52 protein-coding genes and 1 riboswitch (1 of these 53 cut by a window edge) are annotated in these 56,191 nt (G+C 61.4%); of the genes, 16 read left to right on the top strand and 36 right to left on the bottom strand.

Annotation, left to right across the window (positions count from 1 at the left end):
- Positions 1-43: 43 nt before the first annotated feature.
- Positions 44-862, bottom strand: a complete 819-nt coding sequence (locus ACYU7Q_RS12380; RefSeq protein ID WP_460609737.1) for a DUF3108 domain-containing protein — start codon at positions 860-862, stop codon at positions 44-46.
- 147 nt (positions 863-1,009) lie between these two features.
- Positions 1,010-2,062 carry a recombinase RecA gene (recA, locus tag ACYU7Q_RS12375; RefSeq protein ID WP_460609890.1) on the bottom strand — a complete coding sequence of 351 codons (1,053 nt, stop codon included), beginning with the start codon at positions 2,060-2,062 and terminating at the stop codon, positions 1,010-1,012.
- Positions 2,063-2,468: 406 nt separating this feature from the next.
- On the opposite strand from recA, the gene ACYU7Q_RS12370 reads away from it, so the two are divergent.
- Positions 2,469-3,530, top strand: a complete 1,062-nt coding sequence (locus tag ACYU7Q_RS12370) for a hypothetical protein (protein ID WP_460609736.1) — start codon at positions 2,469-2,471, stop codon at positions 3,528-3,530.
- Positions 3,531-3,538: 8 nt separating this feature from the next.
- Here ACYU7Q_RS12370 and ACYU7Q_RS12365 read toward each other — a convergent pair whose 3' ends face one another.
- The 10 genes from ACYU7Q_RS12365 to ACYU7Q_RS12320 form a co-directional block, all read right to left on the bottom strand.
- Positions 3,539-4,087 carry a GNAT family N-acetyltransferase gene (locus tag ACYU7Q_RS12365; protein WP_460609735.1) on the bottom strand — a complete coding sequence of 183 codons (549 nt, stop codon included), beginning with the start codon at positions 4,085-4,087 and terminating at the stop codon, positions 3,539-3,541.
- 69 nt (positions 4,088-4,156) lie between these two features.
- Complete coding sequence (locus ACYU7Q_RS12360) at positions 4,157-4,582, bottom strand: hypothetical protein (RefSeq protein WP_460609734.1); 426 nt, start codon at positions 4,580-4,582, stop codon at positions 4,157-4,159.
- 135 nt (positions 4,583-4,717) lie between these two features.
- The gene (locus ACYU7Q_RS12355; protein ID WP_460609733.1) at positions 4,718-5,683 is read right to left on the bottom strand and encodes an AAA family ATPase; all 966 of its coding nucleotides are present in this window, start codon (positions 5,681-5,683) and stop codon (positions 4,718-4,720) included.
- Between the two features lie 144 nt (positions 5,684-5,827).
- Positions 5,828-7,219, bottom strand: a complete 1,392-nt coding sequence (locus ACYU7Q_RS12350) for a peptidylprolyl isomerase (protein WP_460609732.1) — start codon at positions 7,217-7,219, stop codon at positions 5,828-5,830.
- Between the two features lie 228 nt (positions 7,220-7,447).
- Positions 7,448-9,763: a peptidylprolyl isomerase gene (locus ACYU7Q_RS12345; RefSeq protein WP_460609731.1), complete on the bottom strand. Its 2,316-nt coding sequence runs from the start codon at positions 9,761-9,763 to the stop codon at positions 7,448-7,450.
- 184 nt (positions 9,764-9,947) lie between these two features.
- Positions 9,948-10,361, bottom strand: coding sequence for an ATP-binding protein (locus tag ACYU7Q_RS12340; RefSeq protein ID WP_460609730.1), 414 nt, complete (start codon positions 10,359-10,361; stop codon positions 9,948-9,950).
- A 103-nt stretch (positions 10,362-10,464) separates the two neighbouring features.
- The gene (locus ACYU7Q_RS12335) at positions 10,465-10,794 is read right to left on the bottom strand and encodes an STAS domain-containing protein (protein ID WP_460609729.1); all 330 of its coding nucleotides are present in this window, start codon (positions 10,792-10,794) and stop codon (positions 10,465-10,467) included.
- A gap of 21 nt (positions 10,795-10,815) precedes the next feature.
- Positions 10,816-12,306 carry a PP2C family protein-serine/threonine phosphatase gene (locus ACYU7Q_RS12330; protein WP_460609728.1) on the bottom strand — a complete coding sequence of 497 codons (1,491 nt, stop codon included), beginning with the start codon at positions 12,304-12,306 and terminating at the stop codon, positions 10,816-10,818.
- A 197-nt stretch (positions 12,307-12,503) separates the two neighbouring features.
- Complete coding sequence (gene guaB / locus ACYU7Q_RS12325; RefSeq protein WP_460609727.1) at positions 12,504-13,982, bottom strand: IMP dehydrogenase; 1,479 nt, start codon at positions 13,980-13,982, stop codon at positions 12,504-12,506.
- An 89-nt stretch (positions 13,983-14,071) separates the two neighbouring features.
- The gene (locus tag ACYU7Q_RS12320) at positions 14,072-15,484 is read right to left on the bottom strand and encodes an alpha/beta hydrolase-fold protein (RefSeq protein ID WP_460609726.1); all 1,413 of its coding nucleotides are present in this window, start codon (positions 15,482-15,484) and stop codon (positions 14,072-14,074) included.
- Between the two features lie 151 nt (positions 15,485-15,635).
- Between ACYU7Q_RS12320 and ACYU7Q_RS12315 the strand changes: the two genes are divergently transcribed.
- Positions 15,636-16,487 carry an oxidoreductase gene (locus tag ACYU7Q_RS12315; RefSeq protein ID WP_460609725.1) on the top strand — a complete coding sequence of 284 codons (852 nt, stop codon included), beginning with the start codon at positions 15,636-15,638 and terminating at the stop codon, positions 16,485-16,487.
- Between the two features lie 167 nt (positions 16,488-16,654).
- The gene (locus ACYU7Q_RS12310) at positions 16,655-17,494 is read left to right on the top strand and encodes an FRG domain-containing protein (protein WP_460609724.1); all 840 of its coding nucleotides are present in this window, start codon (positions 16,655-16,657) and stop codon (positions 17,492-17,494) included.
- Positions 17,495-17,503: 9 nt separating this feature from the next.
- Here the strand turns inward: ACYU7Q_RS12310 and ACYU7Q_RS12305 are convergent, their stop codons facing one another.
- Together ACYU7Q_RS12305 and hrpB are read right to left on the bottom strand one after the other, a co-directional pair.
- Positions 17,504-18,418, bottom strand: a complete 915-nt coding sequence (locus tag ACYU7Q_RS12305) for a fatty acid desaturase (RefSeq protein ID WP_460609723.1) — start codon at positions 18,416-18,418, stop codon at positions 17,504-17,506.
- A 114-nt stretch (positions 18,419-18,532) separates the two neighbouring features.
- Complete coding sequence (hrpB, locus tag ACYU7Q_RS12300; RefSeq protein WP_460609722.1) at positions 18,533-21,133, bottom strand: ATP-dependent RNA helicase; 2,601 nt, start codon at positions 21,131-21,133, stop codon at positions 18,533-18,535.
- Positions 21,134-21,310: 177 nt separating this feature from the next.
- Between hrpB and ACYU7Q_RS12295 the strand changes: the two genes are divergently transcribed.
- On the top strand, positions 21,311-21,793 hold the full coding sequence (locus ACYU7Q_RS12295; RefSeq protein ID WP_460609721.1) for a hypothetical protein: 483 nt from the start codon (positions 21,311-21,313) through the stop codon (positions 21,791-21,793).
- A gap of 9 nt (positions 21,794-21,802) precedes the next feature.
- Here ACYU7Q_RS12295 and ACYU7Q_RS12290 read toward each other — a convergent pair whose 3' ends face one another.
- Together ACYU7Q_RS12290 and ACYU7Q_RS12285 are read right to left on the bottom strand one after the other, a co-directional pair.
- On the bottom strand, positions 21,803-22,591 hold the full coding sequence (locus tag ACYU7Q_RS12290) for a YqjF family protein (protein WP_460609720.1): 789 nt from the start codon (positions 22,589-22,591) through the stop codon (positions 21,803-21,805).
- Between the two features lie 63 nt (positions 22,592-22,654).
- Complete coding sequence (locus ACYU7Q_RS12285; RefSeq protein ID WP_460609719.1) at positions 22,655-22,987, bottom strand: rhodanese-like domain-containing protein; 333 nt, start codon at positions 22,985-22,987, stop codon at positions 22,655-22,657.
- 72 nt (positions 22,988-23,059) lie between these two features.
- On the opposite strand from ACYU7Q_RS12285, the gene pnuC reads away from it, so the two are divergent.
- The 3 genes from pnuC to ACYU7Q_RS12270 all read left to right on the top strand — a co-directional run bounded on the left by pnuC (position 23,060) and on the right by ACYU7Q_RS12270 (position 25,726).
- Positions 23,060-23,707 carry a nicotinamide riboside transporter PnuC gene (pnuC, locus tag ACYU7Q_RS12280; protein WP_460609718.1) on the top strand — a complete coding sequence of 216 codons (648 nt, stop codon included), beginning with the start codon at positions 23,060-23,062 and terminating at the stop codon, positions 23,705-23,707.
- 134 nt (positions 23,708-23,841) lie between these two features.
- A complete protein-coding gene (locus ACYU7Q_RS12275) occupies positions 23,842-25,293 on the top strand; it encodes an aldose epimerase family protein (protein ID WP_460609717.1) in 1,452 nt (483 codons plus the stop codon).
- Positions 25,294-25,309: 16 nt separating this feature from the next.
- Positions 25,310-25,726 (top strand): GNAT family N-acetyltransferase, encoded by a 417-nt coding sequence (locus ACYU7Q_RS12270; protein ID WP_460609716.1) that lies wholly within the window; start codon positions 25,310-25,312, stop codon positions 25,724-25,726.
- Between the two features lie 89 nt (positions 25,727-25,815).
- On the opposite strand, the gene ACYU7Q_RS12265 is transcribed toward ACYU7Q_RS12270, so the two are convergent.
- Positions 25,816-26,040, bottom strand: coding sequence for a hypothetical protein (locus tag ACYU7Q_RS12265; RefSeq protein ID WP_460609715.1), 225 nt, complete (start codon positions 26,038-26,040; stop codon positions 25,816-25,818).
- A gap of 161 nt (positions 26,041-26,201) precedes the next feature.
- A riboswitch (TPP riboswitch) is annotated at positions 26,202-26,305 on the top strand.
- Positions 26,306-26,366: 61 nt separating this feature from the next.
- Between ACYU7Q_RS12265 and ACYU7Q_RS12260 the strand changes: the two genes are divergently transcribed.
- Positions 26,367-28,634 carry a TonB-dependent receptor gene (locus ACYU7Q_RS12260; RefSeq protein WP_460609714.1) on the top strand — a complete coding sequence of 756 codons (2,268 nt, stop codon included), beginning with the start codon at positions 26,367-26,369 and terminating at the stop codon, positions 28,632-28,634.
- A gap of 193 nt (positions 28,635-28,827) precedes the next feature.
- On the opposite strand, the gene ACYU7Q_RS12255 is transcribed toward ACYU7Q_RS12260, so the two are convergent.
- A complete protein-coding gene (locus ACYU7Q_RS12255; RefSeq protein ID WP_460609713.1) occupies positions 28,828-30,585 on the bottom strand; it encodes an APC family permease in 1,758 nt (585 codons plus the stop codon).
- 187 nt (positions 30,586-30,772) lie between these two features.
- On the opposite strand from ACYU7Q_RS12255, the gene ACYU7Q_RS12250 reads away from it, so the two are divergent.
- Positions 30,773-32,008 carry an acyl-CoA dehydrogenase family protein gene (locus tag ACYU7Q_RS12250; protein ID WP_460609712.1) on the top strand — a complete coding sequence of 412 codons (1,236 nt, stop codon included), beginning with the start codon at positions 30,773-30,775 and terminating at the stop codon, positions 32,006-32,008.
- Positions 32,009-32,100: 92 nt separating this feature from the next.
- Here ACYU7Q_RS12250 and ACYU7Q_RS12245 read toward each other — a convergent pair whose 3' ends face one another.
- Both ACYU7Q_RS12245 and ACYU7Q_RS12240 read right to left on the bottom strand, forming a co-directional pair.
- Positions 32,101-32,469, bottom strand: coding sequence for a hypothetical protein (locus ACYU7Q_RS12245; RefSeq protein ID WP_460609711.1), 369 nt, complete (start codon positions 32,467-32,469; stop codon positions 32,101-32,103).
- Between the two features lie 254 nt (positions 32,470-32,723).
- On the bottom strand, positions 32,724-33,866 hold the full coding sequence (locus ACYU7Q_RS12240; RefSeq protein WP_460609710.1) for a hypothetical protein: 1,143 nt from the start codon (positions 33,864-33,866) through the stop codon (positions 32,724-32,726).
- A gap of 194 nt (positions 33,867-34,060) precedes the next feature.
- Here ACYU7Q_RS12240 and ACYU7Q_RS12235 point away from each other — a divergent pair, with 194 nt between their 5' ends.
- The 4 genes from ACYU7Q_RS12235 to queG all read left to right on the top strand — a co-directional run bounded on the left by ACYU7Q_RS12235 (position 34,061) and on the right by queG (position 37,849).
- On the top strand, positions 34,061-35,191 hold the full coding sequence (locus ACYU7Q_RS12235; protein WP_460609709.1) for an acyltransferase family protein: 1,131 nt from the start codon (positions 34,061-34,063) through the stop codon (positions 35,189-35,191).
- A gap of 9 nt (positions 35,192-35,200) precedes the next feature.
- On the top strand, positions 35,201-35,548 hold the full coding sequence (locus ACYU7Q_RS12230) for an HIRAN domain-containing protein (RefSeq protein WP_460609708.1): 348 nt from the start codon (positions 35,201-35,203) through the stop codon (positions 35,546-35,548).
- Between the two features lie 171 nt (positions 35,549-35,719).
- Positions 35,720-36,772: a Holliday junction branch migration DNA helicase RuvB gene (gene ruvB / locus ACYU7Q_RS12225; RefSeq protein ID WP_460609707.1), complete on the top strand. Its 1,053-nt coding sequence runs from the start codon at positions 35,720-35,722 to the stop codon at positions 36,770-36,772.
- A 147-nt stretch (positions 36,773-36,919) separates the two neighbouring features.
- Positions 36,920-37,849: an epoxyqueuosine reductase gene (queG, locus tag ACYU7Q_RS12220; RefSeq protein ID WP_460609706.1), complete on the top strand. Its 930-nt coding sequence runs from the start codon at positions 36,920-36,922 to the stop codon at positions 37,847-37,849.
- 21 nt (positions 37,850-37,870) lie between these two features.
- On the opposite strand, the gene ACYU7Q_RS12215 is transcribed toward queG, so the two are convergent.
- The 7 genes from ACYU7Q_RS12215 to ACYU7Q_RS12185 form a co-directional block, all read right to left on the bottom strand.
- Entirely contained in the window at positions 37,871-38,077 is a 207-nt protein-coding gene (locus ACYU7Q_RS12215; RefSeq protein WP_460609705.1) for a hypothetical protein, read from the bottom strand.
- A 212-nt stretch (positions 38,078-38,289) separates the two neighbouring features.
- The gene (locus ACYU7Q_RS12210; protein ID WP_460609704.1) at positions 38,290-39,138 is read right to left on the bottom strand and encodes a ferritin family protein; all 849 of its coding nucleotides are present in this window, start codon (positions 39,136-39,138) and stop codon (positions 38,290-38,292) included.
- Complete coding sequence (locus ACYU7Q_RS12205; protein ID WP_460609703.1) at positions 39,135-39,857, bottom strand: ferritin family protein; 723 nt, start codon at positions 39,855-39,857, stop codon at positions 39,135-39,137. The genes ACYU7Q_RS12210 and ACYU7Q_RS12205 overlap by 4 nt, the downstream gene beginning before the upstream one ends.
- Positions 39,858-40,027: 170 nt before the next feature.
- Positions 40,028-40,942 (bottom strand): ferritin-like domain-containing protein, encoded by a 915-nt coding sequence (locus ACYU7Q_RS12200; protein ID WP_460609702.1) that lies wholly within the window; start codon positions 40,940-40,942, stop codon positions 40,028-40,030.
- 27 nt (positions 40,943-40,969) lie between these two features.
- Positions 40,970-41,722 carry a ferritin-like domain-containing protein gene (locus tag ACYU7Q_RS12195; protein WP_460609701.1) on the bottom strand — a complete coding sequence of 251 codons (753 nt, stop codon included), beginning with the start codon at positions 41,720-41,722 and terminating at the stop codon, positions 40,970-40,972.
- A gap of 258 nt (positions 41,723-41,980) precedes the next feature.
- Positions 41,981-42,874: a ferritin-like domain-containing protein gene (locus tag ACYU7Q_RS12190; protein ID WP_460609700.1), complete on the bottom strand. Its 894-nt coding sequence runs from the start codon at positions 42,872-42,874 to the stop codon at positions 41,981-41,983.
- 39 nt (positions 42,875-42,913) lie between these two features.
- Positions 42,914-43,639: a ferritin-like domain-containing protein gene (locus ACYU7Q_RS12185; protein ID WP_460609699.1), complete on the bottom strand. Its 726-nt coding sequence runs from the start codon at positions 43,637-43,639 to the stop codon at positions 42,914-42,916.
- 274 nt (positions 43,640-43,913) lie between these two features.
- On the opposite strand from ACYU7Q_RS12185, the gene ACYU7Q_RS12180 reads away from it, so the two are divergent.
- From ACYU7Q_RS12180 to ACYU7Q_RS12170, 3 genes are all read left to right on the top strand, one after another.
- Complete coding sequence (locus tag ACYU7Q_RS12180) at positions 43,914-45,452, top strand: BatD family protein (RefSeq protein WP_460609698.1); 1,539 nt, start codon at positions 43,914-43,916, stop codon at positions 45,450-45,452.
- A 111-nt stretch (positions 45,453-45,563) separates the two neighbouring features.
- Entirely contained in the window at positions 45,564-46,643 is a 1,080-nt protein-coding gene (gene aroC, locus ACYU7Q_RS12175; RefSeq protein WP_460609697.1) for a chorismate synthase, read from the top strand.
- 183 nt (positions 46,644-46,826) lie between these two features.
- On the top strand, positions 46,827-47,429 hold the full coding sequence (locus tag ACYU7Q_RS12170; protein ID WP_460609696.1) for a NifU family protein: 603 nt from the start codon (positions 46,827-46,829) through the stop codon (positions 47,427-47,429).
- 75 nt (positions 47,430-47,504) lie between these two features.
- Here ACYU7Q_RS12170 and ACYU7Q_RS12165 read toward each other — a convergent pair whose 3' ends face one another.
- The 9 genes from ACYU7Q_RS12165 to ACYU7Q_RS12125 all read right to left on the bottom strand — a co-directional run.
- Positions 47,505-48,422 carry a DUF5777 family beta-barrel protein gene (locus ACYU7Q_RS12165; protein ID WP_460609695.1) on the bottom strand — a complete coding sequence of 306 codons (918 nt, stop codon included), beginning with the start codon at positions 48,420-48,422 and terminating at the stop codon, positions 47,505-47,507.
- 44 nt (positions 48,423-48,466) lie between these two features.
- The gene (locus ACYU7Q_RS12160; protein ID WP_460609693.1) at positions 48,467-49,057 is read right to left on the bottom strand and encodes a YceI family protein; all 591 of its coding nucleotides are present in this window, start codon (positions 49,055-49,057) and stop codon (positions 48,467-48,469) included.
- A 20-nt stretch (positions 49,058-49,077) separates the two neighbouring features.
- Positions 49,078-49,473 carry a c-type cytochrome gene (locus ACYU7Q_RS12155; protein WP_460609692.1) on the bottom strand — a complete coding sequence of 132 codons (396 nt, stop codon included), beginning with the start codon at positions 49,471-49,473 and terminating at the stop codon, positions 49,078-49,080.
- Between the two features lie 82 nt (positions 49,474-49,555).
- Positions 49,556-50,416: a porin family protein gene (locus ACYU7Q_RS12150; RefSeq protein WP_460609691.1), complete on the bottom strand. Its 861-nt coding sequence runs from the start codon at positions 50,414-50,416 to the stop codon at positions 49,556-49,558.
- Between the two features lie 796 nt (positions 50,417-51,212).
- Positions 51,213-51,824, bottom strand: coding sequence for an RNA polymerase sigma factor (locus ACYU7Q_RS12145; RefSeq protein ID WP_460609690.1), 612 nt, complete (start codon positions 51,822-51,824; stop codon positions 51,213-51,215).
- Positions 51,825-51,962: 138 nt separating this feature from the next.
- The gene (gene secDF, locus ACYU7Q_RS12140; RefSeq protein WP_460609689.1) at positions 51,963-54,947 is read right to left on the bottom strand and encodes a protein translocase subunit SecD/SecF; all 2,985 of its coding nucleotides are present in this window, start codon (positions 54,945-54,947) and stop codon (positions 51,963-51,965) included.
- A gap of 160 nt (positions 54,948-55,107) precedes the next feature.
- On the bottom strand, positions 55,108-55,482 hold the full coding sequence (locus ACYU7Q_RS12135) for a hypothetical protein (protein ID WP_460609688.1): 375 nt from the start codon (positions 55,480-55,482) through the stop codon (positions 55,108-55,110).
- Between the two features lie 133 nt (positions 55,483-55,615).
- Complete coding sequence (locus tag ACYU7Q_RS12130; RefSeq protein WP_460609687.1) at positions 55,616-55,993, bottom strand: hypothetical protein; 378 nt, start codon at positions 55,991-55,993, stop codon at positions 55,616-55,618.
- Between the two features lie 20 nt (positions 55,994-56,013).
- Positions 56,014-56,191, bottom strand: partial view of a DUF4268 domain-containing protein gene (locus ACYU7Q_RS12125; RefSeq protein ID WP_460609686.1) — the final stretch only. Its footprint extends 284 nt past the window's final position; 178 of the gene's 462 nt are visible here — the last part of the coding sequence; its start codon lies off the right edge, out of view — the gene reads right to left on this strand; it ends in the stop codon at positions 56,014-56,016.

The raw sequence follows: 56,191 nt of genomic DNA, 5'->3' as shown, positions 1-56,191 counted from the left end.
GCCGGCAATAGGTTATGAAGAATGGATGAGCGGCCTGATAGGCTTAATTAGCCAGGTTCAGCTTCCACTTCAGGCCCTGGTAGCGTACCATGTCCACCTTCACGGTGCCTACAAACATCTCGGCCTGAAAAAGCACCGGAATCTTGTTCCGGTCGTCGGAGAGGTAGACGGAAATGGCATTTTCGCCCCGAAACAGCTTGTTGTTCGGCATCTTGGGCACCAGCTTGAAGGCGCGCACGTCGCCGGCCTTGGTTTCCACTACCTCGCGGCCCTTGTACACCACGTCCAGAATAAAATTGTCGCCGTCGAAGTAGCCGGGCATGCGCACCACGTCGCCCACTTTCATGCGGTCGAAGTTGAGGGTGCGCAGGTAATAAAAGCCGCTCACGAGCTCCAGCGTGTTGTTGGCCACCTTCACGGTGGTGTGCTTGGGGTTGTCCTTGTTGTGGTCCTGCACCTCGACCACGTCGCGTAGGTGGTCGAAATCGACGGTTTCCTTCTTGCGGTAATTCTTCTCGGCAATGTCGCGCTGGGCGCGGATGGGCAGGATGCTGGTGGTGTCGATGTAGGCGCGCCACTGGTCGCGGATGCGCAGGAAAAAATCGAACGAGCCGGTGGTTTTGCCGCTCACGGTGGCTTTGTAGCAGGGCCGGTCGTTGACGCGCTCCAGGCCGCCCGCCGTTTCCACCGTGGCTTCGCCGCCGTTGATGAGGCCGTAGTGCACGGTGTACTTAATGGTTTCGCCGCGTCCGAAGCTGGACTGTGGAATGCTGCGTACGGCATCGCCCGGGCCCGTTGCGAGCTGCGCGGAGGCCAGCAAGGCGAGGATAGCAGGAGTAAGAAATAACCAGCGGCGCGTCATATCGATAACTATAATAAAAAGAAGGGGCGGCCTGACCCTAGACAAACGTAATGCCAGCCCCGGAGCTAAGGTAAAGGTACGAACATAAAAAAAGCCCGTTGCGATTTGCAACGGGCTTTGGATTATTTGCGGAAGGCGCAACGGTGCTTACAGCGTGTCTTCGCCGTCGTCCTCGATGCTCATGTCGACGGGAATTACGTCCTCGTCGCCCTTGGCCATGGTGCGGATTTTACCTTCGATTTCGGCCGCCAGCTCGGGGTTATCGAGCAGCAGGGTTTTCACGGCTTCGCGGCCCTGGCCAATTTTCGTGTCGCCGTAGTTGAACCACGAACCCGACTTGCCGATGATGCCCATGTCGACGCCAAGGTCCACAATCTCACCGACTTTCGAAATGCCTTGGCCGTAGATGATGTCGAACTCGACCACTTTAAAGGGTGGCGCTACTTTGTTCTTCACCACCTTCACCTTGGTGCGGTTGCCGGTCACGTTGTCCTTGTCCTCCTTGATTTGGCCGATGCGGCGGATATCAAGACGCACGGAAGCGTAGAATTTCAGGGCGTTACCACCGGTGGTGGTTTCGGGCGAGCCGAACATCACGCCGATTTTCTCACGCAGCTGGTTGATGAAGATGCAGCAGCAGCCGGTTTTGTTGATGGTGCCGGTGAGCTTGCGCAGGGCCTGGCTCATGAGGCGGGCGTGGAGGCCCACTTTCGAGTCGCCCATGTCGCCTTCGAGTTCGCCTTTCGGTACGAGGGCGGCCACGGAGTCAATGACGATGATGTCAATCGCACCCGAGGAAATCAGCTGGTCGGCGATTTCGAGGGCTTGCTCGCCGTTGTCGGGCTGGGCGATGAGCAGGTTGCTCGTGTCAATGCCCAACTTTTCGGCGTAGGATTTGTCGAAGGCGTGCTCGGCGTCGATGAACGCGGCCATACCGCCTTTCTTCTGCGCTTCAGCAATCATGTGCATCGTGAGCGTGGTCTTACCCGAAGATTCCGGGCCGTAGATTTCAATCACGCGGCCACGGGGCACGCCGCCAATACCGAGGGCAATGTCCAGCGAAAGCGAACCGGTGCTGATGCTTGGAATGTCGCCCACCTTGTTGTCGGAGAGCTTCATGACCGTGCCTTTGCCGTAGGCTTTGTCCAGCTTGTCGAGCGTGAGCTGGAGGGCTTTCATTTTTTCGGCAGCGACGTTCATATCGCCTTTCTCCGCTTTTTCAACTTTGTCAGCTTTTGGAGCCGCTTTGGTAGCTAGTGCCATGAGGGGGTGTTTGAGAAAAAGGAATTAGGTTTGGTAAAGTTAACGGTTTTGGCCGGGCTGCAATCGAATAATTCTATTCTTTAGCAAAAGCCCCGAATGGGCTGTTTTGCGGCGGCTTTTTCTAACACAGAGGTTAGTGATTTGGTGCCGTTGAGAGGCGAAATATATGAGGAATTATCTAAAAATATTAGTTGGGCTTGTGGCTGTGCTAATTAGAGTGGAAACAGCACAGGCGCAGTTGGATAATCGGGCGTTTACATCAGTTGAACCGGGTGCTGAAAGAGGCGACCACGAAATAGTACCTGACTTTGAAGATTCACTGGGGATAGTAACGGTTTCTACAATGAGGTACTCGCCAGCACGTCGTGGGGACCTGCGCATTTCCCTCAACGCCTTCACCTTCTTCAAGGACAACGAATACTTCAACAAGATTGTGGACGGCTACACGCTGTTCGGCACGCAACTAAACCCACAGCTGGTCTATTATCCCAATAAAGACCTGCGCCTCGAAGCCGGCGTGTTGCTCTGGAAGGATTTTGGTAACCCGCAATTGAAACAGGTGCGGCCCACGTACCGCGCCACCTGGACCACGGGGCACCACCAATTCATTCTGGGTAACATCCGAGCCAACCTCAACCACAATTACATTGAGCCGCTCTTCAACTTTGAGCGGGTAATGCTAAACCCACTGGAAGAAGGCTTGCAGTATCGTTATCTCGGCAACAAGCTGTTCGTAGATGCGTGGGTGGACTGGCAGCGGCAGCAGTACCGCTACAGCAACTATCAGGAGGAAATTGCGGGCGGCCTTAGCAGCAGCTACCGGCTCAGTAGCGACGGAAGCAATTGGCAGGTAATAGTGCCGTTCCAATTCACGGCCATTCACCACGGCGGGCAGATTGATACGCTTGACAAGCCGCTGCAAACCTTGTTCAACGAAGCCGTCGGGATTGAGGCGCGCCGCTCGTTTAACAATTCAAAAATTCAGGCTTTCCGCTTCAACGGCTACGTGCTCGGCTTTCAGGACAACTCGCCCACGCAAGGCCAGAACCCCTTCAAATACGGCCGGGGCCTGTACCTGAACACCACCCTCGAAACCCGTTATGCCGATGTGATGCTGAGCTACTGGCAGGGCTCGCGCTTCATCGCGCCGCTGGGGGGCGACTTGTACCAGAGTGTCTCGCGCACGGTGTCGAACCCCGATTACCTGGACCGCCAGCGCAAAATTCTGCTGGTGCGGCTGCTGCGCGACTTCCGCATTTCCGACGCGGCGGCCCTCACCGTGCGCGTCGAGCCGCTCTACGATTTCAACGCCCAACTGATGGATTTCTCGTTCGGCGTGTACCTCAATTTTCGGCAGGAATGGCTGCTTGGCAACGTGGGCCGGCGCGTGCGGGTGGGGCAATAGCCTGTGTGCTACGATTCCCGCGCCAGCCAGAAACGGCAGATTTGACTCAGCACATCGGAATTGCGGAACCAGAGCGGGCGCTTGGGCGGCGGCTCTTGCTGGAAGCCCACCGCGCGAGCCACGGCTTGCCCGCGCTCATTGCCCAGAAAGCAGCGCACCAGCAGCCGTTGGCTGCCCACCGCCTCAAAGCCAAAGTTGATGACGGCGGCCAGGGCCTCGCGGGCGTAGCCGTGGCCCTCGGCGGTGGCGGCCAGGTAGTAGCCAATTTCGGCCTGGCCTTTTTGCTGGGGCATGAGGCAGATGTCGCCTACGTACTCGGCCGTGGCGCGGTGCCAGATGCCGAACACGTAGAAGCGCCCGGTGCGCCAATCCTCGGCGAAGGCACGCAACGAGACCACGGCATCTGCCACGGAGCGCACGGCCTGCAGGCGGTCGGGAAAGGAGGGCTGGAAGCGGGGGCGGTCGGCATGCAACAGCGCGAAGAACGCGTCGGCGTCGGCCGACTCGTAGGGGCGCAGGCAGAGGCGTTCGGTGTAGAGCGGGGCGCGGGACAGCATAACAGCGTACTACGGAAAAAGGGCCGCCTCCGTGCCCGGAAACGGCCCTTTCACAAGAAATTAAACGGGCTATTTGTTCAGGCCCACGTACTGGCTGGGGCTGCCCAAGGCCTGCTGGGTACGCATCACGTTCACCTGCCGGGCAGCTTCGTTGAAGAATTCGAGGCGGCGGATGAGCATTTCCTTCACCAGTACCCGGCCTTCGGGCGTGCGCATGGTGCCGCGCTTATCGGCCAGCACGCGCAGCATGGCGGCCAGCGTCTGGCCTTCGTGCTTCATGAATTGCTGCTGGAATTCGGCCAGCCGGGCCACGCCGCTCGCGCTGAGGGTGAAGTCCTCGCCGGCGCCTTGGTTCAGTACCTCGCACAGCACATAGACTTCGATGGGCAGGCTGGTTTCGAGGGCCGTGGTGCGCAGGTCAAGGCCAGCGGCCAGGGCGTCGAGGATGATGCGCACGTTGCGCTCAAATTGCTGATAGTAGGCTTGGGCTTCCATATTAGGGACTTGGGGCAATGAGGCTGCAAAGAACGTCATGCAGAGCGTAGCGAAGCACCTTTACTGCAACAGTAAATGATTACTGGTGGCGGGCAAGATGCTTCGCTACGCTCTGCATGACGTTCAGCGAAGCCTTTACAGTAACTCTTTCACAATCTGCTCCACGCCGATGCCTTCGGCTTCGGCTTTGAAGTTGCGCACGAGGCGGTGGCGCAATATGGGCACGGCCACGGCGCGCACGTCCTCAATGTCGGGCGAGTACTTGCCGTTGAGCAGGGCGTTGCACTTCGCACCTACAATGAGGTGCTGCGAGGCGCGGGGACCTGCTCCCCACTCCAGCAACTGGTTGGTGCGCGAGGCGGCGCGTTCGGTGTTGGGGCGGGTTTTGTGCACGAGGCCCACGGCGTATTCCACCACGTTGTCGGCCACCGGCACGCGGCGAACCAACTCCTGGAAAGCCTGAATGTCGGCGGCGTGGAGCACCTTGTTCACGGTCTGTTTGCGGTCCGAAGTCGTTTGCTTCACGATGTTCAGCTCCTCGGCATAGGTTGGGTAGCCCAACTCAATGTTAAACATAAAGCGGTCGAGCTGCGCCTCGGGCAGGGGGTAAGTGCCTTCCTGCTCGATGGGGTTCTGCGTCGCCAGTACGAAGAACGGGCGGCCGAGCGGGTACCGCTGCCCGGCCACCGTCACTGCATACTCCTGCATGCTTTCGAGCAGGGCGGCCTGGGTTTTGGGCGGCGTCCGGTTGATTTCGTCGGCCAGAATGATGTTGGCGAAAATTGGGCCTTTCACGAAGTGAAAATCCCGCTGCTGGTTCATCGTTTCCGAGCCTACGATGTCCGAAGGCATCAAATCGGGCGTGAACTGGATGCGGTTGAATGACAAATCCAGCGAGTCGGCAATGGTCTGAATCAGCAGGGTTTTAGCCAGTCCGGGCACGCCCACCAGCAGGCTGTGGCCCTGCGAAAAAACAGCCGTAAGCACCAGCCGCACTACCTCGTCCTGCCCCACGATGACCTTGCCAATCTCCTGGCGCAGCTTCTGGAAGGAGGCGGCCAGGGCGTCGGCGGCTTCTTTGTCGTTTTGGAATTGAGCCATTCGGGAGAGTTATGGGAAGAAGAAAGAAAGTCTGTCATCCTGAGCGGAGCGAAGGACCTTATCACGTTAGTGCAACTCGTAGTAAACTAACGGTGCAAGCGTGATAAGGTCCTTCGCTCCGCTCAGGATGACAGACTGTGAACGTTATTTTTCCACCGCGTCCAGCACCTTGCACTGGGCGTATTCCGGCTCAACTTCGAGGTACACCGTGCCGCGGTTTTTGGCAAACCATTCGTCCAGCGCCTTCGTCTTTTTCTCGTTGAGGGCGGCGGCGGCAATTTTCTGGTAGTCGTCCTGCAGGTTGGCCTGGTGGGGCGGCGTGTTCGATTTCAGCCACAGGATGCGCATGGCGTCCTTGCCGTCGTCGGTGCGGTAGGGCATGGGCGGGGTGATGTGGCCCACCTTCATGGTGTCGATGGTGAAGAAGATGGCCGGGTCGAGCTTATCCAGCGGCAGGCGCGAGCCGCCGTCCTGGCGGTTGGCGAGCAGGCCGCCGTTGCTGCTGCTGGTTTTATCGGAGGAGTTATCCTTGGCGGCTTTGGCGAAGGTGATGCTGTCGGATAAAATCTGGCGGCGCAGGCGGGTCAGCAGCTTAGCCGAGGCGCTTATGTCAGACGAACCGGTTTCGGGCTTCAACAGAATGTGGCGCGTCGAATACGTGTTGCCCTTGCGCTCAATGAACTGAATGAGGTGGAAACCGAATTGCGACTGCACCACCGGCGACATCTGCCCCGGCTCCAGCTTCATCGACGCCGCCTCATACTCCGGCACCAGCTCGCCGCGCTTGAAAAAGCCCAGGTAACCGCCTTCCTTAGCTGAACCGGGGTCTTCCGAATTGGCCTTGGCGAGGGTGGCAAAGTCGGCCCCGGCCAGCACCTGCGCCCGGATATCATTGAGCTTGGCAATGGCGGCCTGCTTGGCCTTGTCGTTCACCTGTGCCGGCACCACAATCTGGCCTACTTCCACCTCAGTGCTGAAGTAGGGCAGGCTGTCTTTCGGAATGCGGGTAAAATACTGCGCCACCTCGCGCGGCGTCACCGCCACCTTGCCGGTGATGGTTTCCTGCATTTTCTGCTGCGTGAGCTGGTCCTTAATCTGGGGCCGCAGGTCGTCCTTCAGCGATTTGATGGACTTGCCGTACTGCTCTTCGAGGCGTTTTTCGGAGCCAATCTGTTGCGCGAAATAGGCCATGCGGCGGTCCACTTCGTTGTTCACCTGCTTGTCTTCCACCGTCACGGAGTCGACGTCGGCGCGGGCCAGCATCAGCTTGTTCAGCACCAGGCTTTGCAGGATTTTGCACTTCAAATCCGGGGGCAGCGCCTTGCCTTCGGCCCGGGCCACCTCCTGCGCGTAGATGAGCTCCACTTCGGAGCGCAGCACAATCTGGTTGTCCACCTTCACAATGATGCCGTCGAGCAGCTGCTGGCCTTTGGGCCGGCTGATGCCCAACTGGGCCTGAGAAGCGGGCGCAAAGCCCAGTAGCAGCAATAGCGTAAGCAGGGCCGACGCCACGGCGCGATTCACATTAACAAGCATAAAGTCGAATTGAAAAGCCGATGAGTAGGTGCCCCGGCCTGGTCCGTGCGGGGCTAACACCCAAACGGCCCCACAAATTTCACCATAAATCCGTTGGCAGACAAAAACAAGGAGCCGAAGCCCGCCCGGAAGGTTGCAGTCCGGCCCTGGGTGAATGAGCGAATGGCTGAATGAGTGAATGTTTATTGGTCATTCACCCATTCAGCCATTCGCTCATTCACCCAATGATTACTTGGTTACCAGCTTGCTCACTTCGGCCTCGTTCACTTTCACGGGGCGGGCGGCGCGCATCTGGGCAATCCATTCTTTTTCCAGGTAGGCCTGGTAGTCCGACGTGGCCTGACCGCGGGCTTCGGCCAGAGTTTTGGGGCCGGCGGGCAGCGTGCGGTCGATGGTGACGGCGTAGTAGCGGCCATCTTTCTGCACGTTGTAGGTGCCGGGGCCTTTGGTCATCAGCTCATCCATCACCTTGTTGTCGCCCTTCTGAAATACCTTCTGGCTGATTTGCACCGATAGCGGGTTCTGGTCGTTCATCTCCGACTCGATGGCGACCGGATTACCACTGAACAGCGCCACCTGTGCCGCACTGGTAGTGCCGGGCTTAGCCTGCACCATCTTGCGAATGCGGCTGGCGGCCACGCCCCGGCGGCGCAGTTGGCGCACCGTCGAATCGGCGCGGGCACTGGCCAGGCTAGCCTTTTCACCTTTTTTCACGCGGCCGGTGATGGTCACCTGCATGCTGGTATCCTGGGCCATGCGCTTGCTGATATCGTCCAGCGTCATGTTTCCTACTTTGCTTAGCGTGGTGCCAAAGTTGAAGGCCACGCTCTGGGGTACGTTGCGGGTGAGCGGGAAGCGGCCGGTTTTCATTTCTTTCTGCACGCGGGCCAGCAGGGCGGGCGTAGCGGCGCTCACCACGGTGCCCTGCACGCGCTGGTCCCACTGGTACTTGGCCTGGTTGTCGGCGAAGTATTTCTTCAGGCCCACGGTGTCCTCGATGGCCTTGCTCCACACCTTCTCATCCATCAATTGGAAGAGCAGGATGCCGTCGCGGTACTCCTTCACCAGCATGCGGTAGTCCTCATATTTGGTGTCGAGGCTGTTTTTCTCGAAGTCCGTCAGGCTCTGCTCCACGTACTGGTCGTAGAGCTGCTGCATGACAAAGGCCGGCTGCGCACCCGTGCGGGGCCGCTGGTTTTGCTGCACGTAACCCAGGAAATCCTTCACCAGATAAGGCTTGCCCTTGATGGTGAAAAGGGTTGAATTGTCGTTGGCCGCACCCTTTGCAGCCTTCATCGTAGCCGCGGGGGCTGTGTATTTGAAGCGGCCGGCCACCAGCGCCGTGTCAGCTTTACTGAGAGCGTAGGTTTTAGCGGCGGCCACTTCCGAGAACTGGTCTTCCTGGCGCACGCGCTTCAGGAAAGCGGCTTTGTTGAGCTCTGAGCGGGAATCCTTGGCCACTTTGCTTTTCAGGCTGGGCTCCATGTCGGCGAATTTGGCCAGGGGCTGGCGCTCAATCAGCTTGATGATGTGCCAGCCATAAGGCGTCTGAACCGGGGGAGCGAGGTCGCCGGGCTTTTGCAGCTTGAAGGCCGCATCCTCGAATGACGGAATCATGCGGCCAGTGCCGAAGGGCGGCAGCTCGCCACCATTGGCTGCCGAGCCGGCGTCTTCCGAAAACTGGGCCACGAGCTTGTCCCAGTTCTCACCCTTTTTCAGGCGGTTGTACAGTTCGTCGATTTTCTTCTTGGCGGTGAGCGAGTCGGCCTTGGCGGCGTTGGCGTTCATGCGAATCATGAGGTGGGCCACCTTGATTTCGCCTTGCGCCGCACGCTTGTCGTTCACCTTGATGATGTGGTAGCCGAAGCGCGTGCGGATGGGCTGCGACACCTGCCCCACGGGCGTTTTGTAGGCCGCCGACTCAAACGGGTACACCATCTGCATGGCCGTGAAGTAGCCCAGCTTGCCGCCGTTTTCCTTGGCCGACGGGTCTTCGCTGTTGGCGCGGGCCAGTTGGCCGAAATCGGCGCCCGACAGCGCCTGCTCACGCAGTTTCTCAATCTTCTGGTACGCAATCAGGGTGTCCTGCGGCGTGGCATCGGGGGCCACGCGCACGAGGATGTGCGAGGCGTTCACCTCCTGGCCCATGCGGTCGTAAGCCTCGCGCACCAACTGGTCGGTCACGCTTTTCTCGGTGAGGTAGGGCTGGGCCAGCTGCTGGCGGTAGCCCTCCAACTCGCGCTTGAAGGCCTGCGTGGTATCAAGGCCCTTCTGCTCGGCTTCCAGCACTTTCAGGCGGAAGTTGGTGTACAGGTCCAGGTAGTCGCTCACGCTCTGGCGGGTGCCGTAGTCGGGAGCCGAGCTGTTGTTTTTCCGGTAGACGTAGGCAAACTCGTTGGCCGGCACCGGGTACGTGCCCAGCGTTTCGACGGCCGGGCCGGTAGCAGTAGAAGCTGTGGTGGACGATGCGGCCGGTTTGGAGGTTTGGCAGCCAGCCAGCAGCGTGACAACGGCCGCACCGGCGTACAAAATGCGTTTATGCATAGGGAAAGTTAGAAGACAAAAGCGCTAAGCGAGTAGTAAGTAGCGGCGCGGGCATAAAATTACCGGTGCGAAATTAACTAATTTCCGGGCGGAATGGCGCAAGTTCCTTGCCGGATACGCTGGATAAAAAAAAGACCGTTGTGCCCGGCACAACGGTCTCAGAAATAAGGGCTGAAAGCAGGGCCTATGCCAAGTGCTTGCTGAGGTGGCATACCGTATGGTTGCCACGGGTGAAAAACTCTACGCGGTCCATGAGCCGGTTCACCAGCGTCATGCCCATGCCGCCCTTGCGGCCCTGCTGGATGTAGGCGTGGAAATCGGGGCTGACCGTGGGGCCGGGCAGGAAAATGGTGTCGCCGTTGTCGGCAATCTCCACGTTCAGGTCGTGCTTGTCAAAAGCCAGGGTAAGGTCCAGAAACTGGGTTTCGTCCTCGCCATTGGCGTGGATGATGAAGTTGGCCACCACCTCATCCACGGCCAGCACCACCTGGTTCACCGTCACCTCGGAAAGCTGCCGGCTATTGAGGTAATCCCGCACAAAGTCGCGCACCTGTTGCAGGTGGGCACGCGAACAGGCAATGCGGAGGGCAGATTTCATGAGGAGTTAAAGGGTAAGCGTTAAGGGTTAAGAGTTAATGATTGGAATTGACTGATGAAAGCAAATTCGGCTCTTAGCTCTTAACCCCTAACCCTTAACTGAATTAGGCGGCTTCGGCTTCGGTGAGGGTAGGAACGATGGTCATCAGCGCATCCAGGCCCAGGATTTCAAATACGTTGAATACTTTTTCCTGCATGTTGAAGAATACCAACTTCACGTTGGCATCCTGAAAGCGCTGAAGGTGCGAAATAAAAACGCCAAGGCCAGCCGAAGAAATATAGCTGAGTTTGGCGCAGTCAATCAGGACTTTGCGGTAACTAAGGATGTCGGGTTTAGCCAGCTCGGTATCAAGCACAATAGCGGAGCTAGCGTCCAGCTCGCCATCGAGCTGGAGGGTAAGGGTGTCGGCGGAGGGTTGTGCAGTAACTTTCATAATGAGGGCGATACGTCAGGCCTACGGTAGGGGTTGGGCCGACTTGAATTTAATAACGAGCAGGGTCTGGTCGTCGTGGATAGGGTGGCCGTGGGTAAAGGCGTTGAGGTCGTCGAGGATGAAGTTTTTAATGTCCTCCGCCTCCTGAAAATAACTTTCCTCTAAGCGCAGCTTGAGGCGGTCTTCGCCGTATTCGTCCGTGCCCGAGCCGCCGCGCGCCTCCACAATGCCATCGGTGTAAATCACCATTACGTCGCCGGGGCTGTAGTCGTAAAACTGGTTTTTGATGTGCTTCTCGTAGCTCTCGTTCCGGATGATGCCGAGACCGAGGCCGGCCGAGTCGAAGTAAAAAACCTCCTCGCGCAGGGCGTGGTAGTAAAGCGTGTGGCAATGCCCGGCGCGGGCAAATACGAAGCCACCCTGCTCATAGTCAATGATGTAGAGCGAAGAGGTGATGAACGACGACTTCTCCAGGCAGTGGATAAGGGCAGTGTTGGCCTGGGCCATGAACTTGCTGGGCACCGGGAATTTGTCGCGCTCGTTCTTCGCCAGCGGGTTTTCCTGCATCAGCGAGTGGAAAATCCCCTTCATCTGGGCCATGTGGAAGGCAGCGGTCACGCCCTTGCCACTCACATCGCCGATGATGACGGCCAGCCGCCGGCCCGGTAGGTGCAGGAAGTCGTAGAAATCGCCGCCTACTTCCTTGGCCGCCAGCGAGTGCGAGCTGATTTCGAACCAGTTATCGGTGGGTAGATTCTTCGGGATGAGACTATCCTGGACTTGGGAGGCGATTTTCAGCTCTTCCTGAGTGCGCTGATTGGCCAGGGAGGTCCGCATCAGCTCCAGGTTTTCGATGCTGAGCACTGCCTGGCCGGTGAAGGTCTGGAGGATGCTGAGGTCTTCGCGGTTGAAGGTGCCAGGCTCTACTTTCAGCAGATACAGGGTGCCGTAGTTGAAGTGCAGGCCATGCAGTGGCAACTGAATAAGTGAGCGAAATGCCTGTGCAGTACCTACAAAGCCGGGGCGACGGTTTAAGTCATTCGTCACATACTCGCCCTCTACCAAAGGGTGGGCGCGCAGGACCGTGCGCAGGGCCTCGGCCTGCTCGGGCGTGATATTGTAATACTGAGTGGCGTTGGTGTCGTCGGTACCGGTGTGGTTGGGGTCGAGGTCGAGCCAGGCGGCATCGGCCCGCACGGTTTCCACGGCTGATTCCAGTAATATGCCATACACTTCGGTAGAGGTCTGGCCCCGCTGGACAATCTGGGCCAGACGCTGCAGGCTCAGCATTTCGCTCTCGCGGAGGGCGGCCGGGGTAGCATTGCGCAGCGCGGCCGACGAACGGAAAAACAGCTTGGCCAGTACCGCCAGCGTGCCTAGGTCGGCCAGCAGCAGCAGCCAGATGGCCCACGACGCGGACCCGGAGCCGTCATCAGCCAGCAAATTGCTGACGGCCAGCGCTCCGCTCAGCAGCGCTAGTAAAAAACCAATGTATAGTAACGGATGACGCACAGACAGAAACCAGGAATAACACAAGCACACCAGCCCGCCGCGCCTTCGCGGGCGCTCAACCGGCGTGCAAGATACAATCGGCGGTTCGAAAAGGCTCCATCCGATAAAAAGCATAAAAATGGGCAATGCCGGCCGTAGCCAGCATTGCCCATTGTAGTTCAAATCCCTAACCCGGCTTTGGTAAGATAGCTACCTGGCTAGCGGCTCGAATAATTCGGCGCTTCGCGGGTAATCTGTACGTCGTGCGGGTGCGATTCGCGCAGGCCAGCCCCGGTGATGCGCACAAACTGCGCCGCTTGCAGGGCTTCAATGTTGGCCGCGCCCACGTAGCCCATGCCGGCCCGCAGGCCGCCCGCCAGCTGGTAAATCACCTCCGAAACGTTGCCTTTAAAGGGTACGCGGCCCACAATGCCTTCGGGCACCAGCTTTTTTACGTCGTCTTCAGCATCCTGGAAGTACCGGTCCTTGCTGCCGTCTTCCATGGCCTCGACCGAGCCCATGCCGCGGTAGGACTTGTACTTGCGGCCTTCGTAAATGATGAGGTCGCCGGGGGCTTCCTCGGTGCCGGCCAGCAGCGAGCCCACCATCACGGCGGCGGCACCGCCGGCCAGGGCCTTCACGAGGTCGCCCGAGAACTTGATGCCACCGTCGGCCACCAGCGTCACGCCGGTGCCTTCGAGGCCCTTGGCGGCTTCGAGCACGGCCGAAAGCTGCGGCACGCCAATGCCGGCAATGATGCGCGTGGTGCAGATAGAGCCCGGGCCCACGCCCACTTTCACTACGTCAGCCCCGGCGTCGGCCAGGGCCTTGGCGCCGGCGGCGGTGGCCACGTTGCCAGCCATCACATCGAGGTTGGGGTAGGCGGCTTTGATGGCGCGCACGGCGTCCATCACACCTTTGGAATGGCCGTGGGCGGTGTCAAGGCTCACGATGTCCACGCCGGCTTCGACCAACGCCGCCACGCGCTGGAGCAGGTCGGGCGTCACACCCACGGCAGCGCCCACGCGCAGGCGGCCCAGATGGTCCTTGCTGGCGTGAGGGGCCCGCCGGCGCTTGCGGATGTCCTTATAGGTCATCAGGCCGGCGAGGCGGCCTTCGCTGTCTACCAGCGGCAGCTTGTCGACTTTGCTGTCGGTGAGCAGGGTTTCGGCCGCGGCCTGGGTAATGCCGGCGGGGGCCGTGACCAGGCGGGAGAGGGGCACCATCACGGTGGTGACGGGCTGGTTCATGTCTTTCTCGAAGCGCAAGTCGCGGCTGGTGAGGATGCCTTCGAGGACGTGGCCGCCGTTCACGACCGGAATGCCGCCGATGTTGTGCTTGCGCATCAGCTGGCGGGCATCGCCCAGGGTGGCGGTGGGCGGCAGGGTGAAGGGGTCCTGAATCAGGGCTGACTCGCTGCGCTTCACGCGGCGCACCTGCTCGGCCTGCGCCTTGATGGACATGTTCTTGTGAATGATGCCCAGGCCGCCTTCCTGCGCCAGCGCAATGGCCATGTCCGACTCCGTAACGGTGTCCATGGCCGCCGAAATCAGCGGGGTTTGCAGCCGGATGTTGTTGGTGAGGCGGGTGCCGGTGTCGCAGTCACGGGGCAAAACCTCGGAGTACGCTGGCAGCAGCAATACGTCGTCGTAGGTGAGGGCCTCGAAGGCAATTTTGGGGGTTGCGGAATCCGCCATGGCAAAAGGGGTTGGGGGTTAATGCCTTTTGCCAGTCAAAGATACGGCGGGAAGTTGGGTTGGACGCCCGCTTTCCCGCCGCCTTGTAATTATTCTTTGGTGAATTTGCTTGTGCCCACCGCGCTGCCGGCCGTGAGGCGCGAGAGGTATAGGCCCGAGGCCAGGCGGCTCACATCCACGGCCTGCCCGTTGCGCACGCGGGTACGCAGCACAGCTTGGCCCCGCGCATCGCTGATTTCGAGCAATGCTTCGCTGGCCACGTTGGTGGGCAGCAACACGCGCAGTTCGCGGGTGGTGGGGTTGGGATAGAGGCTCACCGCGAGAGTCTGAGCGGTGCGGGCAGCCGTGGCCGTGGCGGGCGCATACAGCCAGGAATAGCCAGCCGGAAACTCGCGCTTCCAGAACCATTCGGCGTGCTGGCCGTCGGTGCGGGTGTTAAAGTTGAGGTTGGCAGCCGGCACGCCGCCGCGCTGCAGCGAGTCGCGGATAGCAGCCATATCGGATGCCATGGTGGTGCTTTCGGTGGTGCCGCTCACGAAGTAGAAACGGGTGTTGGGGTTGGCCGGGTGCTGGTGGGCATAGGCGGCCAGCTGCGGGTAGGCGAACCAGTAGGCCGGCGAAAACGAGGCTACTTTGCCAAATACCGATGGCTCGCGCAGGGCTGCGTAGGTGGCAATGAGCGCGCCCATGCTGGAGCCGCCGATGCCCGTGTTGGCGCGGTCGGGCAGGGTGCGGTAATTGGTGTCGATGTACGGCTTAATAGTTTGGACCAGAAAGTCCACATATAAGTCACCCTGGCCGCCGCCGTATTGCGGGTTGTTCCAAGGCGAGTATTCGTCGAGGCGGTTGGCGCTGTTATCAATGGCTACCACGATGCAGCCGGTAGGGTCCTGGCCGCTGGCCGCCAGCTGATTCAGGGCCTCATCTACGCCCCACTCGCCGGCGAAGGACGTAGCAGCGTCAAACACGTTCTGGCCATCCTGCATGTATAATACAGGGTAGTGGCGGCCACTGGTAGCGTAGCCGGGGGGCAGATAGAGCCACACGCGGCGGGTACGGCCCAGTTGTGGCATGGCAAACGTGGTCGAAATCACGCTCACGTTGGCTGCGGCCGTGGAGGTTGGGCCGCCACCGCCGGGCCCGGCCAAATCCTCCCAATTCAGCACTTGGCAGAGCACGGTGGCCGCGCTGGTGCCGAACGTGTAGGTGCGGTTGGGCACCGAACCGTTCGAGGCATTGGTTTCGACGGCCGCCCAGGAGCCGCGCGTAAACTTGTATTCCATGGCACCAGTGGCGGCGGGCAGCGTGATTTGGTAGCTGCCGTCGGCGTTGTGGGTGAGGGCGTGGGCCGCGCTGCCAGGATTCCAGCTATTGAAGGTGCCCGCGATGTAGAGCGTGGCGTTGGCCGGCGTATTGGCCGGCACGGCCGTGATTTTGAAAGTGACCTGGGCCTGGGCAGCGAAGCCAAGGAAGGCCAGTAGCAGCGTGAAAAGCTTTCTCATAGCAGCGGGTGGGATTTGGTGGGAAGGATAGTAAGAAAACGGGACACGAAGGTACGGCTGGGGCGGCTCGCCCACCCGGCGCCGGACTGGCCGCAAACAATTCGCCGCCCCAAACCGTCTTAGCACCTACCATTTTATCCAAATGCCCCTTATGTCTGACTCCACTGCCAAAACCTGGTTCATTACCGGGGCCTCGTCTGGCTTCGGCGAAGCCCTGGCCGACTACGTACTTGAAAAGGGCGACCGCGTGGCCGCTACCTTCCGCAAGCCCGAACAGGCCGACGAATTCACCAAAAAAGCTGATGGCCGTACCTTGGGTCTGGTCTGCGACGTGACCGATGAGGCCACTGTCAAAACAGCCATTGCCGATGCAATTGCCAAATTCACCCGGCTCGACGTCATCGTAAACAACGCGGGCTATGGCTCGATGGGCAGCATTGAAGAAGTACCCGCTGAGGAAGTGCAGCGTCAGTTCGATGTGAACGTGTTTGGCGCGTTGCACGTGCTGCGGGCCGTGCTGCCGCAGTTGCGCAAGCAGCGCTCGGGCCACGTGCTCAACATCACCAGCATCGGCGGGCTGAAAACTTTCCCGGGCGTGGGCATTTACAATGCCTCTAAATTTGCCCTGGAGGCCATTGGCGAGAGCCTGAGCCAGCAGGTGGGGCCGCTGGGCATTAAGGTGACGAACATCGAGCCCAGTGGTTTCCGCACGAAATGGGCGGGCGAGTCGGCCACCATCGCCGATACCAAAATTGACGATTACCAAGCCACTGTGGGCGAAAACCTGCGCGGCATTCAAGGCTACAGCGGCAAGCAGCCCGGCGACCCCGTGCGCGCCGCCAAAGCCATGTATGATGTAGTGCAGTTGGAGAACCCGCCGCTGCACCTGCCCCTCGGCAAAGCAGCCGTGAAGGGTGCCCGCGAGAAATTCGCCGGCATTGCCAAGGAGCTGGAGCAATATGCTGCCGTGGGCGACGCGGCGGATTTTCCGGCGGGGGAGTAAGTAACGTATGAGGTAGGGGCGGGGTCGTACCCGGTAGGGCTTGTCCCCGCCCGGTCGTTAAACAGAATCGTTGGGTCGGTTCTGACGGTCGGGCGGGGACAAGCCCTACCGGGTACGACCCCGCCCCTACCTCATACCAGCTTTCTCGCCTGGCGTATCTTCGCCCCATGCCTCTTTCCGCCAACGACTACGAAGCCACTTCCTGGGAAGACTTGCAAAGGCTGCTGTTCCAGGATACCTGGGATGCGCGCATTGGGCGGTTCCGGTCGCCGTTTGTGTACCGGGGCGGCCGTTCGCGCCATTTTCAGCTCGAAACCAGTTTGCAGCGATTGGGTGGTGAGTACCAGAACCTAGAGCATCACCTGCTGCGCAACTTCCGCAAGTACGCCCGCGAAACTAGCCTGCCAACTACCACCAGCAGTACCTGGGACTGGCTGGCGTTGGCCCAGCACCACGGCCTGCCCACCCGCCTGCTCGACTGGACGTACTCGCCCTACGTAGCCCTGCACTTCGCTACCGACGATATTGCCGCCTACCACGAAGACGGCATTATTTGGGCGCTGAACTACGTAAAAGCCGCCGAGCACCTGCCCCAGCGCCTGCGCCAGGCCCTGCAAGCCGAAGGCTCCAACGTCTTCACTTCCGAGCTGCTGCTGCCCGTGAGCAGCAGCCTGCGCGAACTGGAGGAGTTGCAGGCCGAGCCCTACGTGCTATTTCTGGAGCCGCCCAGCCTCGATGCCCGCATTGTGCACCAGTACGCGCTGTTTTCGTTGATGAGTACGGCCCAGAGCGTGCTGCACGATTGGCTGGCCGACCGCCCGGAGCTGTATTTCCGCATCATCATTCCGGCCCGCCTCAAATGGGAGGTGCGCGATAAGCTTGACCAGGCCAACATCACCGAGCGGGTGCTATTGCCGGGGCTCGGCGGCCTCAGCCGCTGGCTGCACCGCCACTACTCGCCCCGCGCCGATGGCAAGAATTTCCTGGATGATAATGAGATGCGCTAAGCCGGGCAGCTAGCCCTGCCACGGCCAGCGCCAGCGGAAACTGTGCTCCTTGGCCCGGGCTTTCTGGGTGTGGTCGCGGCCGACTACCTGCACATCCCACACCAGGCCCACGGCGCGCAGGGCGGCCACCAGGTACCAGCCCAAGTCGAGTTCGTACCACTCAGTGCTCATTTTGGCCGAGCTAGGGTGGGCGTGGTGGTTGTTGTGGAAGCCCTCGCCGAAGGACAGCGCGCCCAGCACCCAATTGTTGTAGCCGTGCTCGGTGGCGTCGTCGATGTCGTAGCGGGCGTAGCCATATTTGTGCGAGATAAAACCCACAAACCAGTGCCCCAAAATGGTGATGCTGATGCGCAACGGCACGCACACTATCATGGACTCAAACCCGAAAAAAGCCCAGATAAGGCCAGCCGCTGCCAATACGTGCAGATACCAGGTTTTCTCGAGGAAGGCCAGCCAGGGGTCGTACAGGTCTTCGGCGGGGATTTCATAGCGGCCGATGTCGCCCGATTTCAGGGCAAAATGCAGGTTCCAGTAGTAGTCCTTCGCAATGGAATGGTCGTAGCGGAAGTAAGCCGGGCAGTCCATGCGGTTCTGCCAATAGTCGCGGAAGTAGTGCACCCGCACCCACGACAGCGGCCCGCCCAGCCCCGTATGCACGAATAAATAGGCCAGCAGCCCCCGCATAAACCGGGCGCAACGGTACGAGCGGTGAATGATGCCGCGGTGCAAGCCAATGGAATGCCCAAAGCCCACCGTAATCACCGTAATCAAGGCCGAGGCCAGGCTGCGCGGCCCGGATAAACTGGAAAAGCCCCAGACCAGCGCCGGCGTAAGCATCAGGTAGAGCCAAACGATTTTTAGCCAGCCCGGCGTGAGCCGGTCACCGGCAATAACCGGCGCTTCGGAAGGAGCAGTAACAGCCATGTAACAGTGGAAAAAGCCTGATTTTCTACGAAGTTACGCTACGGTTGCGCGGCGGCGAAATGGTTTTTTAGTCAGTGGTTTTGCTGCGCCGAAACTGATGGTACAGCCGTGGTTTTATTGCCCCAACCGCTTTTTCGTGAGGCGGGTTGGAATGTGCTCCATCGGCTTATCGGGCCAGGGGTGGCGCGGGTAGCGGCCTTTCAAATCCTTCCGCACTTCGAAGTAACCCTTCTCCCAGAAGCTGCGCAGGTCGCGCGTTACCTGCGCCGGCCGGCCGCCGGGCGAAAGCAGGTGCAGCAGCAGCGCCACGCGGCCGGCGGCCACGGTAGGCGTTTCCGTGAGGCCGAACAGCTCCTGCAATTTCACGGCCAGCACGGGAGCAGCCGGGTCGCTGTAATCGAGGGTAATGTGCGAGCCGCTGGGCACTTCCAGCGCGGCCGGCGCCAGGCGGTCCAGCTCCTGGCGCTGGTTCCAGCCGCCGGGCAGGCGCGCCAGTAGCGGCTCATATAGGTCGAGGCGCTGCACCTGGTCGAGGGTTTTGAGGCCATTGAGGTGTGGGCCGAGCCATTCGGCCATTTCCTCCGCCAGCGTGGCGTCGTCATAAGCGGGCCACGGTTCCGACGATTCCGTAGCCGGGAAATGCTGCCGCAGAAACTCCAGTCGCTGCTGCAGCTGGCGAGCGGCGGGCGTCCAGTTCAGCTTGCTCACGCCAGCTTCCTGCAAATAATCCAGCAGGGCTCGCGCTACCAGTGCCGCATCGGGCTGGCCGATGATTTTTTCATCGAGCAGCAACGCGCCCAGCCGGCGCACGCGGCGGCCGGTCACGCGCTGGGAGGCGGCGTCGTAGCGCACTTCGTCGGTGGTCGTAATCTGGTCGGCGAAGGCTAGTTCCAACTCATCCTGCCCGAGCGGGGCCGCCAATGTCGCACGTGGGGCCGAGGCCGTGCCCGCCAGGTGGGCCACCGCGAAAAACGTGGCTTGCGGGTCTACATCTGTCGTGTTCAAGCTCACGCGCTGGCCGGTCACAAGGCGTAGTCGGTCGTGGGTTTCGCGCTGCGCCAGCCGGTCGGGATAGGCCAGCGCGGTGAGCAGGCCCACCGGAGCTTGAGCAATGGAATAAGTCGGGGAACTGGCGGATTTGCCCAGACGGCCGGTGAGGTTGCGAGCCACATCGCGCGCCCGCTGCAACGTAGCGTGGTGCAGCGCCAGGCCGGGCAGGGGCAGGCGGCCGCTGGCCAGCGCTTCGAGACGCAGGCGCAGGTCGGGCGGGGCGGGGCGGGTATCGGTAAGGGCGGCCCAACGTAGCAAGTCGCGCTCGGCCAGCAGCGCGGCCAGTGAGGCGGCGGCGGGGCCGTGGCCCAGTTCCTGCCCGCGCACCACCAGATGGCCCAGGCGCGGCGGCAGGCCCAGCGCGGCCAGCTGCCGGCCGTGGGGAGTTGGCTTTGCTGTTGTGCTATCAGCAATTAAAGCTCCCAGCCGCAACAGTAGCTCGGTGGCCTGGGCAAACGCCGCGGCCGGCGGTACGTCCAGCCAGCGCAAACTCGTAGGCTCGGTCGCGCCCCAGAGGGCCAGCTCCAGCGCAAGACTGCTAAGGTCGGCGGTGTGGATTTCGGGCGGACGGTGGGCGGGTAGGTTGTGGTGCTCGGCTTCGGTCCAGAGGCGGTAGCAGGTGCCGGGGGCCAGGCGGCCGGCGCGGCCCCGGCGCTGGTCGGCGGCGGCGCGGGCCACGGGCACGGTTTCGAGAGTGGTGAAACCGGTGCGCGGCACGAAGCGCGGCACCCGCGCAAATCCGCCGTCAATTACTACCCGCACGCCTTCGATGGTGAGGCTGGTTTCGGCAATGCTCGTGGCCAGGATGACCTTGCGCCGGCCGCTGCCCACCGGGCGCAGGGCGGCATCCTGTGCTTCGAGTGGCAGTTCGCCGTGTAGTAAGTGCAGGTCGACGTGGTCGGGCAGCGACTCAAGTTTGCGGGCGCTGCGTTGCAAGTCGCCCACGCCGGGCAGGAAAACCAGGATGTCGCCCTCCGGGTGCGCGTTTAGCGCGGCTTTTACCTGGGCGGGCACCAGCTCGGCCAGCCGCTCATTGGGCTTGTTAGGCAGGGCCGCGGCGCGGCGCGGGTCTAAATAGTGCGTCTCAATCGGAAACAGGAAACCCGCCGACGATACCACCGGCGCAGGAAGCCATTGGCCCAGCCGCTGCGCCTCCAGCGTAGCGCTCATGATGAGAATGCGCAGCTCGGGCCGCAGCACCGCCTGCGCATCCAACGCCAATGCCAGGCCCAAATCCGCGTTCAGACTCCGCTCATGAAATTCATCAAACACCACGGCGGCCACGCCTTCCAGCGCCGGGTCGTCCTGAATCATGCGCGTGAGAATGCCTTCGGTAATAACTTCCACGCGGGTTTCCCGGCTCACTTTGCTATCCAGCCGCACGCGGTAGCCGATGGTGCGGCCCACGGGCTCGCCCAGCAGCTGGGCCAGGCGGGCGGCCGCGCCGCGCACGGCCAGCTGGCGGGGCTCCAGCACCAGAATTTTATCCTCCGGGTTGCGCCATTCGGCGGCCAGCAGTTCCAGCGGAACCACCGTAGTTTTGCCCGCGCCGGGCGGCGCTTCCAGCACCACGCGGCTGTGGGCCGCCAGCGCGGCCCGCAATTCGGGCAGCGCCGCAATAATGGGCAGGTCGGGAAGGGGCGGCAGGACGAAGGCGTTGGGCATTGGGCCCAAAATTACGGCCGGAACCGGGGCTACGGCTCCATGTGCGGCGACGAGACAAGCAGGAAGCACGATGCATCAGTTGCGGCTGATTGCCGAAACGGCGCTAAGTTTGATTCGCGGCCATTTCGCGCTCTACTCGTCATGTCACTTAATCAAACTGCCTCTCTACCTTCCCATGTGGCCGCCCTTGCCTACCTGCCCGCCATGCGGCAGTTTTTGGCCGAAATTGGTATTCCCACCCAGGAGGTCGAACTTACTATCGATACTTTTCTGCCCGGCATCCTCATCGAAAACGGCGGCTTGCTGATTGACCCCGCCAAGCTGCTCTACCCCGGCGACATATTGCACGAGGCCGGCCACCTGGCCGTGACGCCTGCCGCCGAACGCGCCCAGCTTGCGGGCAACGTAATGGCCGGCAAGCCCGACCAGAACGGCACCGACGGCGAAGAAATCGTGGCCATGCTCTGGTCGTACGCCGCCAGCGAGGCCATCGGCCTGCCGCCCGAAATCGTGTTTCACCCCGATGGCTACCGCAACGCCAGCAACTGGATGCTGGACAACTTCCGTCAGGGCATCTACCCCGGCCTGCCATTGCTGGTCTGGATGGAACTGACGACAAACGAAGGCTTCCCCAAAATGACGCGCTGGCTGCGCGAATAGCGCCGCTGGCTAGACCTGCTGCATGGGCCACAACTCTACGCTCACGGGACCGCCGGCATGCACCACGGGCTTGCCGGCGGGCGTGGGCAGGCCGTGGCCTTCTATCAGGTTCGACTCCAAGTGCAGCACCTGGGCGGTGCTGAGCGGCCACGGTGCGTGTGCCACCCGACCCCGGTAAAGCTTGGTTTGGGCCTTGTTGCTGGTGTAGAGCGCGTACCGTTCGGTGAGAAAAAATGCCAGCGAGCCGGGCTCCGACGGCGGCAGCGGCGCCCCAATTTTCCAGGTGGCGCGGAAGCTGGCGGGCGGCGCCCCGCCGTGGGTGCGGGTGGCCGTGAACTGCCGCAAATCGGCGCTGGGCTTTTCCAGGCGCATGTCGGCGCGCAGGTAGGGCAGCCGGAAAAACGTGCGCGCCACCCATACGGCCAGCGCGTTGGTGGCATCGAGGGAGAAAAACCACACGCCCGGCACGCCGTCCAGATGCACGTAAGTACGCACGTTCAACTCCAGGAAAGCATTAGTGCCCGGCATTTCCGGCGTGAGGCGCGTGCGCACCTTGCTCATCTGAAACGGCACCACCGCCAGCCACGCCATGCCGTCGTGAAGGTCGATTTTGAGGCGGGGCGGCAGGTGCGGCTGCAGCAATTCGGCCGGCACCGGCCAGTGCAGAAACAGCAGCTCGCTCCACTGCTGGCGCAGCAGGGGCAGGCCTTCGGGCCGCTCGCGCAGGGCCAAGCGGTCCGAAAGGGTAGGGGCGAGGGAAGAAGGGACGGGGCTGGTGGGCAGCGGAAAATCGGGCATGAAGAGCGGCAACGGTTGGCAGGGATAACAATAAACCCCGGCAAGTGGCGGCCGCGGCTGGCCCTAATACGTGGGAAATGCCGGGTCGACCCGGGCGGCCCAGGCATCTACGCCGCCGCGCAGGTTGAGGACGTTGGTGCGGCCCAGGCGCTGGCGCAGGTAGCCCAGGGCGTGGGCCGAGCGCACGCCGTGGTGGCAAATGACCACCACCGGCCCCTCGGTGCGGATTTCGGCGGCGCGGCGCGGCAGCTCGTCCAGGGGCAGCAGCAGGCTGCCGGGCAGGTGGCAATACTCGAACTCCATTTCCTCGCGCACGTCGATGAGCTGAATATCGTCGCCGGCTTGCAGGCGGCGGTGCAGGTCTTCAGGGCTGATTTCTAGGGAGAAGCTGGGCATGGGGCGGGGTTGAAGCTGCAAAAATAGGCCCGCCGCGTTCTACCTTGCAGCTTCGTACCAGGCCGTGCCCGCGTGTTTGCTTCTTTGTTGCTCGATATTCCGACGTCGTTTGTGCAGTACTGGCACGCCACCACCGCGCTGGAGCTGGTGGCCGTGGTCACGGGGTTTGCCTGCGTGTGGCTGGCCGCGCGCGAGTCCATCTGGAACTTCCCGGTGGCCATCATCAGCTGCCTGCTCTACGTTTTCGTCTACTACCGGGCGCGGCTCTATTCCGATTGCTACCTCCAGGTTCTGTTCATCGCCCTCAGCATTTACGGCTGGTACGAGTGGCTGTACGGTGGCCGCAACGATACCGAGCTGGGCGTGACGCACACCACGCGCCGCGAGTGGCTGGCTGGCGCGGCGTTCGCCCTGGCTTTCACCCTGGGCTTCGGCTACTACCTGCATTACAACACCGATGCCTCGCTGCCGCACCTCGACAGCTTCACCACCGCCGGCAGCATCGTGGCCCAGTACCTGCTCACCCGCAAGCGCCTCGAAAACTGGCTCATCTGGATATTGGTGGACCTGATTTACGTGCCCGTGCTCTGGTACAAAGACCTTTACCCCACCAGCCTGCTCTACGCCCTCTACCTGGGCCTGGCCGCCTACGGCTACTGGCAGTGGCGGCGCGAGCTGGCCCGGCCCGTGGCCGCACCGCCGGAAACGGCCACCGCCTGAGCGGTTTCGTAATGCCGTTAAGTTGACTGTTTGCGCCGGGAGGCACCCGCATTATTTCCACTCAAATAATGACTTCCGGCGCTTGATTACCCCGTTTTCTCCTCTCTCTCCGCGTCCCTTCACCACCCCCTCCGTTGCTGCGCGTTTCCCTTACCGGCCCCGAATCTACGGGCAAATCGACGTTGGCCGCCCAGCTGGCGGCGCACTACGGCACCTCCTTCGCCCCCGAGTTTGCCCGCGAATACCTTGCCCATTCCGGCCCGCACTACACCCCCGAGGACCTGGAGGAAATAGCCCGCGGCCAGCTCGCGGCCGAAGCCGAAGCCGCCACCCGCGCCCGCAACGGCCTGTTTTTCTGCGACAGCGACCTACTGGTGATAAAAATCTGGGCCGAGCATTCCTTCGGTTCCTGCCCCGAATGGATTATGCAACGCATCGACCGGCAGCAGTACGACCTGGCCCTGCTCATGGGCGTAGACCTGCCCTGGGAGCCCGACCCGCTGCGCGAGCACCCGCACCTGCGCCAGTATTTCTACGACCTCTACCGCCGCGAGCTGAGCGAGCGGATGTCCAACTTTGCCGAAATTTCCGGCTCCGGCGAGCGGCGCTTTGCCCAGGCCCGCTTTCTGGTTGATGAGCTGCTGCGCACGGCTGCCCAGCATGCTGATTCTGTGCCTGTTTTAGAAGAACCCCGCATGGCCTACCACCCCACCCACTACACCCTCAACACGCCCGCCTGCCAGGCCACCTTCGCCGCCCACGGGGCCGAGCTTACCAGCTTCCGCACCACCGCCAACGACCTCGAATACATCTGGCCCGCCGACCCCGCCGTGTGGGCCCGGCACGCGCCCGTGCTGTTCCCGCTGGTGGGCCGTCTGCCCAACGACGCCTACTCCTATGAGGGCCGCGACTACAAGCTGCCGCAGCACGGCTTCGCCCGCGACCAGGAGTTTGCCGTGGTGCGCCAAACGCCCACTGAGCTGGCATTTCGGCTGCAACACGACGAAACCACCCGCGCCGTCTTCCCCTTCGCCTTCGAGCTCACCATCACCTACACCCTGCGCGACACCGAGCTCACCGTGCGCTGGGACGTGCGCAACCCCGCCACCGATGCGCCGCTGCTCTTCAGCATCGGGGCGCACCCGGCCGTGCGCTGCCCCCTGCTGCCGGATGAAAAATTCGAGGACTACTACTTCGAATTCGACCACCCCGTAACCCTGGAGCGCCACCTGTTGCAAGGTGGCCTGCTCATCGGCCAGACCGCCCCCGTGCTCACCGAAGAACAGGAATTGCCGCTCACCTACGACCTGTTTGCCGACGACGCCTTGGTTTTCAAGCACTACGATTTCAGCGGCCTCACGCTGCGCTCGCGCAAGTCGGCCCATTTCGTGCGCTTCCAGTTCGATGGTTTTCCCTACCTCGGTCTCTGGACCAAAGGCCCAGGGGCCAATTTCGTGTGTGTTGAGCCCTGGCACGGCATCGCCAGCGCCGCCGGCAAGCCCGGCGAGCTCAGCGAGAAAGAAGGCATCCTGACACTGGAACCCGGCCAGGTTTTCACGGCCGCCTACACCATCACCGTCGGCTGATTGTTTCAGGTAGCCAATGCCGGTCCCCATTGATATTCGTCCCATCCAGCCGGCCGCCACGTATGCCCTGCGCCATCAGGTGCTGTGGCCCGATAAGCCGCTCAATTATGTCAAAATTGAGGACGACGACGCGGGCCACCACTTTGGTGCTTTCCGGGAAGAGGAGCTGGTGGCGGTAATCTCCCTGTTTGTAGAAAATCAGAGAGCCCGCTTCCGCAAGTTTGCCACGCGGCCCGACTGCCAGGGGCAAGGTATCGGTAGCGCCTTGCTCCAGCACGTTTTCGGCGAGGCCCGGCGGCTGGGGGCTACCCGCATCTGGTGCGATGCCCGCCAAGACAGCGCCGGTTTCTACGCCCGGTTCGGGCTGCGGCCCGAGGGCGAAACGTTTTACAAAGGCCCTGTGGCCTATATGCGCATGGCCGTGGCGCTATAAGCAAGGTATAAACAAAGAGGAGTTAACAGGCTAAATCCGCGTACGACGGGGCTTTAGCCTGTTAACTCCTCTGTTCTTAACTCAAGTACCTAAATCTCTACCCTACGGCGGTTGTAGTCCGGTTCCCAGTCACTGATGGGGCGCGAGATGCCGGGGGGCAGGTCGAGGTCGGGCAGGCCGGGGTCGTGGGGTTCGCCGCCGTCGTCGTCGCCATCGCTGGGCGGGGGCGGGGGCACTACGCGGCGGCGGCGCGGCAGCACCAAAACGAACAGGAAGAAGGCGCAAAAAGCAACGGCGTAGACTAAGCTGAACATGGCGAAAGCTGCTAAAACGGTGCGGAACCCATAACATAGGCTCCCGGCCCTGCGTTCCGCCGGCCGACGTCCCTAAATTAGCTGACAGTCAGCAAACCGCCACCCGCGTACGGCTTGAAAATAAAAAAAGATGCGCCCCGAGGCGGCGGGCTATATCTTTGCGCCATGTTTAGGGGTGCTGATGTTGTGCACGACATCGGCTGAGATGATACCCATCGAACCTGAACCGGGTAATGCCGGCGAAGGGAATAAACAATCCACGGACGATTCCGCGGCCGCTCCGACCCCTGGGGCGCGGCGCGTTCCACTTTTTACCCCACCTTTTTTTGAAAACGATACTCTTTGCGGGGGCAGCGCTGGGTGCGCTGGCCGCCGCGCCGGCGTGGGCGCAAGTCTCCGTGTCCGGCACCGTGCCCACCGATACGGCCATTGCCCGCCGCATCCTCACGCCCGGGGCCATCGTGACGGCCACCCGGGCCACCGACAAAACCGGCACCACCTACCAAAACGTGAGCCGCGAGCAGCTGCAAGCCCGCAACTTTGGCCAGGACATTCCTTACCTGCTCGACCAGACGCCGAGCGTGGTCACGACCTCCGACGCGGGCACCGGCGTGGGCTACACCGGCATCCGCATCCGGGGCACCGATGGCACCCGCATCAACGTGACGCTGAACGGCGTACCGGTGAACGAAGCCGAAAGCCACGGCGTGTTCTTCGTCGATTTGCCGGATTTGGCCTCGTCCACCCAGAGCATTCAGGTGCAGCGCGGGGCCGGGCCCAGCACCAACGGCGCAGGCGCGTTCGGGGCCAGCCTGAACGTGGAAACCCTCGGCCTGCGCCCGAAAGCTTACGCCGAAGTGAACAACTCGGCCGGCTCTTTCGGAACCTGGAAAAGCACGATTATGGCTGGTACGGGGTTGATAAACGGTCACTTCACAGTGGACGCCCGCGCTTCGCGGGTGCAGAGTGAGGGCTACGTGGACCGGGGCTGGTCGCGGCTGAAAAGCCTGTACTTGGCCGGCACATATTCCGACGAAAAGACCCTGCTGCGCGCCCTCGTCCTCACCGGCTACGAAACCACCTACCAAAGCTGGTATGGTCTGGCCGATTCGCTGCTGCACAAAAACCGCCGTTACAACGAAGCCGGCACCGACGCCGGCCAGCACCTGCCGGCCTATAAAAACCAGACCGACAATTACCAGCAGGACTACTACCAATTTCTGATTTCGCGCCAGCTCACCAGGACGCTCAACCTGAGCGTGACGCCTTTCTGGACGCGGGGTGGCGGCTATTACGAGGAATACAAGGCCAACCAGGGCTTCGCCAAGTACGGCATCAGTGGGCCTGTTTTTCAGCCTAATGCCAGTGGCAGCCTTGATACGCTCACGAGCACCGACGTCATTCGCCGCCGTTGGCTCAAGACTGACCTTTACGGCGCTACCTACGCTCTGCAGCTGCGCCCCACCGCCGGCCGCGTTACTGAGGTTACGCTGGGCGGGGCCTTTGTCGGCTACCGGGGCCAGCATTTTGATGAGCTAACCTGGGCTCAGCGCGGCCTCAACATTCCCGAAACCGGCACCCGCTACTACGACGAGCCCAACGCCCACAAGACAGATTTCAACATCTACGCCCGCGCCAACGTGAGCCTGACCGACGCGCTGGGCATCTTCGGCGACTTGCAGTACCGCACTGTGCGCTACGAGCTGTTTGCGCCCGATGGCCGCCCCAACGGGGCCAAGAGCCAGCAGGCCATCAACTTCCAGTTTCTGAATCCGAAGGCCGGCCTCACCTACCAGCTCACGGGTAGCACGCAGGCTTATGCCTCGTTTGCCGTGGCGCAGCGCGAGCCCACCCGCACCGACTACACCGACACGCCCGCCGAGCGCCGCCCCACCGCCGAAACGCTGTTCAACTACGAAGTCGGCCTGCGCCGCACCGCCGGCAAGGTGCAGGCCAGCCTGAACGGCTACTACATGCGCTACCGCAACCAGCTCGTGCTTTCCGGCCACCTCGACGACGTGGGCAACCCCATCCACACCAACGTGGCCGACTCGTACCGCGCCGGGGTGGAGGGCCAGCTTGCTTGGCAGCCGGTGTCCAAATTCACGCTCACGGCCACGGCCACGGCCAGCCGCAATAAAATCAACAACTACACCGATTACCTGGCCATTTACAACAATAAATACGAATACACTGGCGACCAAGTCACCGCTTTCAGCCAGACTAACATTGCCTTCTCGCCCGACCTCACCGCTGCGTACACCGCCGAGGTGGAGCCCGTGGCGGGCCTGAAGCTGGCTGCGCTGGCCCGCTACGCCGGCCGCCAGTACCTCGACAACACCAGCACCGAGAGCCGCAGCATCGCGCCCTACTACGTGCAGGATGTGCGCCTGCGCTACCTCTGGCACCCGGCCGCATTTGCCGGGCTGCGCGAGGTGGAAATGGCCCTGCTGGTCAACAACGTTTTTGCCACCGAATACGTGAACAACGGCTACACCTACGGCTACATGTACGGCGGGCAGGCTCAGTATTTTAACTATGTGTACCCGCAGGCCAAAACCAACTTCCTGGCTTCACTGAACCTGCGTTTCTAATCGGTCTTGTCATTGCGAGGAGGCACGACGAAGCAATCTGTCCTAATAAATGCCAGATACCTTTAAAAGGTGAAAAGCCCCGGCTCTTGGATAGAGTCGGGGCTTTTCTGCTAAAAAAGTCTTATCACAGTCCCAGGCTTGTTGCAAGAGAGCGGACAGATTGCTTCGTCGTGCCTCCTCGCAATGACAGGCGTCAGATGATTAATCGCACGCCGCCCAGTTCCGAAAGCTGGTAGGGAAACCGGTCGCCGGGCGAGCCGATGAACATGAAGTTTTTGGGGATATTCCACCGCTCCGACAGCTCGTTGATGAGGGGTGGGCCGAAATGGCCTTCCATCGTCACGACGTCCACCTCAATCTGCTCGTAGGCGCGGTCCAGTACCTTGATGTCGTTCAGCAGCTCTTCGGGGAATTTCTCGCCGGGCTGGAGCAGGGTCACGATTTTCAGACGGTTGGTAAACTCGTTTTCGACCACATAAGCCATCACCTTGTTGAGGTTGACCACATTGTCGCCTTTGGTGAAAAAGACAAATTCCTGCCGGGCCAGCTCGCGCAGGTGCCGCTGAATTTTGAGGCGCGCCAGGCGCGCTACCCGCGGCAGGTGCTGCACCAGCCACTCGGCCGCCAGCAGCAGCAGCCGCAGAATGGCTATGCGGTTGAGCATGATGGACACCACCGCTATGGCCGGCAGGAAGTATTCGAGGAATACAATCAGGTACTCGGGGTGAATCTTGACGTTGCCGAACAGGGCCAGCAGCACGCCGGTCAGCGCCAGCGTCACCGTCAGAATGCCGGCCACCACCGGCCGCGGCAGGTTGGGTCGCTTGCCCTTTAGCAGGAAATTGCCGAGGGCGAAGAAGGCCATCACCGACAGAAACGAGATGGTGTACACGCCCGCCAGCGGCCCCAGCTGCCCGTTTGTGATGAGCAGGACCGAAATGCAGAGCAGGAAAAATGCGCTCAGGATGAAGTAGTTGCTGCCCCGGCCGTTTTCCTTCAGGAAAAACTGCGGCAGAATCCGGTCCAGGGCCATGCGCTTCATCAGGCCGCTCACGCCCACGAAGGAGGTGAGCACCGCGCCGCTCAGCACGGCCACGGCATCGACCGAAATCACCGTGCCCAGCCAACTGCCGCCCGTGACGGTGCCCAGGTACGAGAGCAGCGTTTCGGTGTGCTGGCCCACGGCCGCCAGCGGCAGCACCGCCACGGCCAGAAACGCAATGAGGGGGTTGAACACCGTGACCACCACCCACATGTTGCGCAGCGTTTTCTCAAACACGCCCTTCGCCTGCTCTTCCACGAAGTTGGCCGAGCTCTCGAACCCCGAAATGCCCAACATGGCCGCGCTAAACCCAAAAAACAGCGCATTGGGGATGCTGCCGCCCTTCACGGGCAGCTGGAAGTTGAGCGATAGGTTGTGCAGGCCGTGGGTGGCCAGGTACCACCCCGCCACGCCCACCAGCAGCGCGAGCGAAGTGAGGTGGGTAAGGAAAATGACGACCGCCACAATGGCCGACTCGGACATGCCCAGAATGGTGAGCAGCAGAAACACCCCCAGCAGGCCCACCGTGGCCCATACGACGGGCAGCCCGTGCCACAGCGTGTGCAGGTACTGCATGGCCTCGTTGGCCGAAAGCACGGCCGTGGCCATGTATGACAGGATGGTGAGGCAGGCGGCCAGCGCGGCGTTGCGCTTGCTGGTGGTGTTCAGGAGCACGTTGTAGGCGCCGCCGTTCAGGGGCAGGGCGCCCACCACTTCGCCATATATTTTGCGAAACAGAAACAGCACTGCGCCCACTATTAGCAGCGCCAGCCAGGCGTATTGTCCGGCGTAGGAAATGGCCAGCGCCGACACGTACAGGCAGGACGAGGAAATATCGTTGCCGCAAATGGCGGTGGCCTCCAGCTCGTTGAGCTTTGCGGAATGATGGGCGGGTATCGGGTCGGGCATGGCAAGCAGAAAGAAGGGTGGAATGCTTTAAACGAAGCCCCCGAACGAGAAGCCGTTTGCTAGCCCAATTGAGATGCTGAAATGTAAGCCAACTACCTGCCTACCGTCCGCCCCCGCCAACTCCCGGCGGCTCCGGCCGGCCTGTTATCTTTGTCCCAACTCCCACCTCACCACCCAATCCCCGCCCATGTCATCCGAAGCTGACGTACTCTCCCCCCAGGCCAAAGCCCACACTGCCCAGAAAGGCAGCACCAACGCCAACGGCTTCACCGATTATTTCGACCTCGACGGCCTGCTGACCGAAGAGCACCTGCTCATTCGCCAGTCCATCCGCGACTTCGTGAAAAAGGAAATCAGCCCCAACATCGAGAAATGGGCGCAGGACGCGCACTTCCCCAGCGAAATCGTGCGGAAGTTTGGCGACGTGGGCGCCTTCGGTCCCACCATCCCGCAGGAATACGGCGGCGGCGGCTTGGACTACATCAGCTACGGCCTCATCATGCAGGAAATTGAGCGCGGCGACTCCGGCATGCGTTCCACCGCCTCGGTGCAGGGCTCGCTGGTGATGTTTCCGATTTACGCCTACGGCTCCGAAGAACAGCGCAAGAAGTACCTGCCCAAGCTGGCCTCTGGCGAGTGGCTGGGCTGCTTCGGCCTTACGGAGCCCGACCACGGCTCGAACCCCGGCGGCATGACCACCAACATCAAGGACATGGGCGACCATTACCTGCTGAACGGGGCCAAGCTCTGGATTTCGAACTCGCCCGAGTGCCAGGTGGCCGTGGTGTGGGCCAAAAACGAGCAGGGCCGCATCAAAGGCGTGATTGTGGAGCGTGGCATGGAAGGTTTCTCGACCCCCGAAATCCACAACAAATGGAGCCTGCGTGCCAGCACCACCGGCGAGCTGGTGTTCGAGGACGTGAAAATCCCCAAAGAGAACATCCTGCCGAACGTCGACGGCCTGCGCGGTCCGCTGTCCTGCCTCGATTCGGCCCGCTTCGGCATTGCCTGGGGCGCCATCGGCGCGGCCATCGACTGTTACGAGTCGGCCCTGAAATACTCGCTCCAGCGCGAGCAGTTCGGCCAGCCCATCGGCGGCTTCCAGCTCCAGCAGAAGAAACTGGCCGAGATGATTACCGAAATCACCAAAGCCCAGCTTATGGCCTGGCGCCTGGGCGTGCTCAAAAACGAAGGCAAAGCCACCAGTGCCCAAATCAGCATGGCCAAGCGCAACTCCGTGGAAATGGCCCTGCACGTAGCCCGCGAAGCCCGTCAGATTCACGGCGGCATGGGCATCACCGGCGAGTACCCCATCATGCGCCACATGATGAACCTCGAATCGGTGATTACCTACGAGGGCACGCACGACATTCACCTGCTCATCACCGGCGCGGATATCACCGGCATTCAGGCGTTCAAGTAAGCGCATAGCGCATACTTTATGTGCCATACCAGAACAGAAGGCCGCCTCAGCAATGAGGCGGCCTTTCTTGTAGCAGAAATAGCAGAGTCCGGTTATCTTCTTTCCAGCAGGTAGGTAGTCTCGTTGATGGCACCTTGAAAGCTGTTGCTTTGCGTCACGCTGATTACACGCCAGCCTTGAGTTGCCAATTGATTGACTTTGAGTAGCTCGGCTTTATGTAAATCGACAAAGCCAGCGACTGCATTTTTGCGATTCAGTATTTTGGTGTCTACTTCCTGGGTTTGCAGCTCGCCATCAGGTTGCACCACCGTAACGGCTGCCGTGTAGGAGGCCAAGCCCGAAGTGCGGCCGGTGCCAATTACCATCATACAGCCCGATGAATCGGCCGGAGCCTTCGGATAAAACGCCCACGAGCCGGCCACGGCCAGCGCCAGCGCGGCGGAGAGAAACACTTTTTTCATGCGAACTATGGGAAAGGGATTAGAATGAGCGAAAAAATAGTCGCTAGGGCACCTACATTGGCCATCGGTATAACGGAGGTGATGACGGGGGCCTGGGCCAGTGCTGCGCCCACCGGAGCCAGCAGCAAGCCGGTGCGCAGTGCCCAGCGGGGAAGTGGGTAGAAGTTGGTTATTAGTAAATGTTGTTGGAAATGATGGGGTTACCGCAGTTTTGTTAATCAAATGCAAAGCCAGGCTGCGCGTTGCCAGTGTCCTTACTCCGCCAACAGCTCGGCCAGGCGCGAAATTTCGGCTTTGGCCTCGGCGATTTCCTCGTCGTCGGGGTGGTTGATTTCGACCACTTCCACAAAGCCGGCCATCATGGCCAGCATTACCTCGCGGGCGTGGTGGGCCGATTTGGCAATTTCCTCCTCGCTTTCCTGGTCCTCGGCCGCCGCGTTGCGCATCACGTCTTCCAGGCTGCCGGTGGCCAGCACGTCGGTCACGGTGCTCAGGGCGCACACCTGCGCCGCTTGGTAGAGGCGCAGCAGCTCGGAGCGGCTCAGGCTGAAGGGCTCTTCGGCGTCGGAGGCGGCCAGCCGGGCAGCCAGGCGCTCCAGTGCCTTGCGGCGCAGGCGGCGCACGCCGCCCAGGGCCCGGCCAAAGGCAGTTTCGGCCAACTCGGCCAGGATATAGGGCAGGCTCAGGGCGGTGGCCAGCGTCACGCGCTGGCCCTCGTTAAAGGTGACGTGTACGGCGGGCTCTTCCTGGTCCTCGACTTCGTCGGCTGCGTCCAGGGCCTCGGCCTGACGCTCTTCGGGCGAGTGGCCGGGCGGGTAGTAGGGCCGCAGCGTGTCCTCTAGGCGGGCAAAGATGCTTTCGGTTTGCAGGCGGCGCAGGCGCAGCTCCTCGCGCAGGTCGGCATCGCCGGCGGTCAGGTATTGGCCAATATTTTCGAGCAGCGACTCGCCAAAGGTGAGCATGTACTGGCGGGGGCCGGAAAAATCCTTTTCGGAGGCCGCCTGGTTGCGGGCCAGGTAGGCCTGCAGGGGCTCACTGAGGGGGCTTTCGTACACCAGCCGACCCACCACCACAAAGTCGAACAGCTGGAGGGTGTGGGCGGCCATCACCCGGGCCAGGCTGGGGTTGTCGGTCACGTTGGTTATCACTTTCAGCGTGTCGAGGTCGTAGTCCAGCAGTTCCTTCAGGGCCAGGGGCACGGGGTCTTCGTCGTGGCCCAGCAGCATGAAGTTGGCCACGCTGCCGAGCAGCAGCAGCGGCTGCATTGTTTCGTAGAGCTCGGGCGGCAGCAGGGCAATCTGCCGCTGCAGCTCGGCTTCGAAGTGCGCAGTCCGCTCGGCGTCGTTTTCTTCTTCGGAGTCAGCGTCCAGGTCGTCGTGGTCATCAAATTCGGCCATGGGAAGGAGGGATAGGCTGCCACGCACGATGGCCGCGGTAAATTGGGGAAGAAAAACGGAAATCATAATATCCGGCTGCCCTGGGCCTGTTTGCCGCTCAAACCCGGCATCCGTGCCGTAATTTGGGCCCTTCCTGAACAGCTTTAGCGGACAAACTTCTGGCATGGGGTTGTTCTGCTGCCACCCCCGTCGCCATGATTAAACCACTCACCTCGCTAAGGTTTTTGTTTGCCCTTATGGTGTTCTGTAGCCACCTGCAGTTCGTGGATGGCAATCTATACCCCAGTTTTAAAGATATTACGGGCGAAGGCTTTATCGGTGTCAGCTTCTTCTTTATTCTGAGTGGGTTTATCCTGTCGTTGAACTACGACGAAAAGCTGTTGAGCCGGCAGGTGTCCTTTCGCGAATTCTGGGTGGCCCGCATTGCCCGCATATATCCGCTGCACCTCTTGACCCTACTGCTGGCCGTGGGCCTGGTGATTGACCAGACCCCAAGCTGGAGCGAATTCTTCGTGGACCCGGCCGCCTCTATTGTGATGTTTCTGAGCAATGCGGCGCTCATTCATGCCTTTATCCCCGTTATCGAATATTTTTTCTCCTACAATGGGCCTTCTTGGAGCATCTCGGCTGAGATGTTCTTCTACTTCGCTTTCCCGTTCATCATTTTCCTGTTTGTGCGCAACAAGGCGCTGCTGCGCTACGGCTGGCTCCTGTTTCTGGCCGTACCGGTGGTGATGAATTATTCCCATGACGACGGCCACCACCGCTTCATGTACGTCAATCCCTTCTTTCGGATTGTTGATTTTGTGGTGGGCATCACACTGCATCAGTTCTACAAGCGGGGCTACCTCCGGGGCCTGTACAAGGCAAAGCCAGGGGCCACGCTCCTGGAACTGCTGGCGTTTGGCGTGTTCGGCGTGGCGGTTTATTATCGGGGCGAGGTGGTAATGGGGTACCGCTATTCGTCCTACTACTGGCTGCCCATGGTGCTGATAATATTCTCGTTTGCGCACCAGGGCGGCTACTTATCGGCGGTGTTTTCTACCCGCATCTGGGTATGGCTGGGCGAAATCAGCTTCAGCTTCTACCTCATTCACCAGCTGGTAATCCGGTACCTGCTCACCCTAAATGACCGGCACGCGCTCGACGGCAGCAACGAGGCGCTGGGCATAGCGATGTTCGGGGTGTCGTTGGGCCTGAGCTACGTGCTGCACCGGTTCGTGGAGCTGCCCAGCAACCGTGCCATCAAGGCGCGGTACAAGCGGAGCCGTTTTGCGCCGGCCGTGTTGGCCTTGCCAGTAGCAGAAGCCGTCCCGGTGCCGTAATTTGGCCCCATGATGAAAATCGTCCCCACGTCGGAACCCCTTGTGCTGCTCGAATGCCTTGTGGCCGGCACCTCGCACCGCCCCAACCTGGAGAAATACGAGCCCAAGCTGAAAGTCGGCCAAGCCTTATACCTCAGCCGCGAGGCCGATAACCACTACGACGACTGGGCTGTGCAAGTCCACACCGCCCCCGCCACCGACCCCGCCAACGTCTGGCTCGGCTACCTGCCCGAGGGCCGCAACGAAACCGTGGCCCGGCTGCTCGATGCCGGCAAGCACCTCTCGGCCCGCCTCAACCACAAGTCCTGGGAAACCGACTGGCTGCACCTCGATATTGAGGTGCTGCTGCACGAGTAACGGCGAGCGGGCATCCAGCAACCGTCTGTCATCCTTGAGCATTTCGCTTGATGCGCAAAAAGCTCAAGGATGACAGACGAATTTTTACTCCATCCAACGGAGCTTTTTTGCTACCGATTTAGTTACTCATCTGCTTAGCAAGCGCCGACCAATCATTTTAGTAATATCATTATGCGCGAAGCCTATCTCACCGGCGGCACCGACGGGTTCGATTCCTCCGACAAGGACATCGACAAAGCCCTCCGGCCGCTTAGTTTCGACGATTTTACGGGCCAGGACAAGATTCTGGAGAACCTGAAAGTCTTCGTGGCCGCCGCCAAAATGCGCGGCGATGCCCTCGACCACGTCCTGCTGCACGGCCCTCCCGGCCTGGGCAAAACCACCCTCTCCCACATCATTGCCAACGAACTCGGCTCGGGCATTAAGATGACCAGCGGCCCGGTGCTTGACAAGCCCAGCGACCTCGCCGGCCTGCTCACCAACCTGGAGCCGCACGACGTGCTGTTCATCGACGAAATTCACCGCCTGAACCCGGTGGTGGAGGAGTACCTCTACTCGGCCATGGAGGACTACCGCATCGACATCATGCTCGATTCGGGCCCGAATGCCCGCTCGGTGCAGATTTCGCTGTCACCCTTCACCCTCGTGGGCGCTACCACGCGCTCGGGCATGCTCACGGCGCCGTTGCGCGCCCGTTTTGGCATCTCGGCCCGGCTGGAATACTACGATTCTAAGCTGCTGACCACGATTGTGTTGCGCTCGGCCGAAATTCTGGGCACGCCCATTCACGAGGACGCGGCCTACGAAATTGCCCGCCGCTCGCGCGGCACGCCCCGTATTGCCAACAACCTGCTGCGCCGCACCCGCGACTTTGCCCAAATCAAGGGCGACGGTACTATCACGGTCGAAATCGCCCAGTTTGCCCTCAATGCCCTCGACGTAGACGCTCGTGGCCTCGACGACATGGACAAGCGCATCCTGACCACCATCATCGACAAGTTCAAGGGCGGCCCGGTGGGCATCAGCACCATCGCCACCGCTTGCGGCGAGGAAGGCGAAACCATTGAGGAAGTGTACGAGCCGTTCCTGATTCAGGAAGGCTACATCAAGCGCACTTCGCGCGGCCGCGAGGCCACGGAAGCGGCCTACCAGCACCTGGGCCGGTTGCTGCCGCAGCACATGCGCGGCAACAACGGCAGCCTCTTCGATGAGATAACCTCGTAAGTTGTCGTAGCGTGGACTCTGCGAGTCCGCACCTCGAACGAACCAAGCCATGCGCGGACTCGCAGAGTCCACGCTACGTCACCACGGAACGCGCCGCCCCCAGCGGCGCGTTTCCTGTTTCTTTGTAGTTCAGTTACTCCGTTGCCCATGCTTCCCCAGTCCCAATGGGCCCCTTTCATCAAGCGCCGTGCGGCCGAGCTCGGCTTCATGGCCTGCGGCATTTCCAAAGCGGAATTCTTGGAGGAAGAAGCCTCGCGCCTCGAAACCTGGCTCACGCGCCGCATGAACGGCAAGATGGGCTACATGGAGAACCACTTCGACAAGCGCCTTGACCCGCGCCTGCTGGTGGACGGGGCCAAATCGGTGATTTCGCTGCTGCTCAACTACTACCCCGCGCCCGAAACCCAGCAACCCGACGACACGCTCAAAATCAGCAAGTACGCCTACGGCCGCGACTACCACTTCGTCATCAAAGACAAGCTGAAAACGCTGCTGGCCGACATGGAAGCCGAAATCGGAGCCATCGGCGGGCGCTGCTTCGTCGATTCCGCACCGGTGCTGGACAAGGCCTGGGCCAAGAAATCGGGCCTCGGCTGGGTGGGTAAGAATTCCAACCTCATCACGCCCGGCACTGGCTCGTTCTACTTCATCGCCGAACTGATTGTGGACGTGGAGCTGCCCGCCGACGGCCCCATCCGCGACTACTGCGGCACGTGCACCAAGTGCGTGGACGCCTGCCCCACCCAAGCCATCACTGAGCCCTACGTGGTAGATGGCAGCAAATGCATCAGCTACTTCACCATCGAGCTTAAGGACCAGATTCCGACCGAAGTGGCCGGGCAGTTTGGCAACTGGGTGTTCGGCTGCGACATCTGCCAGGACGTGTGCCCGTGGAACCGCTTCTCAAAGCCGCATACCGAGCCCCAGTTCAACCCCGCGCCTGGTCTGAAAGACCTGACGCCCGGCGACTGGTGCGAAATCACCCACGAATTATTTACGGAACTGTTCCGTCAGTCGGCCGTGAAGCGCACGGGCTACGAAGGGCTGAAACGCAACATCAGGTTTGTGGCCGAATAGCGCCGGCCCACGCAGGGCTGCCTACGCCAGGCCGATTTGCGGCGTGATGCTGCCAAATACCCGTTTCAGCACCCGGCGGTAGAGGCGGGCAAACTGCCGGTAGCACCAGGTGCGGAAATCGGGCAGCTCGACGGGCTTAATCATTTTGAGGGCTTTGCGCAGTTCTTTCTCGAACAGGGCTTTGTTGAAGCTGACCTTGGTCAGAATCATTTTCATGTAATCTAGCATAGGAAAGGGGAAAAGGACGGTGGAAATAGTAAGTAGATAAACAGCCGGATTTAATGATGAGCTTGGCTGCTGGATATTAAAGTTACTATATATACTTAAGATTTTCACAATCCCTGCGGCACCTGAATGAGTGCAACAGCTGGCCGGATACGCAAAAAGAGCAGCCTAGGCCACTCTTTTCGAATAAAAAGCCAAAATTTTGTAACTGCGGCTCAGATGAACAGATTCAGCGCTGCCTGGGCTACGGCGCTGCTTACGGGCTCGTCAAAAGCCTCGGCCAGCGCTGGGTCGTGAATGGCGGTGTTGGTGCTGATGAGCAGGAAGGAGGCGAACGGCACCGGCACCCCCGGCGTCACGTACTGCACGCCGTTTTCCTCGCCGCCGGTGGCGGCAGCTGTCAGGGCCTGCGCGGCGGTGGGCCGCACAATGGCGGCATCTTCCTCGCTGGGCCAGTTTTGCACCACCGCGCCCCGGCCCTTGCGCAACCCACGGATGTGGGCCGAATGCTGGGCCTCAACGGCGTGGATACGCAGGGCGGCCCGGAACAGCTGCGGGTCGCCGATGGCGGTGGCTTGGGTTTGGTAGAGGCGGACGCTCAAGTCTTCTACCTGTTGGGCCAGGGCCAGGAAAGCATCGTAGTTGGTGAGCACGCCGGGAAACAGCTCCGGATTGGTGGCTACGTTGTGCTTGCCGCTGAAATCAAACTGAGGCAGGGCGGGCACGAGGGCGCCAGCGTCCTGCAGGGCTTTGAGGAGCAGTGCGGCGTGCTGGGTCTGGTGGGCCAGCAGGCGCTGGAAATCCGCCGTCTGGGCCACCGGTATGAGGCCGGGGGCGGCCAGCGCCTGGGTGTAGAGCGCCACCTGCGTGCGCTCCAGCTGGAGTAGCTGCGTCACGGCATCGTACGACGTATCGGCCGGGGCAGCGGCGGCGGGCAGGGCGGCACCCAGCGGCAGCGCCGCTACGGCGGCCCGGCCCAACTGGGCCAGCAGGGCGCGGCGGGGAGCCGGCGCGGTAGTAACCGGCGTGCCCGCCAGCTGGTCAAGGATGGAAATCAGCTTCATACAGGAACAGCCAGGCTGGCCACGGAAATAACGTAAGGAGCGAAGTAGGGGGCCAGGGCCGTAATCACTTCGGTAGGAGTTTTGGTGAGCAACTGACCGGCGCTGTCCACCACGTCGCTGTTGGCAAACGAGCCGGGCGTGAGCAGGTCGCGCACGGCCGCGGCCTGGCGGGCCTGCACCGACGACATCTTGAGCAGAATGGTGCGCTGCGGGGCGCTGCTGCTGGTGAACAAGGGCAGCAGCACCGGGTAGGCAGCGGCCACCAGGTCGGCAATTTGCTGGGCGGCGGCCAGCACCCCGGCGCGGGTGTTGAGCGTGAACTTGGCGAGATTGAACGCGAAATCGGTGGGGACCAACTGGGTCGCCCCCTTCGGGTCGATTAGGTAACCGATGGTTTTCTGGTGCACCACTTCATGGTCGCGCAGGTCGGCGAAGACCGCGCGCTCGGCGGTGGTCAGGTCCGTAGGCGGAGCATCAACTACTTTCTGGTAGAGCGTGACTTGGGCCAGGGCCAGCAGGTAGGCGTAGTACATCAGGCCGGAGTCACCAGTCGGCAATGCCAGCTGGTAGGGGTCGGCGGCAGTGGGAGTGGTGGTGGTACCCGAGCAACCAGCCGCAATCAGGGCTACTGAGGCTGCCGAAGCAGCCGAAACTCGTAAAAACACGCGTCGCCCCAGCGACTGCTCCCGCCAGGCGGGCAAAAAAGTGTGGTCAGACATTCGTAGAGTATTCAAGCCAGCCCGCTAGCCCGATAAGCCGGGCCCCAGCCATTACAAAGGTACTCGCTACCCATCCATTGGTTGCAAAGCCCTAAAAAACAAAGCCGGTCCTGCGCAGAGGCAGAACCGGCGCGCGGCCCGAAGTGTGCCGCATGGAGAGTTTGCTTTGCTTAGGCCAGCAGCCCGCCAGCGCGGGAGCTGTCCAGCACCTCGGCGGCCTGGAGGGGCTCATCGAAGGCGGCGGCGGCATCATCGGCTACGTACGTAGTGCTGCCGATGCCCGCGGTGATAAGCAGGGCGGCGTTGGTGCCGACGGCGCCCTGCTGCTGGTTGCTTTCCGGGGGGCTGGGCAGGGCCGGGTTGTAGCTGGGGATGCCGTAGGTAGTGCCGCCGAGGGCAATGGCCGTCTTCGTGCTGCTGGCCACGCCGCTGGTGTAGGCGGCCTTGTAGAGCGGGTCGGTGGCCAGGTCGTCGCCCAGGCTCACCCAGGGCTGCTGGTTGCGCATGGTGCGGATGTGCGCCGCGTGCCGGGCTTCGATGGAGTGAATCTGGAGCACCGGCGTGAGCAAATCGGTGCCAATCAACTCGGCGGCGCGGCCTTTGTAGGCGCGCACGCCCGTGTCCTCCAGCACCTGGGCATATTTCAGTTGGTCGGCGTAGGTGGCGGGCAGCAGGCTGGGATTGAAGCGGATGCCGGCTGTGGCCGAACCCGTGACCGGCGTGCCACCGGCCGCAATGACGGCGTTGCGCAGGTAGGTTACGTGCGCGTCTTCGTGAGTTTTGATGACGGTGATGGCATCGAAGGCCGCGCCGGCCGGAATCTGGCCAGCGGCGAGAAACTGGCGGTAGAAGTCGGCTTCGAGCAGCTCCAGCGTCAGGGCGTAGTTCAGGATGTCGGTGGGCAGGGAGGCCGTGCCGGCGTAGGCCTTCTGGAACAACGCGCCCAGAAAGAGGGGCGAGGTGGCCAGCGCCGCACGCTGGGCCACGGTGCCCAGCGAGTTGAACACGGCGCGCCGCGAGCTGAAACGGTCCAGTACGTCGGGGTCAGCTTCCGCCAGCAGGTCGATGATGTTGAAGAAATTCATGGCAAAAAAGAAGTCGGAAGAAGAAGGTTACTGGCCGATGGTGCTGCCGTTGAGCGTTTGCTCCACGTAAGCCTGCACGATGGTGAGCACGGCGGTCGGCGCCAGCTGGCGGTCGAAGCCGAGCACATCGGTACCCTCGTTGGTGGCGAAGGAGCCGGGCAGAATCAGGTCGCGCACGTAGGCCGCGTGCCGCGCCTCAACCGACACAATCTGGCCCGCGATGCCCAGGTACACCGCGCTTTTGAAAAGCTTGGCCGCACCGTTGTAGGCAGCCACGCCTAGGTCCTCGAAGGCCTTGGCGGCATCGAGAATGCCCGGCTTGGCATCGGCGGGGGCCTTCACGCGCTTGGTGAAGTCGATGCCATCGAACTTCGTGGTGAGGTCCGGGATGAGGGTGCCGCTGAAATCGCGGTTGATGACCGTGCGCAGGAAATCGCGGTGAATGGCTTCGTGAATGGCCATTTTGGCGAAATACGGCACTTCGGTGGGTAGCAGGGGCGAGGCGGTGAGGGCCGCCACCTTGGCGTAGAAGGCAGCTTCGAGCTGCTCCAGGGCGTAGGCGTAGTTGAGCACGCTGGCATCGCCGGTGCCGAAGCTCACATTGCCGTTGGCGGCGCTGCTGGGCGTGGTTTCGTCCTTCGAGCAGCCGGCCAGCGCCAGTGCCGTGGCCCCGGCCGCAGCGCCGGCATACATGAAGAAGGACCGGCGCTTGATGCGCGCCAACAGGGGCTGCGCCGGCTGCGGGCTTTGAGAGTCGGTGGGCCGAAGCGTATCGGACATAAATAAATAGCGTTTGATGAGCAAAAGGAGTGGCAATTGCGAAAGCCGGCGGCCCGGCCCGGGCCAGAGCAAAACCCGCGACCAGCCCATTACGCCCGAATGCCGCAACGGATTCCGCCAGAAGATGCCGATGCAAAGCTAACTCGTTGCAAACCCCGGAAACGAAACCCCGGCCCCCACCGGCATTATAAACAGCAAAGCCGGCCCCGCATGAGCGGAACCGGCTTTGCAACAACCCCATTACGGGGCCAAACCGAATTACTTCTTAAACACCGAAGCCAGCGTGGTAACGGTAGCCGAATCCAGGGGCTCATCGAATGCCTCGGAAGCCTGGGCAGCCGTAAAGTTGGGTGTGGAGTTGGTGGTAATGGGTACATTGGCCTGCGTGGTCACGTCCTCGCCAGCGTAGTAGCCAGCCGTTTTCGTCGGGTCGGGACCGCCGCCGTCGGTACCCGAAATCCAGCTTTTGGGCGAGGCACTGAGGCTGGGCGCGCCGGCTACGCCACCCGCCAGGGCGCGGCGCATGGTGCGAATGTGCGAGGCATGACGGGCTTCCACGGAGTGGATGTTGAGCGCGGCCGTCAGGATGTCCGGGCTCACTTTCAGGGCCGGGGCACCGCCTTTGTAGGCGCGCACACCAGTGTCTTCTAGCGTTTGAGCTACGGCTAGGAAAGTACCGTAGTTGGTGAATACGTCAGGGAACACGGCTGTCTGCATGCCGCCTTTCGAACCAGTGAAGTCGAAGGGAGCCGCGCCCATGTCGGCCGGGGCCACGGCCTTGCCGCCCAGCGCCGCGCGCAGGAAGTCTTTGTGGGCCGCCTCGTGGCCCTGGATGGTGGTGATGGCCTTGAGGGCATCGCCGGTAATCGTGGCTTTAAGGGCCGTCGAGGCCAGCGCCTGGGTGTAGAACTGGTACTCCAGGTCTTCCAGGCCCAGGGCAAATTCCAACACGCCCTTTACGGCAGCAGGCAACGTGGTGGTCTGGCCGTAGGCCTTGCTGAACAGGGCCGACAGGGCCAGCGGAGCAGTAGCCAAGGTAAGTTTCTGACCGATGCCGCGCAGGGAGTTGAACACGGCCCGGCGGGAATCGAGCCGGTCGTACACTTCCGGGTCAACCTTCTCGATTTCGTCGATGATTTGGAAAAAATTCATGATGCGATATTTTAGAAAGAAAGAAAAAAAGGAAGGCCGCTAGACCAGTTTCGTAGCACTGATTTTCGAACCATCTTTCAGGTAAGCATTCACGGCCGTGGCTACGTCCTGCGGCTTGGCCGATTTTTCCAGGCCGTCGGAAGTAAGGTCATCGGCGAAGGTGCCGTTCGTAATCAGGTCGCGGATAAGCGCCGCGTGCCGGGCTTCTACCGAAACAATTTTTCCTGCCAGCGTCAAATAGGCATCGGTGGTGATGTAGCGGGCGGCACCGTTGTAAGCCGCCACGCCGGTGTCCTCAAACAGCTTGGCCGCGCCCAGCACCGAGGTTTTGTCGCCGAAGTTGATTTTAGAGAAGTCGGGGTCCAGCCCCTTGATGATTTGCGTAGGCGCAGCAGCCGTGATGGCCGTCTTGAAGAAATCGGCGTGGATTTTCTCGTGAGCAGCAATGTCGCTGAAAATGGCTTTCTCGGCGGCTGTAGCACTAGCGTAATAAGCACCAGCCAACACGTTCGCATAGAACGCCGATTCCAGCTGTTCCAGGGCGTAGGCGTAGTTGAGCACGCCCACGTCGCCACTGCCCACGTCAATCAGGTTGGCCGAAGGCGTGGCGGTATCGGAGTCTTTTGAGCAACCGGCTAATACCAGGGCCGTAGCGCCGGCCGTAGCACCGGCATACATGAAGAACGAACGACGCTTGATGGGGGTGTACAGCGGCTGAGCGAACGAGGTATCGTCGGAGCCACGGGGCTGGAGATTGTCAGACATGAGCGTGAAGTGGTTAGGTGGAAATTGGAACCAACGGAGAAGGCAATACAATTCTGGACGGTGCCAAAAGGCCCATCTGCAAGTGAAAAAACCGCAACCGTAGGGTGATTGTGTGAGCAGATACGGCAATAGCTTGGGGTAAGGATTGTTTATGCCCTGATTTTTTGTTATGCCCACGGCCGTCGGCTGAGAAGTGCGGGAGTATAATTTTGGCCGGAATAACGGAATCCAGCGTTTTAAGCTACTTTTAGCGGGTGATAATGTGCTAGTGATTATGGGAGGACTTTTTTGGGGATTGGGGCTGCTACCGGGGCTGTTGCTGGCCGGGCCGGGCCAGGCCCCGCCGGCTGCCGCGTCCAAGCCGGGGCAGGCCCCGCCGGTTGCCCAAGCCAAGCCTCCGGTCACCCTGCCCGCCGATGTGGAGCTGTTGCCCGGGCCGGCCACATTGGCCGTTACGGGCGTTTTCACGCTGGCTTTCCGGCTGCGCGGCGGCGCGCTGGATAAGTATTCGGAGTTTCCAGAGCTGGAAGGCTTCAAGAAAACCGGCAAAACCAGCACCACTACCACGCGCATCGTGCAGGGCCGGCGCTTTTCCGACCTCACCATCACCCAGCGCTACGTGCCCTACGGCGAGGGCGAAATCGTCATCAAGCCCTTCCAAATCACGGTGAACGGGGTGGTGCTGCGCAGCAAGGGCGCCACGGTGCAAGTGGGGCCGGCCCTGCCCAATCCCGGCGCTATCACCAAACCAGTGAACCCCACCGCGCCACTGCAAGCCGTGGGCGACCTCGATAAGATGTTTGGCAAGCCCAAGCCGGTGCTATACCAGGACGTGCCCGACCACGCTTTCCTGGCCGTGGTGGCCGACCGGCCGCGTGTGTTTGTGGGCGAAGGCGTGCGCGTAGGGTTGTACTTCTACCTCAAGCCCGAAGACCAGGCCCTGCTGGCCTTCCACGATTTCACCGACCAACTGCCGCCGCTGCTGCACGAGCTGCACCAGCCCACCGCCTGGCAGGAGCCCGGCCCCGAGCCCAGCGTGACGCCCGATACCGTGCGCCACCTCGGCCAGAAGTACCTGCGGTTCCGGCTGGCCGAAAACCTCTACTATCCCCTCACGGCCCAGCCCCTGCGCTTCCCGCCCCTGGCCCTAACGATGGTCAAATACAAGCTCCTGAAAAAGCCTGAGCCCGGCCAGGACAACCGCCTGGCGGGCTACAAAACCTACACGGCGCCCGGTTTGGCCGTGGCAGTGCAGCCATTGCCCCCGGCGGCCCCCGGCGGCCCCGTAGCGGTGGGCCGCTTCCAAGTGCAAGAGGCCATCAGCCGGACCAAGTTTCGGGTGGGAGAGTCGTTTACCTACACGTTTGGGGTGGCGGGGCAGGGCAATCTGGCAGCCGTACTGGCCCCAAAGCTGGCGGCCTGGCCCGGCCTGGAAGTGTACGGCCCCGACGTGCGAGAGGAGCCCGCGCCGGGCGGCGGGCGCAAGCTGTTTCGGTACCGGCTGGTGGCCCGGCAGCCCGGCGTGCTGCCCCTGGATAGCCTGCTGCAACTGGTGGTATTCAACCCCAGTACGGCGCGCTATAGTGTGCTGCGCCCCGGCCTGCGACCATTGGTGCAGGGCGTGGTGGCGGCCACCGAGCCATTGGCCAGGCCCGAAGATGACCCCTTCTACGGCCCGGCGCTGGCTGAGGCCGACACCACGATGCAGGCACTGGATGTGTACCGCGACGTGCGCCGCTACGCCGACTGGCTGCTCATCGGGCTGGCGGGCGTGGCCGGCTTCGGTTGGTGGCGGGCCGGGCGGCGGGCGTAGTTTTGCCGAGCTTTCATAGTTGTTAGTTGCTCGTTGGTGGTTGTCAGTTTATTGGTCAATTAGCCATTCGGAGGTACTAGCAACTGATAACTAACAACCGACAACCAACTTATGTCCAACACCTTCGGCTCCCTCTTTCGCATCACCACGTTTGGCGAATCGCACGGGGCGGGCATCGGCGTCATCATCGACGGCTGCCCGGCGGGCGTGGCCGTGGAGGCTGCCCACATCCAAGCCGCGCTCGACCGGCGGCGGCCCGGCCAAAGTGACCTCACCACGCCGCGCAAGGAGGCTGATACCGTGTACATTCAGTCGGGTTTGTTTGAAGGCGTGACGACGGGCACGCCCATCAGCCTGTTCATCCCCAATGCCGACCAGCGCTCCGACGACTACTCGCACATTGCGCACGCCTACCGTGCCAGCCATGCCGATTACACCTACGACGCCAAGTACGGCCGCCGCGACTACCGCGGCGGCGGCCGCAGCTCGGCCCGCGAAACGGCCGCCCGCGTAGCCGCTGGTGCTGTGGCGGCCCGCCTGTTGGCCCATTTCGGCATTGAAACGGTGGCCTACGTCTCGGCCGTGGGCGAGGTGGAGGTGCCCGTGGGCTACGAACTGCTCGATTTGAGCCTCATCGACAGCAACCTGGTGCGCTGCCCCCACCCCGAAACGGCTGCCCTCATGGAAGCCCGCATCCGGGCTGCCCAAGCCGCGCACGACACCGTGGGCGGCGTGATTACGGGCGTGGCGCGGCACGTGCCCGCCGGGCTGGGCGAGCCGGTGTTTGATAAGCTGCCGGCTTTGTTGGGCCAGGCCATGCTCAGCATCAATGCGGTGAAGGGCTTTGAGTTCGGCTCTGGTTTTGAGGGGACGAAACTGCCGGGCTCGCAGCACAACGACGAATTTTATACCGATGCCGTGGGGGTTGTGCGCACCCGCACCAACCACAGCGGCGGCAGCCAGGGCGGCATTTCCAATGGCCAGGATATTTATTTCCGCGTGGCCTTCAAGCCCGTGGCCACGCTGCTGCAGCCCCAGCAAACCATCAACGACCAGGGCGAGGCCATTACGCTGGTGGGCCGGGGCCGCCACGACCCCTGCGTGCTGCCCCGCGCCGTGCCCATTGTGGAAGCCATGACGCAATTGGTGCTGGCCGATTTGCTGCTGCGCGCCCGCGCCAACCGGCTGTAGCGTGAACTCTGTGAGTCCAACCAATGAGCGATGCCCGAACGGTTTCTGCCACGCGCGGACTCACAGAGTCCACGCTACATAAAATGATGTAGGTACATTTGCAACCTCTGCGGCCCCGTCGCGGTTGTACCTTTGCAGCTGCCGCTCCGGCGGCGCTTCCCCCTGATTTTAAGCCCCGAAACTATGTCTGCTGTTTCCATTTATGCCGAAGCTTCTCCCAATCCGGAGAGCATGAAGTTCGTCCTCAACCAAAACCTGCTGGTGGATGGTGTGAGCGTGGATTACCCCAACCTCGAAGCCGCCGCTAACTCGCCGCTGGCGCAGGAGCTGTTCGGGTTCGACTACGTGGGCCGCGTGTTCATCGCCCAGAACTTCGTCACCGTCACCAAAAACCAGCCCGAGCTGGCCTGGACCCAGCTCATCCCCGAGCTGCGCCAGTTCCTGAAAAGCTACGTGGAGGCCGGCGGCCCGATTTTCCTCGTCGACCCCGCCGCCGAGCAGAAGGCCGCCCAGGCTGCCACCGCCGGCGACCCCAGCCAGCAGGAAGGCCAGATTGCGCAGAAAGTCATCGACCTGCTCGATAACTACGTGCGCCCCGCCGTGGAGCAGGACGGCGGCAACATCACCTTCAAAAGCTACCACGAAGGCATCGTGACCGTGAACCTACAGGGCTCGTGCTCCGGCTGCCCTTCGGCCACGGTAACGTTGAAATCAGGCATCGAAAACCTGCTCAAGCGCATGGTGCCCGAAGTGCAAAGCGTAGTAGCCGAAGGCATTACGGTGTAATTGCCGTGTATTTGACGACATGAAAAAGGCCCGCCTGATATTCAGGCGGGCCTTTTTCATGTCGTCAAATACCGGTTACTTCAGTTGCGACTTGACGGTGAAATTCCGTGCCACCGTGAAGCCGAAGTAGATGTCGCCGTTGAAAAAATCCCCGGTGGTTTGGGGAATGAAGAATTTTTCCGTCATGCCCTGGGCGTTGGTAACGTGCAGCTGGAAGACGTGGCCGCCGGTTTCGATGTCGAATCCCGCGCCGAGGGCGTTGCGGAAATTATCCGCTGCGTAGCCGGGCAGCACGTAAAAGTAATCGGCGGTGAGGGCGATGCGCTTGGTGAGTTTCTGGCGCAGCCCGCCGCCGATGGAATACACGTCGTTCTGCATACCGGCCAAGGGCACGTAGTTGCGGTGAACGAGCGTGGGCATGAGCTGCAACGACAGGCCCGAATTGACCTTGCGGGCAATGAGCACCTGGTAGGTATAATCGAGGCGTGAAGCCGTGGTGCGCTCCGTGGGCAAGGTGCCGAACCGGAGCGTAGTGATGGCCGCCGATGCAAACAACGTGACCGATACCGGCATGGGCCGCGCCCCGGTAGTCTGCTGCAAAGCTCTGTATTTCAGAAAGCCATCGAAGGTTTTCTCGATGTTGCTGCGGCCGATGCCCACGGCCAGCCGGTTGGTCAGGCCGTACTCGAAGCTGAGGCGCAGCACGGCCTGGTCGAGACCGAAGAAGTTGTAGGCCCCGCTGTTCAGCGTGCCGAAACGGTGCTGGATGAGGAAAGCCAGCGTGCCCTGGCCCGGCGTTTCGACCGACTGCGAATTGATGATGTGCGTGCCTTTGAACGTGGCAGCCACCACTTCGCGCTTGGTCGAGTCGGCGGTCTGCTTTTCGAGGTCGTTTAGTAGGTCGGTTTGAGCGCGGGCGGGGCTGGCCAACGCCAGCAGCCCGGCCACCAACAGGCCCAGAAAGCCGCGTGAAACGTAAAAATTTGGGGTCATAACGTTAAGCAGAGAAGGAACCGGAAGACAAGATAATGCGGTGACTAGTGGGGCACAGTAGTGGCGCCCACGGCACCCGCCACCGGGGCGCAGGTGAGGGCTACGCTCACGGTCACGACCTTGGCAATGTTGTTGCGCACCAGCAACGGAATCTCGATGTTATAATCGGCCGAGGCCACCGGGAAAGTGGAAGCGGCCAGCAGCTGGCCGTTTTTCAGCTCCACGGTGGCGGGCACCGTTATGTGGTGCGTCACGCCGTGCAGGGTCAGGTCACCTTCTACCTGCACGTTGTGCGGGCCGGGGGTGGCCAGCGTAGCGGCATCAAACCCCACAAAATGCCCCGTGAAAGTGGCTTTGGGGAATTTGTCCGACTCCATGTAGTTCTCGTTGAAGTGCTCCTGCATGAGCGTGCGCTTGAACACGAAGCTTTTGATGGGGACGGAAAAAGCCAGCTGGCCCGTCCCAAAATCGAGAATAGCCGCCGTTTGCTGGGTTTTGGCTTCGATGTCCTCAATCGGCGTGGCCGAAAAAAACGACACGCGCCCCGTTTTGGTCATGTACTTGCTTTGCGCGCAAGCATTGCCGAGCGCAAAAAACAGCAGGAGAACCGATAGGAGGAAGAAGGGGCGTTTCATGGCAGCTATTTGAAAATAGGCTACTGGGGCTTGCCTTTGGCGTACCAGGCTTCGAGACGGGCAATGTCGCAGTCCGAAATTTTTGGGGCATCCTTGGGCATGAAGTCGTAGCCGGTGGAGTGTTTAATGGAGCCCATCAGCCCCGCCTGCGGATAGCTGCTGATGGCAGCGTAGCTCCCGAAATCATTGCCGCCGCCCAGTGTGGTGTATACCGTCGTGCCGTGGCAGCGGCGGCAGTTGGCATCAAAAATGGGCGAAATGACCCCGCTGTAGGTGATGGTTTCGGTGGATATATCACACGCCGGAGCGGGGTCGCCGTGCGAGTAGGAACAGCCGACCGCCAAACCCAGCAGCGTCGTGGCCACGCCTACCAGGGCCGGCCGCCGCCAGGCAGCAAAAGAACTAACATCGAACATAGAAATTGTCGAAGGGGTGATGAGGAAAAAGGAGGAGCCGTTGGAACGGCACGCTGGCCGGGGCACGGGCTTGGCTTCGCGCTCAAAAGCCGTATTTGACGCCCAAAAATACCCCGGCGCTGGTGAGCCGGATTTTGCCGGTGCCCACGCCGGCCAGGGGGAGCTTCAGGTACGGCTCGGCTTGCAGGCTCCAGCGCGAGCTGAGGATGCGCTCGTAGCCGGCCGATAAATTCAGGATGCTGAAGTAATGCTGGTTCTGGTTGGTAGCCGAGCCGTTCCAGTAGCTTGGCATGCCGGTGGTGGGGTTGAGGTATTCGTAGGAATAGTCTTCGTGCTGCATGAGAAACGAGGAGAGGCCCGCGCTGCCAAACACCCGGTGCCGGGGCCCGACCACGAGGTCGTAGCGCAGGTTCAGCGGTACATCGAACACGGTGCAGGACCCTTCCACGTCGGTAAAATCGCGCTGGTACACGCGGGCCGTGTTGACTCCGAAGTCGTAGTCCTCGCGCCGGGCCGTGTAGCGTTTGTTGGCCCGCAGCAGGCCAAGATTCACGCGTAAACGGTTGGTGAGGCGGTATTCCAGCACCAGGCCCACATTGGGCATGGGCTTCTCAACGCTGAAAAATTTTACCGTGCTTACATCGGGTGCCCCCACCAGCGCCGCGTAAAAGCGCGGCTCACGGGCGGGTTTCGGCACCTCGGGCTGGGGCAGGGTTTCGGACAGGGCCACCGTGGCCAGGGGCATGGGCAGCGGAACCAGTTCAGCGGTCGGAGCCGATACCGGGCGCAGGGCCAGCGAGGCAAATCCGGCAGCACCCCTGGCTTCCTCAACGCTGCGTGGCGTGCCGGCCGAACCCGCCGAAGCATCGCTGGCTGCTGCAGTTGCTGCTACCTCTCGGGTGCGCAGGGTGCCGGCACGGGCTCGCTTGCGCGCTCCCGCCACCGAATAGCCTGAATTTGAGGCAGCAGTATTCCGACTAGCTGCATTCGATTCTGGCAGTGCGTCGGCATTCAGCAAAGCTGGTTTAGCAGTGGCCTCAGACGATGCGACTGCCGCCTGCCGGCTGACAACTGACAGACGCTCATGAGACAGGCGCGTAGTCTTGCGCGTCCCATTCGCGGCTGCAAAACCACTGATAGAACCCTGTTGACGAACGGAGGCTTCGGCATTCGCCTGTTTGGTCCGGCTGCGCTCGGGAAGGGTTGGGGCCGAAGCCACTGGAAACGAGGAAGCCTTGGTTGGGCGGGAAACGGGCGATGCTCCAGCAATTGTCGCGTGAGTGGAAGTGCTTGCTGAAGAAGTGGAAGAAGATTGCGAGAGGCCGGAAGCGGCAGAAGCTGTAGTAGCAACCGATGCTTCTGCGGCTTGAGGTGGGGCTGTATTCGAGCTGGCTGTTGGGCCGGTATTAGTAGAAGTAGAAACTGCGCGGCTAGCCGCTTTCCTAGTCAAGTGCCCGGTTGCCGGAGCATTGGCAGCTAGTGCCGCCGGACGGCCAGCCGGTGCGTTAGCTGCGGGGGCCGGGGCAGTGGTCGCCGGCCGGAGTAAAAACCAGCCCAATCCAATCAGCAGCACCACGGCCACTTCGGCCGCGAAAAACTGCCACAATCTCCGCCGTACGGCGCGCTCAATTACCGCCTTGTCCAGCTGGCTTTCCAGCCGCAGCCAGGCATCCAGCGGGAATGGCGTCGGTTCCGGCTCCGGCGGGTTCAGCCGTTGGAACGCGTTATCTATATCGTTATCAGACCACATATCGAATTGCTGAGGAGGTAGTAATCTGGGCCAGCATGGCCCGCAAATGGGCACGGGCTTTAAATAAGTTGGACTTAGAAGTACCCACGGAGATGTGCAGCTGCTCGGCAATTTCCTCGTGCCCGAAACCGTCAATTACGTTCAGGTTGAACACCGCCCGGTAGGCGGGGGGCAGGCGCTGCACCAGCGCCAGCAACTCGTCGTAGCTCAGCGTATCCAAGGGCGTGGCGCCCTGGTCGGCCTGGTTCAGGGTCGCATCGTCGAGCTCCTGTTGGTGCTGGTGGCGCTCGTTGGCGCGGTAGTGGTCGATGGCGGTATGAATCATGATGCGCTTGAGCCAGCCCCGGAACGAGCCCAGCACATCATCGGGGTGGCGGGTGGCATCGAAGCGGTACAAGTCGCGGAATACTTTCAGAAAGCCGTCGTTGGCCGCCTCCAGGGCTTGGTCGCGGTCGCGGGCGTAGCGCAGGCAGATGCCCATCGCAAAGCCGTGGAACTGGCCATAGAGCCGGCGCTGGGCCACCCGCTCCTGTCGCACGCAGGCAGCCAGCAGCTCGGGCAGCGGCAAGGGCGCTGAATTAGGTGGCGAAATGTGTAGCATCGACGGCGGGTGGCAGGCTTCTTAGTAGAGCACTCGGAAGGTAAGCAAATTCGGTTGCTTCGATACAAAAAAAGCCCGGCACAGGCCGGGCTTTTTCAGAATGACTCAGGGCGTTTTGCGTCCCGATAAAGGGATTTGTTACACGTTGGCTGTGCTCAGCTTGGGTGCGTCGCCGGGCAGCCCGGTCACGTCCTCGCCAGCAGCTTTGCGCTCCCGCTCCTCTTTCTTGCCATAGGTGTCGAGGATAATCGGAGTAGCGATGAACAGCGACGAGTACGTGCCGAAAATCACGCCGATAATCATGGCGAAGGAGAACGAACGGAGGGTTTCGCCACCGAACACGTACATCACAAACACCACCAGGAACACCGTGGTGAACGTAATCATGGTGCGCGAGAAAGTCGAGTTCAGGGCCGGGTTCACCACCTGGGCGAAGGTCAGCTTGGGGTTCTCGCGCAGGTACTCGCGGATACGGTCGTAGATAACCACCGTGTCGTTCATCGAGAAGCCGATAACCGTGAGCAGCGCGGCCACGAAAATCTGGTCCATCTCATAGTTCAGGCCGAACAAGCGGGCAATGGGGAAGGCGGCAATCACGAGCAGCGCGTCGTGGAACAGGGCCACCACGGCAGCCATCGAGTACTGCCACTTTTCGAAGCGGAACAGCACGTACACGAAGATGCCCAGCAGCGTCAGGCCCAGCGAGAGCACCGAGGTGCGCTTGATGTCGTCGGCGATGGTGGCGCCCACTTTCGAAGTCGACTTGATAACTGGGGCATCGGCGCTGTATGCTTGCAGGCCCTGGTTGAGGGCGGCTACTACTTTGGCATCGGCGGCGGGGCTTTCGTCTTCGGCCAGGTAGCCGGTGGTGATGCGCAGGCGGTCGGGCGAGCCGTACTGCTTCACTTCGAGGCCGGCGTCCTGGAACGAGGGGCGGATTTTGTCGGCCACGTCAGAAGCTACCATCGTCTTGTTGAAGTCAACCACGTAAGCGCGGCCACCTTTGAAGTCCACGCCCAGGTTCGGGCCGCCCTGCACGAACATCAGCACGAAGCCGAGGATGATGAAGGCCGCCGAGAACGTGTAGGCAATTTTGCGCTTGCCCACAATGTCGAAGTTCAGGTTCTTGAACAGGTGGCGCGAAATGGCGGTGCTGAAGGTCATCGGGTGGTTCTCGTTGCCCTTCACCATCCATTCGATGATGAGGCGCGATACGAACACGGCCGACAGGAAAGAAGTGAGTACGCCAATGCCCAGCGTCACGGCAAAGCTCTGTACCGGGCCCGTGCCGAAGAAGCCGAGAATCACGGCAATCAGCATGGTCGTCACGTTCGAGTCAAAGATGGCCGAGAAGGCGCGCGAGTAGCCTTTGTTGATGGCATCGGTGAGGATGAGGCCGTGGTCCAGTTCTTCCCGGATTCGTTCGAAAATCAGTACGTTGGCATCCACCGAGGTGCCCATTACCAGAATCAGACCGGCGATGCCGGGCAGCGTGAGGGCCGTGCCGAATTGCGCCAGCACGCCCAGAATCAGGAAGATGTTGAAGAGCAGGGCGATGTCGGCCACGATGCCGGCACGGCCGTAGTAGAAGGCCATAAACAGCATGATAATCACCACGCCGGCCAGCGACGAGTACAGGCCCTGGTTGATGGCTTCCTTGCCGAGCGACGGACCTACTACCGCTTCTTCCACGATGCGCGTGGGAGCAGGCAGCTTGCCGGCTTTCAGCTGGTTGGCCAAGTCCTGGGTGTCTTCCACGCTAAAGCTGCCGGTGATGCTGGTGCCACCGCCCGAAATCTCGCTCTGCACCACGGGGGCCGAGCACACGTAGTCATCCAGCACCATGGCTACCTGCTTGCCAATGTTGGCGGCGGTCATTTTCTGCCACTTGCGGGCGCCCGAGGGCGTCATGCTCATCAGCACTTCGGGCTGGCCGTTCTGGCCGAGGTCGGCGCGGGCATCGCTCACTACTTCGCCGCCCAGGGGAGGCACGCCGTCGCGGGTTTTGCGCACCGGAATCAGCTCCAGGTACTCCTGCTTGTCGATGGTAGTCGGCTTCAGGCTCCAGAGCAGGGCCAGGGTAGGGGGCAGGGTCGCCTTGGCTTCGGCCGAGCTCAGGATTTTGTTCATCGCCGAGGTGTCGCGCAGGTTCACGCCCAGGCGGCCGGGCATGGTGAAGAGCTTGGCGAGGGCGCCGCCCTTGTTGGCCGTGGCCGAGTCAGCGGCCGATTTGCCGGCTTTGCCTTTCTTGGCAAGCTGGGCAGCCAGCGAGGTCGAATCGCCAGCGGCGGCAGTAGCGGTAGTGTCAGTGGTAGCAGCAGCGGGGCCGGCTTTAGCAGCGGCGTCCTTGGCTTGCAGTTGCTTGTCGAGGGCCACCAGGTAAGGGCCGATTTCGTTCTGGTTCCACACTTCCCAGAACTCCAGTTTGGCTTGGCCTTGCAGCAGTTTGCGCACGCGGTCGGGGTTGTCCACGCCGGGCAGTTCGATTTGCAGACGGCCGGTGCCTTTCACGCGCTGGATGCTGGGCTGGTTCACGCCGAACTTATCGACGCGGGTGCGCAGGATGTTGAACGAGCGGTCGATGGCTTCCTCAACCTCCTTGTCAATCGCGCCAATTACCTTCTCGTTCGAGGAGTTGATGTCGATGTTGCGGCTCTTGTTCGTCGTGTTGGCGAAGATGCTGGCCAGCGGCTTGCCGGCGGCGTTCTTCTGCCAGGCTTGGGCGAAAAGAGCCGTGAACGGCGTGCCCGAGTTGGTCTTCTGCGCTTCCTGGGCATCGGCCAGCGACTTGTTGAAAGCCGGGTCCTTGCTGTTGCCGCTCATGGCGCGCACAATTTCCACCGGCGAAACTTCCAGCGTCACGTGCATGCCGCCTTTCAGGTCAAGGCCGAGGCCGAGCTCGCTCTGGCGCACCTCGCGGTAGGTGAAGGGGCCGTACACCGGCGCGCGCCACACCGAATCGAGATAGTGCTGGCGCTGGCCTTCGTCGAGCTTGCCGTTTTTGGTGGCATAAGCCACGGCCTTCTGCTGCACCCCGCGCGAGACGTAGGTGAAGAACAGGAAGTACGCGCACAACGCCGTGACGACGAGGGTGAGCGCGATGATTAATCCTTTGTTACGCATTATGTTAGAAGTGTTGAGTTTTAAATGTTGAGGGTTGAATTCCCGGGTTTGAAAGCGGAGAATAAGCGAAGCGAAAAAAAAGAGGATTGACTGTTGCGTGAGCCATCAGCCATTCGGCGAATAGTCATTCAACATTCAACCCTCAAAACTCAACACTTCATTAGGGGGCCTGCGGCGACAGCGCCACGGCCAGCAGCCGCGCCCGGAAAATCTCGCCGGCGCGAATGCCCGCCGGCAGGCGCGGCGCGGTCAGTTGCCAGCGCAGCGTAGGCAGCCAAGTGGCCGCAGTGGCCGGCAGCGGCAGCCAGGCCGTTCCCAGCGGAGCCACAAAATGCTTGAGCGACGCCGTAGCTTCAAGCAGCACTTTTTGCTTAACGACGGTGGCGCGAGTTGGCGCAGCCCAGCGCGTTTCGGCCTTGCCCAGGGGGCGCAGCACGCTCACGGCCCGTTGGTTCAGGCCCAGCACCAGCAGCACCGTGGCGGCAAGCCAGGCGAAGCGGAGCGAAAACCAAAAACGAGCAATCAGTTGGGACATGGCGGCAAACGGGGTCTGCAAAGATACCAATTTGGCGCGAACGGGCGCAAGCCCTGCCGACGGCGCCCCAAATGCGCTTAATTAACCTGTAAATGAAATTTGTAAAGCCGCGCCGCCGTCATTCAAGCGGCCTCTATTGGCCGGTGGCTGCCGGCGGGCACACCCACCGCGACAGGCGCTTACCCCACCGCACGGTCAACTCAACGGAATTGGGTTGCTTGCTGATGGAGTCGCCAACGTGCAGATATTGGTTCAGGCTGCCGCTGTCCGGCTGGAGTCGCTCCTGGCCCGTTGCTGGCGTGAAGGCGTCGAAGTCGTACCGGGTGGTCGTCTTGTTGTTCAGAAAAAAAGAATAGGAGTCCCGGACATGAACGGTACCGCTGACGCGACCTTTCAGCGCCATATCAGTGGCCACTTCCGTGAGTGGAAAGCGTTGCCGGAGGCCGTATGAAACCCCGATGTAGGCCAACAGCGCCACCACGCCCAGCACAAGAATAATTTTGGTAGACATGCCGGCAATATAGCGCCCGCTTACTTCAGCGCCTCAAACGAGTATTGCGCATCGGCCCAAAAGGCATCCAGCGCCATGAGCCGGGGCTTGAAGAACGAAATCAGCGCCGGCCAGTCGTCGCGGTTGAAAAGGTTCACGCCCGGCAGGTCCTGGTGGATGCGGCTCAGCGGCTGCCCCTGCGCATCGGTGGCATCGGCC

This window comes from Hymenobacter terrigena, assembly GCF_054776515.1.
The sequence above is the reverse complement of the archived record's forward strand: the minus strand, read 5'-3'. Positions and strand labels throughout refer to the sequence as shown.

Coding starts and splice junctions, on each gene's coding strand:
- ACYU7Q_RS12230 (WP_460609708.1), top strand. CDS start 35,201: ATGATGAAAATCGTCCCCACGTCGGAACCCCTTGTGCTGCTCGAATGC.
- ACYU7Q_RS12215 (WP_460609705.1), bottom strand. CDS start 38,077: ATGCTAGATTACATGAAAATGATTCTGACCAAGGTCAGCTTCAACAAA.
- ACYU7Q_RS12365 (WP_460609735.1), bottom strand. CDS start 4,087: ATGCTGTCCCGCGCCCCGCTCTACACCGAACGCCTCTGCCTGCGCCCC.
- ACYU7Q_RS12145 (WP_460609690.1), bottom strand. CDS start 51,824: ATGCTACACATTTCGCCACCTAATTCAGCGCCCTTGCCGCTGCCCGAG.
- ACYU7Q_RS12380 (WP_460609737.1), bottom strand. CDS start 862: ATGACGCGCCGCTGGTTATTTCTTACTCCTGCTATCCTCGCCTTGCTG.
- ACYU7Q_RS12370 (WP_460609736.1), top strand. CDS start 2,469: ATGAGGTACTCGCCAGCACGTCGTGGGGACCTGCGCATTTCCCTCAAC.
- ACYU7Q_RS12205 (WP_460609703.1), bottom strand. CDS start 39,857: ATGTCTGACCACACTTTTTTGCCCGCCTGGCGGGAGCAGTCGCTGGGG.
- ACYU7Q_RS12195 (WP_460609701.1), bottom strand. CDS start 41,722: ATGTCCGATACGCTTCGGCCCACCGACTCTCAAAGCCCGCAGCCGGCG.
- aroC (WP_460609697.1), top strand. CDS start 45,564: ATGTCCAACACCTTCGGCTCCCTCTTTCGCATCACCACGTTTGGCGAA.
- ACYU7Q_RS12360 (WP_460609734.1), bottom strand. CDS start 4,582: ATGGAAGCCCAAGCCTACTATCAGCAATTTGAGCGCAACGTGCGCATC.
- ACYU7Q_RS12270 (WP_460609716.1), top strand. CDS start 25,310: ATGCCGGTCCCCATTGATATTCGTCCCATCCAGCCGGCCGCCACGTAT.
- ACYU7Q_RS12235 (WP_460609709.1), top strand. CDS start 34,061: ATGATTAAACCACTCACCTCGCTAAGGTTTTTGTTTGCCCTTATGGTG.
- ACYU7Q_RS12310 (WP_460609724.1), top strand. CDS start 16,655: ATGCCTCTTTCCGCCAACGACTACGAAGCCACTTCCTGGGAAGACTTG.
- ACYU7Q_RS12180 (WP_460609698.1), top strand. CDS start 43,914: ATGGGAGGACTTTTTTGGGGATTGGGGCTGCTACCGGGGCTGTTGCTG.
- ACYU7Q_RS12200 (WP_460609702.1), bottom strand. CDS start 40,942: ATGAATTTCTTCAACATCATCGACCTGCTGGCGGAAGCTGACCCCGAC.
- ACYU7Q_RS12350 (WP_460609732.1), bottom strand. CDS start 7,219: ATGCTTGTTAATGTGAATCGCGCCGTGGCGTCGGCCCTGCTTACGCTA.
- ACYU7Q_RS12315 (WP_460609725.1), top strand. CDS start 15,636: ATGTCTGACTCCACTGCCAAAACCTGGTTCATTACCGGGGCCTCGTCT.
- ACYU7Q_RS12290 (WP_460609720.1), bottom strand. CDS start 22,591: ATGCCCGATTTTCCGCTGCCCACCAGCCCCGTCCCTTCTTCCCTCGCC.
- ACYU7Q_RS12210 (WP_460609704.1), bottom strand. CDS start 39,138: ATGAAGCTGATTTCCATCCTTGACCAGCTGGCGGGCACGCCGGTTACT.
- ACYU7Q_RS12245 (WP_460609711.1), bottom strand. CDS start 32,469: ATGAAAAAAGTGTTTCTCTCCGCCGCGCTGGCGCTGGCCGTGGCCGGC.
- guaB (WP_460609727.1), bottom strand. CDS start 13,982: ATGGCGGATTCCGCAACCCCCAAAATTGCCTTCGAGGCCCTCACCTAC.
- hrpB (WP_460609722.1), bottom strand. CDS start 21,133: ATGCCCAACGCCTTCGTCCTGCCGCCCCTTCCCGACCTGCCCATTATT.
- ruvB (WP_460609707.1), top strand. CDS start 35,720: ATGCGCGAAGCCTATCTCACCGGCGGCACCGACGGGTTCGATTCCTCC.
- recA (WP_460609890.1), bottom strand. CDS start 2,062: ATGAACGTCGCTGCCGAAAAAATGAAAGCCCTCCAGCTCACGCTCGAC.
- ACYU7Q_RS12190 (WP_460609700.1), bottom strand. CDS start 42,874: ATGAATTTTTTCCAAATCATCGACGAAATCGAGAAGGTTGACCCGGAA.
- ACYU7Q_RS12285 (WP_460609719.1), bottom strand. CDS start 22,987: ATGCCCAGCTTCTCCCTAGAAATCAGCCCTGAAGACCTGCACCGCCGC.
- ACYU7Q_RS12305 (WP_460609723.1), bottom strand. CDS start 18,418: ATGGCTGTTACTGCTCCTTCCGAAGCGCCGGTTATTGCCGGTGACCGG.
- ACYU7Q_RS12130 (WP_460609687.1), bottom strand. CDS start 55,993: ATGTCTACCAAAATTATTCTTGTGCTGGGCGTGGTGGCGCTGTTGGCC.
- ACYU7Q_RS12240 (WP_460609710.1), bottom strand. CDS start 33,866: ATGGCCGAATTTGATGACCACGACGACCTGGACGCTGACTCCGAAGAA.
- ACYU7Q_RS12320 (WP_460609726.1), bottom strand. CDS start 15,484: ATGAGAAAGCTTTTCACGCTGCTACTGGCCTTCCTTGGCTTCGCTGCC.
- ACYU7Q_RS12160 (WP_460609693.1), bottom strand. CDS start 49,057: ATGAAACGCCCCTTCTTCCTCCTATCGGTTCTCCTGCTGTTTTTTGCG.
- ACYU7Q_RS12335 (WP_460609729.1), bottom strand. CDS start 10,794: ATGAAAGTTACTGCACAACCCTCCGCCGACACCCTTACCCTCCAGCTC.
- queG (WP_460609706.1), top strand. CDS start 36,920: ATGCTTCCCCAGTCCCAATGGGCCCCTTTCATCAAGCGCCGTGCGGCC.
- ACYU7Q_RS12355 (WP_460609733.1), bottom strand. CDS start 5,683: ATGGCTCAATTCCAAAACGACAAAGAAGCCGCCGACGCCCTGGCCGCC.
- ACYU7Q_RS12155 (WP_460609692.1), bottom strand. CDS start 49,473: ATGTTCGATGTTAGTTCTTTTGCTGCCTGGCGGCGGCCGGCCCTGGTA.
- ACYU7Q_RS12345 (WP_460609731.1), bottom strand. CDS start 9,763: ATGCATAAACGCATTTTGTACGCCGGTGCGGCCGTTGTCACGCTGCTG.
- ACYU7Q_RS12340 (WP_460609730.1), bottom strand. CDS start 10,361: ATGAAATCTGCCCTCCGCATTGCCTGTTCGCGTGCCCACCTGCAACAG.
- secDF (WP_460609689.1), bottom strand. CDS start 54,947: ATGCGTAACAAAGGATTAATCATCGCGCTCACCCTCGTCGTCACGGCG.
- ACYU7Q_RS12165 (WP_460609695.1), bottom strand. CDS start 48,422: ATGACCCCAAATTTTTACGTTTCACGCGGCTTTCTGGGCCTGTTGGTG.
- ACYU7Q_RS12250 (WP_460609712.1), top strand. CDS start 30,773: ATGTCATCCGAAGCTGACGTACTCTCCCCCCAGGCCAAAGCCCACACT.
- ACYU7Q_RS12265 (WP_460609715.1), bottom strand. CDS start 26,040: ATGTTCAGCTTAGTCTACGCCGTTGCTTTTTGCGCCTTCTTCCTGTTC.
- ACYU7Q_RS12185 (WP_460609699.1), bottom strand. CDS start 43,639: ATGTCTGACAATCTCCAGCCCCGTGGCTCCGACGATACCTCGTTCGCT.
- ACYU7Q_RS12170 (WP_460609696.1), top strand. CDS start 46,827: ATGTCTGCTGTTTCCATTTATGCCGAAGCTTCTCCCAATCCGGAGAGC.
- ACYU7Q_RS12255 (WP_460609713.1), bottom strand. CDS start 30,585: ATGCCCGACCCGATACCCGCCCATCATTCCGCAAAGCTCAACGAGCTG.
- ACYU7Q_RS12135 (WP_460609688.1), bottom strand. CDS start 55,482: ATGTCCCAACTGATTGCTCGTTTTTGGTTTTCGCTCCGCTTCGCCTGG.